The sequence below is a fragment of the Streptomyces sp. NPDC058683 genome, from assembly GCF_042716195.1.
Lineage (GTDB): Bacteria > Actinomycetota > Actinomycetes > Streptomycetales > Streptomycetaceae > Streptomyces.
Map to the genome: position 1 here is coordinate 121,480 of NZ_JBHXSK010000019.1, position 56,237 is coordinate 177,716.

A 56,237-nucleotide genomic window follows, 5' to 3' on the forward strand; every position below is an offset into this window, starting at 1 on the left:
TCTTAATTTTCGTCTTTTGTGGCGGTTTGCGCGGCGGGGGGGGGCGCCTGTGCACCCCCCCCCCCCGCGGCTCGGTGCTGCGGCGGGTGTGGGTCAGCTGCTCGGCGTGTACGTGCCGGAGGTAGCAGCCTTCCAGGCCCCGCCCTCGACCTTGTAGACGGTGAGCTGCTTGTTGGTCGCGTCACCGTACTCGTCGAAGGAGACCTTGCCGGTCACACCGTCGAAGGAGACGTTCTGCACCGCGGCGGTGATCTTCGCGCGGGCGTCGGACGGCAGCTTGCCGCCGTTGTCGTCGACGACCTTCTTCACGGCCTCGATGATCGACCAGGCCGAGTCGTAGGAGTAGCCGCCGTAGGCGCCGTACGCCTCCGAGTAGCCGCCGGCCTTGTAGTTGGCGACGAACTCCTTGGCGGAGTCGAGGGTTTCGACCGGGGCGCCGACCGAGGTGGCCATGTCGCCGGTGGCGGCGGTGCCCGCCAGCTTGATGAAGTCGTCGGCGTAGATGCCGTCACCGCCGACCAGGGGGATCTTGGCGCCCGCGGCCTTGAGCTGCTTGCTCAGCGGACCGGCCTGCGGGTACTCGCCGCCGTAGTAGACCACGGTGGCGCCCGAGGTCTTCACCTTGGTGACGACCGCGGAGTAGTCCTTGGAGTCGGGGTTGATGTGCTCGGTGCCCACGACCTTGCCGCCGAGCTTCTTGAACTCGTCGGTGAAGGTGGCGGCGAGGCCGGCGCCGTAGGTCTTCTTGTCGTCGATGATGAAGGCCTTGGTCAGCTTCGCCGTGTTGTACACGTACTGCGCGGCGTACGGCCCCTGGATGGCGTCCGTGGTCGCGGTACGGAAGTACGACTTGTACGGCCGCGACTTCGTCGTCTGCCAGTTGTCGCCCTGGGTCAGCGCCGGGTTGGTGTTGGCCGGGGAGACCTCGACCAGCTTGGCGTCGTCGAACACCTTCTGCATCGACTGCGCGACCGAGGAGTTCAGAGGGCCGACCACGCCGTAGACGCTGCTGTCGCTGACGAAGGCGGAGGCGTTGGCCTGGCCGGAGGAGGGCTGGGCCTGGTCGTCCTTGGCCTCGATCTTGAACGTGACGCCGTCGACGTACTTCTTCTTGTTGGCCTGCTTGACCGCCAGGTCCACCGAGTTCTTGATGCCCAGGCCGAGCGCGGACAGGTCGCCGGTCAGCGGGGCGTCGACGCCGATGGTGACCGTGGTGCCACCACTGCCCGAGTCGGAGCCCTTGTCGCCGCTGTCGCGTGAGCCGCAGGCGGTGAGGGTGAGTGCTCCCGCTGCCAGAGCTGCGGTGATGGCGATGAGCGAACGTTGACGCACGATCAGTCCTTTCCCCTGAACAACCGCATCCCCGTGGAAACGGTCGAGTCGTGCGCCCTGTCGAAGTGAAGATTCCGACGGCGCCGTGACTGGCCGTGACTCTAGGCGGGCGGGGGGAACGGGGAGGAGGGTCTGACCCATGCTGTGACGCTCTTGTTATGACACGAGGTAATGCAGAGCGGTACATGGTGTGGAGAAGAGCGGAATTCAGGCCGATTCGCACCGTCCGCATGCTGAGAACCCGCAGGACCCGCCGTAATCGGATCAGGCGTCTCGGGGCTTTTGGTGATTACTGGAAAGCGCTTACTTGCCGTTGCCGCAGGCGACTTTCAGGGAGTGTGAGAGGTGTTGTGCGTAGCGGGACCCCAGGATGAAACTCTGTACTTGTATTGCGCGCGTATTACGCAGAGTTACGTCCAGGAAAGGAAGTCCGGCGTCCTTCGGAACCGTCGCGCAGTCGGTCACATGCATGGTTATCGTGATCTCGCGCGGTGAGCCCGTCTTTGTCCGGAAGGGTACGGGTGGCGTCTCGGTCAGTGAGAGACCGGCGTAGGGCTGGCCGATGCGGTCCACGGTGACCGGCGGCTCCTCCAGCACGCTCATCCGGACGGCGAAGCTGAAGCTGCGGGTCGGGGCGCCGGGCGGAGTGACCCGGTCGCCCAGGAAGACGAACGCCACCGTCTGCGCGGGGTAGGGGACTTCGGGCGGCGGCGGGTCGTGCGGCCGGGTCGCGTAGAGGTAGCCGCCGGCGGCGAGGAGGGCGGCGGTGAGGGTCAGGGCGAGGGCGGCGCGACGGCGGCCGAGGTGTGGGGGAGGGGCGGCTTCCGGCTCGGGGAGGTCCCGGCCGTGGGTGCCCTCGCCCGGCTCGACGGGGCCGATGCCGGTCGTTCCGCTCACTGCCAGGGGCCTCCCGTCGGTGCGCCGTCGCGGTATCGCTCGGAGCAGGCGGCACGCGACCGGTGTGCGATCAACCGGTCGGCGGCAGCGGCCCCTTGACGGTGTTTCACGGCTCGCGCGGCGTCCACGACGTCCCGGAGGATCTCGTACTGGCCGTTGGACAGCCCCATCGACTGGTAGTCGCCGTAGGTGCCGCTGTCGAGCACCTCGTGTGACCAGTGCGCGACGATCGCGGCGCACAGTGCGGCGTCGGAGGTCGCCGAAGGTGATGTGGAGCCCACGGTGGTGTGGGTGGGGGTGCCGGTGGTACCGCAGCCGATCAGCAGAGCGAGTCCGAGACCCAGTGCGGTCGCTCCACTCGGCAGGGTGCCTCCTCGCCGTCCCATGCGCCGACGTTAAGGGCGGGGACGGCGGGGAGCAATGGGCCCGTCGGCGACGGGTCTCAGCCCTGGGCCGAGGAGGGGAGCGAGTCGCCCTTCAGGTCGCGCAGCAGGCAGGTGAGCCGGGCCGTGCACACCCGGCGGCCCTCCTCGTCGCTGATCACGATCTCGTAGGTCGCCGTGGAACGCCCCCGGTGGACGGGCGTGGCCACGCCGGTGACCAGACCGGAACGGGCCCCGCGGTGATGCGTGCAGTTCAGGTCGACGCCGACCGCGATCTTGGAGCTGCCGCCGTGCAGCATCGACCCGACCGACCCCAGGGTCTCCGCCAGCACCGCGCTGGCCCCGCCGTGCAGCAGCCCGTACGGCTGGGTGTTGCCCTCCACCGGCATGGTGCCGACGACCCGGTCCGCCGAGGCCTCGACGATCTGCACGCCCATCCGGTTGCCGAGGTGGCCCGCCGAGAACAGGGCCGGCAGGTCGACACCGAGGGCGGCGTACTCGTCGATGACCTCCTGCGGGAACTTCACATGCTGCTGCTCGCCCATGGGCCGGCTCCGATCGTCTTACGGCTGTCTCTCCACTGAGCAAACGCTCAGTAGGCCGCCGATTCTTCCAGACGGACTGAGCGTCTGCTCAGACGGCGGGGGCCGGCTGCGGCATGCCGCTCTGCAGACGGATCACGACGGACTTGCTGGCCGGGGTGTTGCTGGTGTCGGCGGTCGCGTCGAGCGGCACCAGCACGTTGGTCTCCGGGTAGTACGCGGCCGCGCAGCCACGGGCCGTCGGATAGTGCACCACCCGGAAGCCCGGTGCCCGGCGCTCCACGCCGTCCTTCCACTCGCTCACCAGGTCGACGTACGACCCGTCGGCGACACCCAGCGCCCCCGCGTCCTCCGGGTGCACCAGGACCACCCGGCGGCCGTTCCTGATGCCCCGGTAGCGGTCGTCCAGACCGTAGATCGTGGTGTTGTACTGGTCGTGCGAACGCAGCGTCTGCAACAGCAGCCGCCCCTCGGGCAGTTCGGGGTACTCGACGGCCGCCGCCGTGAAGTTCGCCTTGCCGGTGGCGGTCGGGAAGCGGCGCTCGTCGCGCGGGCCGTGCGGCAGCGCGAAGCCCCCCGGATGCGCCACGCGCGCGTTGAAGTCCTCGAAACCGGGGATCACGCGCGCGACACGGTCGCGGACCGTCGCGTAGTCCTTCTCGAACTCCTCCCAGGGGGTGGCGCTGCCGTCACCGAGCACCCGGCGCGCGAGCCGGCACACGATCGCCGGCTCCGACAGCAGGTGCGGGCTCGCGGGCTCCAGGCGGCCGCGCGAGGCGTGCACCATGCCCATCGAGTCCTCCACGGTGACGAACTGCTCCCCGCTGCCCTGGAGATCGCGCTCGGTGCGGCCGAGCGTCGGCAGGATCAGCGCCCGCGCGCCCGTCACGACGTGCGAGCGGTTGAGCTTCGTCGACACGTGCACGGTCAGCCGCGCCCGCCGCATCGCCGCCTCGCTGACCTCCGTGTCGGGGGTGGCGGAGACGAAGTTGCCGCCCATCGCGAAGAAGACCTTCGCCTCGCCGTCGCGCAGCGCGCGGATGGCCCGGACGACGTCGAAGCCGTGCTTGCGCGGGGGCGCGAAGCCGAACTCCTTCTCCAGGGCGTCCAGGAAGGCCGGGGCCGGGCGCTCGAAGATGCCCATCGTGCGGTCGCCCTGCACGTTCGAGTGGCCGCGGACCGGGCAGACGCCCGCGCCGGTGCGGCCGATGTTGCCGCGCAGCAGAAGGAAGTTGACGACCTCGCGGATCGTCGGGACCGAGTGCTTGTGCTGGGTCAGCCCCATGGCCCAGCAGACGATCGTGCGCTCGGAGGCGAGCACCATGCCGAGGGCCTTCTCGATCTCCGCGCGGGTGAGGCCGGTGGCGGCGAGCGTCTCGTCCCAGTCGGCGGCACGGGCGGCCTGGGCGAACTCCTCGTACCCGTGCGTGTGTTCGCGCACGAACTCCTCGTCGACCGCGCCGTCCGTCTGCAGGATCAGCTTGTTGAGGAGCCGGAACAGGGCCTGGTCGCCGCCGATACGGATCTGCAGGAAGAGGTCGGTGAGCGCGGCGCCCTTGAGCATGCCCTGGGGGGTCTGCGGGTTCTTGAACCGCTCCAGGCCGGCCTCCGGGAGCGGGTTGATGCTGATGATCTTCGCGCCGTTGGCCTTGGCCTTCTCCAGCGCGGAGAGCATCCGGGGGTGGTTGGTCCCCGGGTTCTGCCCGGCGACGACGATCAGATCCGCCTTGTACAGATCCTCCAGCAGGACGCTGCCCTTGCCGATGCCGATGGTCTCGCTGAGTGCCGAGCCCGAGGACTCGTGGCACATGTTGGAGCAGTCCGGCAGGTTGTTGGTGCCCAGCTCGCGCGCGAACAGCTGGTACAGGAACGCGGCCTCGTTGCTGGTGCGGCCCGAGGTGTAGAAGACGGCCTCGTCGGGGGAGCCGAGAGCGGCGATCTCCTCGCCGATGATGTCGAAGGCACGCTCCCAGTCGACCGGCTCGTAGTGCTCGGCGCCCTCGGCGAGATACATGGGGTGGGTGAGCCGGCCCTGCTGGCCGAGCCAGTAGCCGCTGCGGTGGTGCAGATCGGCCACGGAGTGCGCCGCGAAGAACTCGGGCGTCACGCGGCGCAGGGTGGCCTCCTCGGCCACGGCCTTGGCGCCGTTCTCGCAGAACTCGGCGGCGTGCCGGTGATCGGGCTCCGGCCAGGCGCAGCCGGGGCAGTCGAAGCCGTCCTTCTGGTTGACCCGGAGCAGCGTCAGCGCGGTGCGCTTCACCCCCATCTGCTGCTGGGCGATGCGCAGGGTGTGCCCGATGGCCGGCAGTCCCGCGGCCGCGTGCTTCGGCTCCGCGACCTGCGGCGCGTCCTGGACCGGATCACCCTTGGGCGGCTTCGTCGCCATCGCACGATCTCCCTCTACGCCGGCACCAGTGCACTGTGCATCCGATACTCGCACGCGCCGCCGACAACGATCGAGGGCGGTCGGCCGAGCGCGACGGAACCCATGCCTGACAGAACCGTGCCTCCCAGCCCACCCGCGCTCTTGAGCTTTTCCGTCGCAACGGCGACCAGCCACGACGGGCGCTGTCCGGTGCTGCCCGGCTCACCGCGATCCGAACCGTCGGTCCTCGCTGTCAGTGCGGCGTGGCAGGATCGGGGGCGTGGCAGAGACAGCATCGAAGAAGACCGACAAGACCCCCAGTGGGACCCGTCCCCGGCTGATGCTCATGGACGGGCACTCGCTGGCCTACCGCGCGTTCTTCGCGCTGCCCGCGGAGAACTTCACGACCGCGACGGGCCAGCCGACGAACGCGATCTACGGTTTCGCGTCGATGCTGGCCAACACCCTGCGTGACGAGGCGCCCACGCACTTCGCGGCGGCCTTCGACGTCTCCCGCAAGACCTGGCGCTCCGAGGAGTTCACCGAGTACAAGGCGAACCGCTCCAAGACCCCGGACGAGTTCAAGGGCCAGGTGGAGCTGATCGGCGAGCTGCTCGACGCGATGCACGCGCAGCGCTTCGCCGTCGCGGGCTTCGAGGCCGACGACATCATCGCCACCCTCGCCACCCAGGCCGAGGCCGAGGGCTTCGAGGTCCTGATCGTCACCGGCGACCGCGACTCCTTCCAGCTGGTCACCGAGCACACCACGGTCCTCTATCCGACGAAGGGCGTCTCCGAGCTGACCCGGTTCACCCCGGAGAAGGTTTTCGAGAAGTACGGCTTGACGCCCGCCCAGTACCCCGACTTCGCGGCCCTGCGCGGCGACCCGTCCGACAACCTCCCCGGCATCCCCGGCGTCGGCGAGAAGACCGCCGCCAAGTGGATCAACCAGTTCGGTTCCTTCGCCGAGCTGGTGGAGCGCGTCGACGAGGTGAAGGGCAAGGCCGGCCAGAACCTCCGCGACCACCTGGACTCGGTGAAGCTCAACCGCCGGCTCACCGAACTGGAGCGCCAGGTCGAGCTGCCGAAGACGGTCACCGACCTGGAGCGCGCGCCGTACGACCGCAAGAGCGTCGCGATGATCCTGGACACCCTGGAGATCCGTAACCCGTCGCTGCGCGAGCGGCTCTACGCCGTCGACCCCGGCGCCGAGGAGACCGAGGCCACACCGGCCGCCGAGGCGGGCGTGGCGGTGGACGGCACCGTCCTCGGCACCGGCGAACTGGCCGGCTGGCTCGCCGAGCACGGCACGCAGGCGCTGGGCATCGCCACCGTCGACACCTGGGCGCTCGGCACCGGCTCGGTCGCCGAGGTCGCGCTGGCCGCGGCCACGGGAGCGGCGGCCTGGTTCGACCCGGCCGAGATCGACGAGGCCGACGAGCGCGCGTGGACGGCCTGGCTGGCCGACGCCGAGCGGCCCAAGGTCTTCCACAACGCCAAGGGCGCCATGCGGGTCTTCGCCGAGCACGGCTGGAGCATCGACGGCGTCACCATGGACACCGCGCTCGCCGCCTATCTGGTCAAGCCCGGCCGCCGCTCCTTCGACCTGGACGCGCTGTCCCTGGAGTACCTGCACCGTGAGCTGGCCCCGGCCGCCGCGGCCGACGGTCAGCTGGCCTTCGGCGCGGACGACGGTGCCGAGGCCGAGGCCCTGATGATCCAGGCCCGTGCGATCCTCGACCTCGGCGAGGCCTTCGGGGAGCGGCTCCAGGAGGTCGGCGCGGCGGACCTGCTCCGTGACATGGAGCTGCCGACCTCCGTCCTCCTCGCCCGCATGGAGCGGTACGGCATCGCGGCCGACCGCGCGCATCTCGAAGCGATGGAGCAGATGTTCGCGGGCGCCGTCCAGCAGGCCGTGAAGGAGGCGCACGCGGCGGCCGGCCACGAGTTCAACCTGGGCTCGCCCAAGCAGCTCCAGGAGGTCCTCTTCGGCGAGCTGGCCCTGCCCAAGACCAAGAAGACCAAGACCGGCTACACCACCGACGCCGACGCGCTGGCCTGGCTGGCCGGCCAGACCGAGAACGAACTGCCGGTGATCATGCTCCGGCACCGTGAGCAGGCCAAGCTGCGGGTGACGGTCGAGGGCCTGATCAAGACGGTGGCGGCGGACGGCCGTATCCACACCACGTTCAACCAGACGGTCGCCGCGACCGGCCGGCTCTCCTCCACCGACCCGAACCTCCAGAACATCCCGGTCCGCACCGACGAGGGCCGGGCGATCCGCCGGGGCTTCGTGGTGGGCGAGGGCTTCGAGTCGCTGATGACGGCCGACTACAGCCAGATCGAACTGCGGGTGATGGCCCATCTCTCCGAGGACGAGGGCCTGATCGAGGCGTTCACCTCCGGCGAGGACCTGCACACCACGGTCGCCTCGCAGGTGTTCTCCGTCGACCGCACGGCCGTCGACGCGGAGATGCGCCGCAAGATCAAGGCGATGTCGTACGGCCTCGCGTACGGGCTGTCGGCGTTCGGCCTCTCCCAGCAGCTGAACATCGACGCGGGCGAGGCCCGGGCCCTGATGGACACGTACTTCGAGCGGTTCGGCGGCGTCCGTGACTATCTGCGCCGGGTGGTCGACGAGGCACGCGCCACGGGGTACACCGCGACCCTCTTCGGCCGCCGTCGCTACCTCCCCGACCTCAACAGCGACAATCGCCAGCGCCGTGAGGCGGCCGAGCGGATGGCGCTCAACGCGCCCATCCAGGGCACCGCGGCCGACATCGTCAAGATGGCCATGCTGAAGGTGGACGGGGCGCTGCGCGAGGCGGACCTGAAGTCCCGGATGCTCCTCCAGGTGCACGACGAAATCGTCCTGGAGATCGCCCCCGGCGAGCGCGCCGAGGCCGAGGCGATCCTCCGCCGCGAAATGCCCGACGCGGTCCACCTCAGGGCGCCCCTGGACGTCTCGGTCGGCATCGGCCCGGACTGGGAATCAGCAGCCCACTAGCCTCCGGCGAGAGCAGGCAGAGGGCGCCGATCCACGACACCGGTGGAGCGGCGCCCTCCGCCGGTCGCCGGGGCGCCGTCATCACTCAGCTGGACCCCGTCAGAACGCCCCCGCCCCCGGCAGCGGCAAGGATGCGGGCATGGGTATACGCATGCTTCACGGCCGGACGCCCCAGACCAGGCCCCCGGCCAAGGCCCGCTCCGCCGCGGCGCAGGTCACGGCGGCTTCGTCGGCACCGGCCATGGCACCCGGCGCCAGCTCCGCCCGCATCCCCACCGACCTGGCCCTCACCGTGCGCAAGGCGGTCGCCCGCCTCAGGCGGAGACTCCGCACCCGCCCCGCCCCGCGGCAGTGGCTCGATCTCGCCCGCAGCTATCTCGCGCTGGTCCTCGGCGCACTGCCCGGCCCCCGCCGCCCCCGCACCATGACCGTCTTCGTGGCGACCCTCACCGAACGGCCGAAGGGCTCCGGCGCACGCCGCCGGCCACCGGAGCCGGACGCCACACCCTGACCGCCACGGCATACCCGAGCACCCCGAGCAGCAGCCCCGCGCCCGCCCCGAAGAGCACCGTGGGCAGCAGCTCCCAGGGCTTCGCCGTCGAACCCCAGTAAGCCCACCACCGCGTGGCCCGCTGCACCGCGGCGACCAGGGCACAGCCGCCGATCCCGGCCCCGGCCCACCACCGGTCCCCCACGGACAGCAGCGGCACCCCCACCGGCTCCCCGGCCGGCGCCCGCCGTAGCGCGCGGAGCACGAACACGGCGAGCACGGCCGCCGCCACCGCCGAAGTGCCGTACTGGAGCAGGGTGTAGAGCGGCACGCCCGCGACGTGCCGGCCGATCGCGGGGATCAGCCGGGTCCCCCAGCGGTCGTGGTGCGTGAACGCGTCCCAGACGACATGCGTGAGCGCGCCGAGCACGGCGGAGACGTACCAACGGGCCGCCACGGAAAGGCCGGCACGCGCGCGTGGCGCCCCGCAACGCAGCAGGGTCGCCGGGCGTCCCTGCCGGGCCCGGGGCAGCAGGGCCACGAGCGGCTCCCGTACCAGCACCCACAGCGCCACCAGCGCCCAGGAGAAGAGCACGTCCACGGTGAGGACGCCGGTGAAGGAGTGCGTGAACTCGCCGAACTCCATCGCGTCCGGCACCGCGCTCGCCGCGTAGTAGGTGAGGTCGGGGGAGAAGGACCCGGCGACGAGCACCGCCGGCACCAGCCGCCCGCGCCCGGTCCCGTCGCCCCGCACGGCGGGCAGCACGGCGGCGGCGTGGCTGAGAGTGAACGGCACCCGGTCTCCCTGGAGCAGTCGTCGGCCGGAGCGCCGAACAAGTGATCGCGTACGACAAGTATCCGCGACACCACCATCGTTCAACGGGGAATGGCCAACTGGTGAAAATCGGGCACCGCCGGGTGTCCGCGGAATGGAAGTTGTCGTAGTGTCGCCTGGGTCGCCGCCCCGGCGTGCCCCACGGATGCGCTACCTCACCACTCGAAAGAGGTAACAGGGGGCAACCACAGCACCAGGTCAACCGTCACACCAGGGGCGAGCAGACAGACGGAGACGGGCGCTCAGAAGGCGCCCATGGGAGGGGTTCACCTTATGGCGGCGCAATTCGGCAGGCGGCTGCGCAAGGGAGCGGCGACGACCGCCGCGGCCGCGTTGGCGGTCGCGGCTCTGTCCGCGTCCCAGGCACCCGGCGCGACCGGCGGCGACACGGGCCGGCAGGCGAACACCGGCGCCAGCACCTCCGCACCCGACGAAGCGGGCGCGGCCGACGGCGCCACCGGCAACTCGCCGTACTACACGGACCTGCCACCGCTGAACAGCCCGAACCCCAGCGCCAGTCCCACCGCCCCCTCGTCGAGCATCGGCACCCCCGTCTCCCAGGGCGCGGCCGAGGCCGGCATACCCGCCACCGTCCTGGACGCCTACAAGAAGGCCGAGGCGGAGCTGCGCGGCTCCAAGCCGGGCTGCAACCTGCCCTGGCAGCTGCTCGCCGCCATCGGCAAGGTGGAGTCCGGGCAGGCCCGCGGCGGCGACGTCGACGCCGAGGGCAACACCCTGCACCGGATCCTGGGACCGCAGCTCGACGGCAACGGCTTCGCGCTCATCCAGGACACCGACGGCGGCCAGTACGACGGCAACAGCCAGTACGACCAGGCCGTCGGCCCCATGCAGTTCATCCCCTCGACCTGGGCGTGGGCGGGCCGCGACGGCAACGGCGACGGCGTCAAGGACCCCAACAACGTCTACGACGCGGCACTCGCCGCCGGCCACTACCTGTGCCGCAACGGCTGGGACCTGTCCGTCCAGGCCGACATGAACAGCGCGATCCTCAGCTACAACAACTCGCAGGACTACCTCAACCTGGTGCTGTCCTGGTACGAGTTCTACCGCAAGGGCACCCACTCGATCCCGAACGGCACCGGCACCGTGCCCAGCCACCGCAGCGACGGCGCGTCCGGCAGCGGTTCGGGTTCCGGCGGCTCCCCGACGCCCAGCACACCGGGCACCGGCACGCCGGGCACGCCCAAGCCCGACGAGCCGAAGCCGGGCACGCCGAGCACGACCCCGACCCTGCCGCCCACGGCCACCGACACCGTGGACCACCTGGAGGACGCGGGCACCGCCAAGCTCACGGCGACGGCCGGCGACGCGTTCACCAAGAGGATCAGCACCCGCGCGGAGACCAAGGCGGGCCGGATCGTCGCCAAGGTCCGCGTCCGGTTCACGATCGTCGGGGACACGGACACCACCTTCACCGGCGGCGAGAGCGTCGCCACGGTCACCACCGACAGCAAGGGCGTCGCGGTCGCACCCGCACTCCAGGCGGGCGAGAAGACCGGCGGCTTCACGGTCCGCGCCTCCGTCGTCGGCCGTACGATCACCCCGGTCGAGTACGACGCGACGGTCACCGCACGTGCCGCCGACACCCTCGCCCTCGTCAACACCACCGCGCTGACCTGCACCCCGGGCGCCGAGTTCGCCGACCAGGTGCGGGCGAAGGCCACCTACCAGGGTGCCGTCGCCGACCAGGTCGCCGCCACCGCCACGCTCGTCAAGTCGGCGGACGACACGAGCGAGAACGACAAGGGCCCCTACTTCAAGGACGCGAACGGCAACCCCGTCCGGACCCTCACGGATCTCAAGACGGACGCGAACGGCCTGCTCACGCTGCCCAAGCTGTACGCGGACGACACCACCGGCACGTTCCTGCTCCGCATCACCACCACCGGCGGCGCGACCCTCACCGTGGAGCTGACGGTCGCCGCGGCCGACACCTCGCCGAGCCCGTCGCCGAGCCCGTCCGCCTCCGAGTCCGCATCGGCCTCCGCCTCCCCGAGCGCTTCCGCCACCTCCTGATCCACGGTCGTACGACGACGAGGGCGCCCTCCCGCCGACGCGGGACGGCGCCCTTCGCCGTCGTCCGACCTGTTCTCATCTCACCCTCCCGTTGCTACGGTGCCCGGACCTGACGATCCATCAGGAAGACCGTCGGGAAGCAGTCGGCCGTCGGGAGGCCCCGCATGCGTGCCCTGATCGCCGCCGCGACCGGTCTCGCCCTCGCGCTGGTCCTGGTCGTCACGATCGGCGCCCTGGGGTCGCCGGCCGGGAAGACGTCCCCCAAGCCGCTGCTCACGACGGTGCCTTCACATCCGTAACCGCCGCCCCGGGAGGCCGAGATGCGCCGCAAGGCCAGTCTGGTCCTGCTCGCCTGTGCCGTGTTCTTCGCGGCGCTGTCCCCGCTGCTGCGCTGGTACGCCTTCCCGCGCCTGGCCAAGATCCCCGCCAACCAGTACCAGGACATGGTCCTGGAGGCGAAGGACGCCACGCTTCTCGACTACGGCACCATGACGGCGAAGAAGGTCCCCCAGGTCACCATCGTGCAGACCCTCAAGGGCGATGTGGCGGCCGCGAAGAAGATCGAGAAGACGGCCGGGCGGGACGTCGTCGTCTGGGACGGCCTGTCCTACGTCCAGGGACCCGACGGCAAGATGGTCTCCGAGATCCCCGAGCGCTACATCTTCGACGCCCACAGCCAGGAACCCGTCCACGCCACCGGCGAGATGGTCGACGGCGACCCGGTGAAACGGGACGGCATCGAGTTCAAGTGGCCGTTCCTGACCGAGAAACGGGACTACGAGTACTTCGACGCCCAGACCCGCACCACCAACCCCATCCACTACAAGGGGACGCAGACCTTCCGGGGCGTGAAGGTCTACTACTTCGAGCAGACCATCCCCTGGACCAAGGTCCCCATGCCCAAGAAGATGCCGGTGCAGGGCATCACCCCCGAGACGGTCGCCAAGACCGGCACCACCCGCTGGTACACGACGGTCCGCAAGTTCTGGGTGGAACCCGTCACCGGGGCGCCCGTCTACGGCGAGGAGATCCACAAGGAGGAGCTGCGCGGCGGCACCCTGCTGGGCGGCCGCGCCAAGGTGACGGCCTTCGCCGGCGACGTGAAGATGCGCGAGGACTACATCGAGCACACCGTCGCCCTGGTCAAGCAGAACCGCACGCTCGTCCTGATGCTGACCTCCTACCTCCCGTGGGGCTTCCTCTCCCTCGGCATCGCGCTGCTCGCCCTCTCCCTCTGCCTGGAAGCCCTCGGCCGCCGTCCGGCCGACCCGGAACCGGCCGAGCCCGCGGTCGCGGAACCGGTCAGCGCCTGAGCCGCGCGTTGGTGTGCCGGGTGGGCTCGGCGGCGGCGGGATCCTCGGGCCAGGGATGCTTCGGATAGCGACCGCGCAGCTCGGCCCGTACGCCCTTGTACCCGTCCCTCCAGAAGGAGGAGAGGTCGGCGGTGACGGCGGCGGGGCGTCCGGCGGGCGACAGCAGATGCACGAGCACCGGCACCCCGGCCACGGCCGGCGACTCCCGCGCTCCGAACATCTCCTGCAACTTCACGGCGAGCACGGGCTGCTCGGGGTTCCCGTAGTCGACCCGGATCCGCGACCCGCTGGGTACGACGATCCGCTCGGGCGCCAGCTCGTCGAGCCGGCCCGCCTCCCCGCTCGCCCACGGCAGCAGCCGCCGCAGCGCCTCCCCGGCGTCGATCCGCCCGAGATCGGCCCGGCGCCGGGCCCGCCCGAGCTCCGGTTCCAGCCACTCGTCCACGCGCGCGTGCAGCGCGTCCTCGGAGACGTCGGGCCAGGGCTCCCCGAGACGCAGACGCAGGAACGCGAGCCGCTGCCGCAGCACGGCCGCGTCGGGCGTCCACCGCAGCAGACCGAGCCCCTCCTGCCGCAGCCCGTCGAGGAGCGCGGCGCGGACGAGGGCGGGGTCGGCGTCCCGCAGCGGCCGCACCACGAGCTCGATCGCGCCGAGCCGCTCCACGCGCCGCGCGACGACGTCCCCGCCGGCCCAGCGGACCTCCTGCTCCTCCGAGTACAGCGACGCCGCCGCCGACCTGGCCGTGCCCTCGTCCACCGCCGCGGCGAGCCGCACGCGCGCGTGCCCGCTGCCGACCGGACGGTCCGCGACGGCCACGGCGAGCCACGGGGCACCGCGCAGCGGGCTGCCGTCGGCGAGCTCGGCCCGGGTGCCGGAGGCCATGAGATACGACCCGCCGTCGGCCTTGGCGACGCGCTCGGGGAAGGCGAGAGCGGCGACGAGTCCCACGGTGCGGTCGTCCACCGTGCCGGCCGGCGTGCCCTGGTCGCCCGCCCGGAGCCGGCGCACCTCCGCGCGCCACCGGCCGGCATAGGCGTCGCCGCCGCGCCGGGCGTCGCGCAGCGCGCCCGCCAGGTCGTCCCCGTACTCCCGCGGCGGCTCCTCGCTCAGCAGCGCGACCACCTCGGCGCTCCCGCCGGGGCCGTCCAGCAACGCCCGCCCCAGCCGCGGATGCACCCCCAGCCGGGCCAGCCGCAGCCCCCGTTCGGTGGCCCGTCCGGCGGAGTCGACCGCCCCGATCGCCGTCAGCACCTCCCGGGCCGCCGCCATCGCCCCGCCCGGCGGCGGATCCAGCAGCGCCAGCCCGGCCGCCCCGGGATCGCCCCAGCAGGCCGCCTGGAGGGCGAACGCCGTCAGGTCGGCAACCTTGATCTCCGGTGCCGGAAAGGGCGTCAGGCGGGCGTCCTCGGCCTCGGACCAGCAGCGGTACACCGCCCCCGGAGCCTCCCGCCCGGCGCGGCCCGCCCGCTGCCGCCCGGCCGCCCGTGACGCCCGTACCGTGGCCAGCGCGCTCAGCCCGCGCGCGTGGTCGACCCGAGGCTCCCGCGCCAGTCCGGAGTCGACGACCGCCCGGACCCCGGGGACGGTGAGCGACGACTCGGCCACCGCCGTGGCCAGGACCACCCGGCGCCGCTTCCCGGGCGCCAGCACCGCGTCCTGGACGGACGCCGGTGCCCGGCCGTGGACCTGGAGCACCTCCACGTCCCCCAGGTCACCCAGCCCGCCCGCCACCCGCGCGATCTCGCCCACGCCCGGCAGGAAGCACAGCACGTCACCCGGCCGCTCGGCCAGGGCCCGCCGCACCACCGACGCCACCTGGGTCAGCAGCGCCGGATCCACGCGCATCCCGTGCGGCGGCCGCACCGGACGCAACGGCGGGGCCCACACCACCTCCACCGGGTACGACACGCCGTCCGCCTCGACCACCGGCGCACCGCCCAGCAGCCGCGCCCACCCCTGCGCGTCCGTGGTCGCCGAGGCGGCCACCAGGCGCAGCTCCGGCCGGAGCGTCTCCCGTACGTCCCAGAGGAAGGCCGCCACCGTGTCGGCGTCCAGATGCCGCTCGTGGCACTCGTCGAGGACGACGACGTCCACGCCCGACAGCTCCTGGTCGCGTTGCAGCCGCTGCAACAGCACACCGGTCGTGACGACCTCCACGCGCGCGTGCCGGCTCACGACCCGTTCGCCGCGCACGGTGTAGCCGACGCTCTGCCCCACCTGCTCACCGAGCAGCCAGGCCATCCGGCGGGCCGCCGCGCGGGCCGCGATCCGGCGGGGCTCGGCCACGACCACCCGCCGTGCCGGCCGCCCCTCGTCCAGCAGCCCGGCCAGCACCAGTGGCACCAGCGTCGTCTTGCCGGTGCCGGGAGGTGCCACGAGGACGGCGGTGCCGTGCCCTTCCAGGGCGTCGTCCAGACCGGGCAGGGCCTGCCGTACGGGGAGCGCGTCCAGGGCGTCGTAACGGATCACGGCCCCAGTGTCTTACGGCCGCCGGCACGCCCCCACGCGCGCGTGCCTTTTTCTTTCCGAGCTGTCGGCAGCTCAGTCCCGCTCGCACACGAAGATCGCCGTCCCCGGGACGAGACCGCCCCGCAGCGGCGACCAGCCGCCCCATTCGGCGGTGTTCCAGGCCGGCCATTCCGGCTCCACCAGGTCGACCAGCCGCAGGTCCGCGGAGACGATGTCCCGGACCCGGTCGCCGAGCGTGCGGTGGTGCTCGACGTACACCGCGTGGCCGTCCTCGTCCTGCTCCACGTACGGCGTGCGGTCGAAGTAGGAGGCGGAGACCGAGAGGCCCTCCGGGCCCGGCTCGTCCGGGAACGCCCAGCGGATCGGATGCGTCACGGAGAAGACGAAGCGGCCTCCCGGGCGCAGTACCCGCCGCACCTCGCGCAGCACCAGGCGCGGGTCGGCGACGAAGGGGAGCGCGCCGTACGCCGAGCACGCCAGGTCGAAGGAGCCGTCCGCGAAGGGCAGCGCGCCGGCGTCGGCGCAGACGAGGGGAAACGATCCGCCGATGCGCAGCGCGTGCTGGAGCTGGCGGTGCGAGAGATCCAGGGCGACCGGACGGGCGCCCTGGGCGGTCAGCCAGCGCGAGCACTGGGCCGCGCCGGCGCCGATCTCCAGAACGTCCTTGCCCTTGAGGTCCTCCGGCGGGCCGAGCAGCTCCGCCTCCACCTCGTCGAGGCCCTCCGGACCCCACACGAAACGGTCGTCGCCCAGGAACGTGCCGTGCTCGACCTGGTACTCGTCGGCGTTGCGGTCCCACCAGCCCCGGTTGGCCCGGCTGCTCTCCGTGATACCGGCGGCACGCCGGGTGGCTTCGGGTTCGGTCTCGGTTCCGGTCTGTGACCCGGCCTCTTCGAGGTCGAACGAATCGGGCTCTTGGATGATCGGCTCCCTCGTCGTACTCTTCCGTGCAACCCGTTCGGGGGGGGTGTCACGGAGGAGGTCTGTCAGGCCTGCGTGGCCTCGCGGGACGGCTTTTGTGCCGGGTATGCGGCGATCCGCCCCGGGTGTGCGCCTTCGCGCATTGACCCTGCCTGGCTGCCCCCGTATGCTACAAGTTGCGCTGCGGGCCTGCGCACCTCAGACGTAGCAGGCTGCGCTCGCATCTGTATGTATGTCCCCTCGGTTGTCGAGGCGTCACCAGTGGTTCAGGTGGCGCTTCCTAGGCTGTCCGGCTTCTGCAGAGCGAAACAGGCTCCCGGCGTAAGCAGTACCTACGACTTCAATGTCCGTACCGGAGCCCTTTCTCACATGACGAGCAGCACCGAGACCACCGCCACCACCCCGCAGGTAGCGGTCAACGACATCGGTAACGAGGAAGCCTTCCTCGCCGCGATCGACGAGACGATCAAGTACTTCAACGACGGCGACATCGTCGACGGCGTCATCGTGAAGGTCGACCGGGACGAGGTCCTGCTCGACATCGGTTACAAGACCGAAGGTGTCATCCCGAGCCGCGAACTCTCGATCAAGCACGACGTCGACCCCAACGAGGTCGTCGCCGTCGGTGACGAGATCGAGGCCCTTGTTCTCCAGAAGGAGGACAAGGAAGGCCGCCTGATCCTCTCGAAGAAGCGCGCCCAGTACGAGCGTGCCTGGGGCACCATCGAGAAGATCAAGGAAGAGGACGGGATCGTCACCGGTACCGTCATCGAGGTCGTCAAGGGTGGTCTCATCCTCGACATCGGCCTCCGCGGCTTCCTCCCGGCCTCCCTGGTCGAGATGCGCCGCGTCCGCGACCTCCAGCCCTACGTGGGCAAGGAGCTCGAGGCCAAGATCATCGAGCTGGACAAGAACCGCAACAACGTGGTCCTGTCCCGCCGTGCCTGGCTGGAGCAGACCCAGTCCGAGGTCCGCCAGACGTTCCTCACGACCCTCCAGAAGGGTCAGGTCCGCTCCGGTGTGGTCTCCTCGATCGTCAACTTCGGTGCCTTCGTGGACCTGGGTGGCGTCGACGGTCTGGTCCACGTCTCCGAGCTGTCCTGGAAGCACATCGACCACCCGTCCGAGGTTGTCGAGGTCGGCCAGGAAGTCACCGTCGAGGTCCTCGACGTCGACATGGACCGCGAGCGTGTCTCCCTGTCGCTGAAGGCGACCCAGGAAGACCCGTGGCAGCAGTTCGCCCGGACCCACCAGATCGGTCAGGTCGTCCCGGGTAAGGTCACCAAGCTGGTTCCGTTCGGTGCGTTCGTCCGCGTGGACGAGGGCATCGAGGGTCTGGTCCACATCTCCGAGCTGGCCGAGCGCCACGTGGAGATCCCGGAGCAGGTCGTCCAGGTCAACGACGAGATCTTCGTCAAGGTCATCGACATCGACCTCGAGCGTCGTCGCATCAGCCTCTCGCTGAAGCAGGCCAACGAGTCCTTCGGTGCCGACCCGGCCTCGGTCGAGTTCGACCCGACCCTGTACGGCATGGCTGCCTCGTACGACGACCAGGGCAACTACATCTACCCCGAGGGCTTCGACCCCGAGACCAACGACTGGCTCGAGGGCTACGAGACCCAGCGCGAGGCGTGGGAGCACCAGTACGCCGAGGCGCAGCAGCGCTTCGAGCAGCACCAGCAGCAGGTCATCAAGAGCCGCGAGGCCGACGCTGCCGCTGCCGCCGAGGGTGGCGAGGCTGCCGCTCCGGCCGCTTCGGGTGGCGGTTCGTACTCCTCCGAGGGTGCGGACACCTCCGGTGCGCTGGCCTCGGACGAGGCGCTGGCCGCGCTGCGCGAGAAGCTGGCCGGTGGCCAGAGCTGAGTGCTAGCCGCTGGGCTTAGCCGGTAACTGAGGGGCCGCACCTTTCGAGGTGCGGCCCCTCAGCGTTGTCCGGGGTGCGCGTTCGTGCGCATGCGCGGGCCCGCTGTGGCCTGATCGCGCGGTTCCCCGCGCCCCTCCGGGGCGCTTTCACTTCCCGTTCGCAGAAACGTGTGGGATACACGAGTAACCGCTGGGCCGTAACGCGGTGCTGGGACGCTTCCCCGGTCTTCGTTCAAGATCGGGAGAGGAGCCCAGGCATGGCACAAGCTCAGTACAGGTCAGGGACGAGCCGGCGGACGTTTCTGCGGAACGTCGGTCTCACCGGAGGCGCCGGCACCATGCTCGCCACCATGGGAGCCCTCGGCCTCGCTCCCACCGCCCAGGCCGCCCAGCGTGAACAGCCCTTCCGGGCGCCGGGCGCAAGCGACTTCACCCTCACCGGGCGCGCCGCGGCCAGGGTCGTCGTCCTCGGCGGCGGCATCGCCGGCCTCGCGACCGCGTACGAACTGGGCAAGGCCGGCTACGACTGTACGATCCTGGAGGCCAGGGACCGTACCGGCGGACGCAACTTCACCGTGCGCGGCGGGGACTCGACCACTGACCTCCACGGCAACCGACAGACCGCGCGCTTCGCCGACGGCCACTACATGAACGCCGGGCCGGCCCGCATACCGCAGTGGATGATCACTCTCGACTACTGCCGTGAACTCGGCGTCCCCATCGAGGTGTTCACGAACACCAACGCCGACGCGTACCTCTACAACGAGTCCGCCGGCATGACCGGGCCCGAGCGCTACCGCACCGCCAAGGCCGATGTATACGGCTATGTGGCGGAGTTGCTCGCCAAGGCCACCGACAAGGGCGCCCTGGACAAGGAGCTGACGGCCACCGACCAGGAGCGGCTCGTCGAGTTCCTCAAGGACTGGGGCGCACTCGGCGACAAGCTGGCGTACGAGGGCGGTGAACGGCGCGGATACACGACCGTACCGGCCGCCGCCGGCACCCCCGGGGTGCTCCTCGGCGATGTCCCGGCCGCCTCCGAGGTGTTCGCGAGCGGTGTCGGGCGCTACTTCTCCTTCGAGTTCGGCTTCGACCAGGCGATGCTGATGTTCCAGCCGGTCGGCGGCATGGACCGAATACCGAAGGCGCTCACCCGGGCGATCGGCGCCCACCGCATCCGTACCGGAGCCGTCGTCTCCAGGATCACCGACAAGGGCGACGGCGTCACCGTGACCTACACCCAGGGCGGCCGTACCAAGGCCGTCGACGCCGACTACTGCGTGGCCGCCATGCCGCCCAACATCCTCGCCAAGGTGCCGCACAACCTGGGCTCCGGCGTGCAGAGCGCCCTGGCGGCCGTCACCCCGTCGTCCGCGGCCAAGATCGGCCTCGAATACCGCTCCCGCTGGTGGGAACTGGACCACCGCATCTACGGCGGCATCACCGAGACCGACCAGGACGTCACCCACATCTGGCACCCCTCCTACGGCTTCCACGGCGAACGGGGCGTCCTCATCGGCTACTACAACTACGACACCGACGCCGACTCCTACGCCGCGCTCACCCCCGCCGGGCGCGAACAGCGCGCGGTGGCCGCCGGCGTGAAGATCTACGGCGACAAGTACCGCACCGAGCTGGTCTCCTCCTTCTCCCACCACTGGCGCCAGACCCCCCACCTGGAGGCCGCCTGGCACGACACCCCCGGCGGCCCCGACGACGTGCGCTACAAGCCGCTCAACGAGCCCACCGGCCGGGTCTACTTCGCCGGCGACTGGCTCAGCTACACGGACGCCTGGCAGCACGGCGCGTTCAGCTCCGCACGGAAGGCGGTCACCGCACTGCACGCGCGCGTGCTGTCCGCGTAGGACCCGACCGGGCGTGACGGGGCGGGGCGCGGACACGGCGGACCGGGTGCGGGCACGCGCGTGTGCCCCCGCCCCCGGCATGAGAAGTCGGTGAGTGGCCGGTTGACGGGAGCGGCGGGGAATGCCCGCCGCCCTTGCCACGTTGTCCCGTACGAACACGAGGAGGAGCGGTCACAGTGCTTGATCCGCAGGGTTTGTACGCATGGGAGCCGAAGGGCCTCGCCGTGGTGGACATGGCGCTCGCCCAGGAGTCGGCCGGTCTTGTCATGCTCTACCACTTCGACGGATACATCGACGCGGGCGAGACCGGCGACCAGATCGTCGACCGGCTGCTCGACTCGCTGCCCCACCAGGTCGTCGCCCGCTTCGACCACGACCGGCTCGTGGACTACCGGGCCCGCCGCCCGCTGCTGACCTTCAAGCGGGACCGCTGGACCGAGTACGAGGAGCCGACCATCGAGGTCCGGCTGGTCCAGGACGCGACGGGCGCGCCGTTTCTGCTGCTGTCCGGCCCCGAGCCGGACGTCGAGTGGGAGCGCTTCGCGGTGGCCGTACGGCAGATCGTGGAGCGGCTCGGTGTCCGGCTGTCCGTGAACTTCCACGGCATTCCCATGGGCGTTCCGCACACCCGTCCCGTCGGCCTCACGCCGCACGGCAACCGCACCGACCTCGTCCCGGGCCACACCAGCCTCTTCGACGAGGCGCAGGTGCCCGGCAGCGCCGAGTCGCTGGTCGAATACCGCCTCATGGAGTCCGGCCACGACGTCCTGGGCGTCGCCGCGCACGTCCCGCACTACATCGCCCGCTCCGCCTACCCCGACGCCGCCCTGACCGTCATGGAGGCCATCACGGGCGCCACCGGCCTGGTGCTCCCGGGCATCGCCCACGCCCTGCGTACGGACGCCCACCGTACGCAGACGGAGATCGACCGCCAGATCCAGGAGGGCGACGAGGAACTCACCGCCCTGGTGCAGGGTCTTGAGCACCAGTACGACGCCGCCGCCGGCGCCGAGACCCGGGGCAACATGCTCGCCGAGCCGGTGGAGATCCCCTCGGCGGACGAGATCGGCCTGGAGTTCGAGCGTTTCCTCGCGGAGCGAGAGGGCGACGGCTGAGTCCCCCGGCGGGGCCCGGAACCAGACCGGTCCGGGCCTCGAACCAGGGCCTGTCCGGCCGGGTCCGGCTGGAAACAGGGCCTGTCCGGTCCGGTGTCGGTGGCAGGGCCTAAGCTTCGGGGCATGCTGAAAGTTGGCCTCACCGGCGGGATCGGCGCCGGCAAGAGCGAGGTGTCGCGACTGCTCGTCGGGCACGGCGCGGTGCTGGTCGACGCGGACCGTATCGCGCGTGAGGTCGTCGAGCCGGGAACCCCCGGCCTGGCGGCCGTGGCCGAGGCCTTCGGGCCGGACGTGCTCGCCGCCGACGGCACCCTGGACCGGCCGAAGCTCGGCTCGATCGTCTTCGCCGACCCCGAGAAGCTCGCCGTACTGAACTCGATCGTGCACCCCCTGGTCGGGGCCCGCTCCCGCGAGCTGGAGAACGCGGCCGCCGCCGACGCGGTGGTGATCAACGACGTACCGCTGCTCGCGGAGAACGGCCTCGCGGCGTTCTACGACGTCGTGGTCGTCGTGGACGTCGCCCCCGAGACCCAGCTCGACCGGCTGACACGGCTGCGGGGGATGGCCGAGGAGGACGCCCGCGCCCGCATGGCCGCGCAGGCGACGCGCGAGAAGCGCCTGGAGATCGCCGACATCGTGATCGACAACGATGTGCCCCTGGAAGCGCTCGAACAGCGGGTCACGGAGGTGTGGGCCGACCTCGTGCGCCGGGCACGGGCGGCCGGTTCGAATTGACGGTCGTGCGTCTTCGAAATAGCGGGCACCCGTCCGGGCGTTGAACCGCTTCAGTGAGGGAAGGACTTTGCCGTGCCCGAGACCAGCGGTTCGACCGGACGTACTCCGGAGACGCATGTCATCGACTTCCGTGCCGCCGAGCAACTGCTCAACGCACGGGACCCGCGGGGCGCGGTGAAACTGCTCGACGGAGTGATCGCCGCGCACCCCGAGAACACCGCCGCCCGGCTGCTGCGCGCGCGTGCCTTCTTCGCGGCCGCGCAACTGCGCCCCGCCGAGCTGGAGTTCACCATCGTGCTGGAGCGCGAGCCGGACAACGCGTTCGCGCACTTCGCGCTCGCCCGCACCTACCAACGCCAGGGCCGCGCCGACCTCGCGATACGCCACTTCCGGCTGGCGGCCGCCCTGGACCCGAACCCGGAGTACCTCAAGGCGGCCCGCTTCGACAACGGAGCGTGACCGGACGCTCCGCAGGGCGGCCAGGATCGGCAGCGCGTGAGTGGAAACCTGCTCACGGGTGACGGTGCTGCGGTGGGCGTCGCAGCCGCCGTGGGCCGTCCTCCACCGGCCGGTACGGTGGCACGTCGCGGCCCGGCTGATAGTGCGGCCCCTGCCTGATGTGCCTGAGGACCATGGTCAGGTCGGCGGTGGCCACCAGCCACAGCACCCCGCAGGCGGCCGCCCAGCCGGGACGGCCGACGAGCACGAACACCGCCGTGCCGAAGATCGCCCAGGCCACGCCCCACACACTCAGCCACAGCCGCGCCCGCAGCGCACTGCGCGCGGTCGCCGGTTCACTGCCCGTACGCATCACGGATCACCACTCCTTCTTGCAACGTACTCTTCGACCAGGACGTTCACCAAGGGGGACCCCGCCGTGCTGCCGGACGCCGACGACCTGCCCGACCTGCTCCTCGACCTCGCCGTGCCGCACGAGGACATCAACGAGGTGGTGGCCCGGCACCGGACGGTGACCGCCGATCCCGGTATCCGGCGGCTGCTCGCCGAATGCGCCGACGACGTCACCGGCGCCACGGCCGCTCCGGCCGCCGCGGCGGGGGCCGGGGACCCCACCTGGCTGGGTGAGCGGGCCGCCGCCGCTCCGGCCGCACTGGACGGCTACTTCCTGGTCTACGTCTTCCTCGCCGCGCTGCCCCACGCCCGCGCGTACCACCATGCGCGGGACGTCCCCGCCGACGTGTCCCGGCGCACGCTCGCCGACCTGGGGCGCGGCATGACGCTGCACCGCAGGCGCTACGGCAGCGGAGGACTGTCGGCCTTCCAGGCATCCTGGCTCGTCCACCACTTCCGCGGCGAGCTGTACCAGCTGGGCCGGCTGCAGTACGAACGGGCCCGGCTCGGCGAGCGCACGGCCGCGGCGGTCACGGCGCGGGCGGACACGACGACGGGAACGGGCCAGGCCGGGTCCGTGGCTCCCGGGCAGACCTGCCTGAACCTGCACATACCCGACTACCGGGGGCCGCTGACCCCCACCGCCTGCGACCGCTCGCTGGCCCTGGCACGGGCGTTCTTCCCCCGGCACTTTCCCGAGGAGGACCACGCGGTCGCGACCTGCCACTCCTGGCTGCTCGACCCGCAGCTGAGGCGGTACCTGCGGGCGGACTCGAACATCGTCCGCTTCCAGGACCGGTTCCGGCCCGGCCATCAGGACACGGAACCGGCCGACACGACCGCGGTCCAGTTCGTCTTCGGCGCCCCGGACCTGCCGGTACGGGACCTGCCCCGGCGTACGTCGGTGGAGCGGGCCGTCGGCGACCATCTGCGGGCGGGCGGCCACTGGTATCTCGGACACGGGTGGTTCCCGTGGGAAGGGTGACGTCACCGCGGGAACCACCGTACCCAGGTGGGCCGTTGTTCGGGTATGACGGTTGAAATGCGTGAGGGGTACAAGGGGACAGGGCCCGGTGCGATCACCCCGGACGGCTGCGCGGTGGAGCTCTACTCGCGGCTGTCCGTCGGCAGCGAGCCGGACGTCATCGAGGCGGCGGTCCCGGCCGGCGCCCACATCCTGGAGCTGGGCAGTGGCGTGGGGCGGATGACCCACCCGCTCCTGGAACGCGGGTTCACGGTCACGGCGGTGGACGAGTCGGCGGAGATGCTGGAGCGCGTCCGCGGGGCGCGCACGATACGCGGCACCATCGAAGAGCTCGACCTGGGCGAGAAGTTCGACGTGGTGATGCTCGCGTCGTTCCTGGTGAACACCGGGGACGTGGAGGTGCGCCGGGGCATGCTGCGCACCTGCGCGGCGCATGTGGCGGACGGCGGCTGCGTGCTCATCCAGCGGGAGGGCGCCGACTACCACTTGAACGTGCCCAGGGAGCGGGTCGACCCCAGCGGATACACGGTACGGATCGTGTCCGCGGAGCCGGTCGGAGACGGGGTGAACTCGGTGCGCGCGGAGTACGAGTTCCCGGACGCGGCCTGGACACAGACGTTCCTGTCCCGGCCGCTCACCCAGGAGCAGTTCGAGGAGGCGCTCGCGGAAGCGGGACTGGAGGTGACCGAGTATCTGACCGAGGACGGGATGTGGGTGAGGGCGGTACCGGCGGCCTAGCGAGAAGCGGCGGGCAGCCCGGAAATCCTGGCGGCGGTCGATGAGTTCCCCGCCGGCGGCGGGTCTACCTCTGTGACAGCAACAGGGACCGCTTCCCCCAGGAGAACCCCATGCGCAAGCCCGCCGCTTCCGTCGCCCTCGCCGCCTCCGCAGCCCCCGTCGTCGCCGAGTCGGCGACGGCCCGCGGCCGCCGTGCCCGCCTTGCCCTGCGCACGGTGCAGGTGCTGCTCGCCCTCTTCTACGCCATCGCGAGCGCGCTGCCCAAGCTGATCGCGGATCCGTCGGCCGTCGAGTCCTTCGACCGCATCGGCTGGGGCAGTGCGGGCATGTACACCATCGGCGCGATCGAACTGGCCGGTGCCGTCGCCCTGTTGATACCGGTTCTGCAGTCGGTGGCGGCGATGGCGCTGAGTGCGCTCATGGTGGGCGCGTTCATCGTCCAGCTCACCGTCTTCGACGGCCAGTACGCGGCGACTCCGCTGATCCTGATCGTGCCACTGGCCCTGATCGCCTGGGCCCGGCGCCGACAGAACGCGCGGCTGTGGGGACTGGTACGGCCACGTGCGTGACGCGCCGCACCCGCCGAGCGAGAGGGAACCGGCCCTGACCCGGCCGAGCCCCGTGGAGTGGGCCCCGGTGGATCACCGTCCGCCGGGGCGCCCACCGCTCGGCCGGCCCATGCCACCGGTTCCGCCCATGCCACCGGTGCCGCCGGTCCCGCCCGGTCCTCCCATTCCGCCGAGGCCGCGCAGCCGTTCCAGCTCGCGGCGGTCGCGCTTGGTGGGGCGGCCGGTGCCGCGGTCGCGCAGGCCGATGGGGACGAAGGCCTCGCGGGGCGGGGGCGGCGGCGAGTTGTCGACATAGCACTGGGCGGCCACCGGGGCGCCGACCCGCTTGCGGATCAGACGCTTCACGATGACGACCCGCTCCCGCCCCTCGTGACGCAGCCGCACCTCGTCACCGACGCGCACGGAGTGGGCGGGCTTGACCCGCTCGCCGTTCACCTGGACGTGCCCGCCCCGGCAGGCGGTGGCTCCCATCGAGCGGGTCTTGATCAGGCGCACGGCCCAGATCCAGCTGTCGATCCGCACGTTCTCGCCGGGAGCGGGCGCCGCGGCCTCAGCGGCGGCGATGGCCGCGGCTACGGCCGCGGGGTCGGAGTCGGGGGCCTGGGCGGCAGGCGCCTCGGTGCCTTCGGCAGGCTCGGCCGAGGCGGCGGCGGGGGTTCCCGTCCCGCTGCTCTCCCGCTCCCTGCTCTCGCCCGCGTCCTCAGAAGCCATGTCCCGACCTTAGCTCCCCGAGCCGGCGGAAACGGAGCCGATTTCCCGGACGCCCGTGCACCCCATGCACCCCATGCACCCCATGCACCCCGAGCGCACCGACCGCATCGATCCCGCACGGCCAGGTCCGCCCGGCTCTACCGTGGACCTTGTGCCCCATCCCCCTCCCACCCCTCCCACCCCTCCCACCTCCCTCGAACCCCTCGCCCGTCTCGATCAGCGCGTCAGCGCCTGCCGGGCCTGTCCTCGCCTGGTCGCCTGGCGCGAGGAGGTGGCACGCACCAAGCGCGCCGCGTTCGCCGACTGGACGTACTGGGGCAGACCCGTCCCCGGCTTCGGGCCGCCCGACGCCCCGCTGCTGATCATCGGCCTCGCCCCGGCCGCGCACGGCGGCAACCGCACCGGCCGGATGTTCACCGGCGACCGCTCCGGCGATGTGCTGTACCAGGCGCTGTACGACGTCGGACTCGCCTCGCAGCCGACATCCGAGCGCATCGACGACGGCCTGGAGCTGTACGGCGTGCGCATCACCGCGCCCGTGCACTGCGCCCCGCCCGACAACAAACCGACCCCTGAGGAACGCGACACCTGCCGGTCCTGGCTGGTCGAGGAGCTGACGCTGCTCCGGCCGACGGCGCGCGCCGCCGTCGTGCTCGGGGCCTTCGGCTGGCAGGCCGCGCTGCCTGCCCTGGCCGAGGCCGGCTGGAGCGTGCCCCGGCCCCGTCCGGTCTTCGCCCACGGCGCCCGCGTCGACCTCGACGGCCTGGACCTCTTCGGCTGCTTCCACGTCAGCCAGCGCAACACCTTCACCGGCCGCCTCACCCCCGAGATGCTCCGTGAGGTGCTGCGGACGGCGGCCGAGGCGGCCGGGCTGCGGTGACGGCAGGCCTGCGGTGACGGCGGTGGGCTCAGACGATGCGGGCCGCCGCCACCGGGCGATCGGTGACCGGGTGGGTGCCGGTGGACGCGGAGGAGTTGACGCTCCAGCGGTAGCGGGAGAACGCGCCGGTGGTGTTGGAGGCGTAGAACATCATGTGGCCGATGCCGACGCCCTGGAGGTTCTCGCCGTCCACGGTGCCGACCATGCGGGTGTCGGGGTACTGCGGGTAGTTGCTCAGGCCGTACACCCCGTGCGGGTCGGAGGTGCAGTCGATGATCTCGACGGCGTACTGGGTCTCGGCCGGGAAGTCGGCGACCCCGCTGAAGACCCCCTTGACCTCGCGGACCATCACGATGTGCCCGGTGTTCTCGGCGTCCTGCCCGTTGTAGTCGATCGCGATCAGGTCGCCGGGCCGTAGGTCGGCGACCTTGCGGACCGGACGGAGGCGCGGGCCGCCGGTGTTCTTCAGGAAGGCCGAGCAGTAGTCGGCGGCCTCCGGGCCCTTCTCCTGGAAGTACTGGAGGAAGTAGGCGTCGGTCGCCCAGCCGTAGGTGTGCCGGAGCAGTGCCGTGACGAAGGACGCGCAGCGGGCCCGGGCCACCCAGCTCGCGAGGTCGTCGGGGCGACCCCAGGTGACGGTCGCCGTCGAATCCATCAGGTAGACGTTGTTGGCGCGTGCCGTAGCGCCGCTGATCAGGGCGATCTCGGCGGCGCTCAGGGCGCGGCCGTAGGCGCGGACGTCGTCGACCGCGCCCTTGAAACGGTTGACGTAGCCGCCGTCCCAGCGGGCCCGGCCGATGCCGAAGCCCTGGGTCGCGGCCCAGGACAGGGTCGTGTCGGCGCTGCCTTCCAGCACGCCGTTCACGTACAGCTGGACGCGTGTGCCGTCCCAGACACCCGTGAGATGGGTCCAGACGCCGGTCTTGGTGACGGGCGTGGAGCCGAGCGCGGAGACCTTGGCGCTCTGGTCCTCGCTGCGCACCTTGAAGGCCCAGGTCCCGGCGGTGTCGTCGTACTGGAGCAGGAAGCGGCTGGCGCTGCCGCCGTCCTGGCTCACGGCCGTGTACAGGTTCGTCAGCACGGCGTCGTCGGCCAGCCGGACCCAGGCCGCGACCGTGAACGGGGCCGTGGTGTCCAGGACGGAGCCGGTGGTCGCGTAAGCGCCGGAGGTGCCGTCGAAGCTCAGCTCACCTCCCGCCCGCAGACTGGTCCAGCTCGCCCCGGAGCCCGGCGTGACGGGATGCTCCAGGCCGGAGCGGTCGGTGCCGGAGCCGTCCAGCGGCCAGTGCCCGGCCAGTCCCGTCGGCAGGTATCCGGCCGCCAGCATGCGCTGGTACTGCACCAGCTGCTCGGCCTCGGCCAGATGCGGTGCGGCGACCGGGGTGAACGGTGTGTCCAGCGGCGTGTCGGCCGCGGCGGTCCCGGTGCCCGCCGCCATGCCGGCCGCCGCGCCCATCCCCATGAGTGCGGCTCCGCTCAGCAGCCCCCGTCTGCTCACCATGGTCATGCCCTCCCCGTGTGGTCCGACCCGTGCGGTCCGACCCGTGTGGTCCGATCGGATCCGTTCCGATCTTCACTGATGAGGAGAACTCTAGGAGATCCCTGTGCGAACTGGTGTTCCTGTGGACAACCCGGTGCGAGGTCAGAGCCGCCGCTCGGTCTCCTCGCCGAAGAGGTGCCGTACCGTCGACCGGTAGTTGGCCCGGACGTGGCCGAGGGCGCGGGCGCGGGCCCGGTCCGGGTCACCGGAGGCGATCGCGTCGTAGAGCTCCCGGTGTTCGGTGAGCAGCTGCGGCCACTCCTCGTTCCGCCGGGTGAGCCAGCGCAGCCGGCCGTCGACCGGTTCCATCACCGAGATGAGCAGGCTGTTGCCGGCCAGGGCCAGGATCCGGTCGTGGAAGCGGGTGTTGATGTCGGTGATCGTCTCGGCGTCCCCGGCCAGCGTCGCCGCGGCGGCCCGCTCGAGCAGGTCCCGCAGCTCGGCGAGTGCCTGCGGGGTCGCCCGCGCGGCCGCCAGCCCGGCCGCGTACACCTCCAGCGCCTCGCGCAGCTCGAAGAGTTCCTTGACGTCGGTCGGGGTCAGCCGGCGTACGACGGTCCGGCGGGCCGACTCGAAGTGGACGAAGCCCTCGGCGACCAGGGCCCGGATCGCCTCCCGGACGGGCACCCGGGACACCCCGAACCGCTCGGCCAGCTCACGTTCGACCAGCCGGTCGCCCGGGCCCAGGCGCCCCGCGATGATGTCCTGCCGCAGGGTGGCGAGGACGCGCTCGCGCACCGCGCCCAGGGGTTCGATCTTCGTTGTGGGGGATCCCATGGGGCCATCTTCGCCGACCTGAGGGGGCTTTTACGGAGCCGTAACGGGACGGACATCGGTCGGAACGCTTGACGGGAGGACCATGACCGCAGTTTGGTATACCAAACGCGCGCAGCATTCGGCATCCGCCCTCCGCCCTCCCCGTCCCCGTAGCCCCGCAGTCCCTGGAGGCCCCGTGTCCCTGGCCGACCGCGCCGAAGCCACCGGCGCACCCGCGTTCGTCCCCGACCCCCGGCTCACCAACGAAGACCTCGCCCCCGCCGAGCAGCGGAACTGGAAGGTCTTCGACCTCTTCGCCATGTGGATGTCCGACGTCCACAACCTCGGCAACTACACCTTCGCCGCCGGACTGCTGGTCCTCGGCATGAACGTCTGGCAGGTCTTCACCTCCCTCCTCGTCGGCTTCGTGCTCATCTACATCGGCATGAACTGGATGGGGCGGATCGGCCAGCGCCACGGCGTGCCGTTCCCGGTGGTCAGCCGGATCAGCTTCGGCGTCTGGGGCGCCAACATCCCGGCGCTCATCCGGGCCGTGATCGCCATCATGTGGTACGGCATCCAGACCTATCTGGCGTCCGTCGCCGTCAACGTGATGCTGCTGGCGGCCTGGCCGGGCCTGGAGTCCTGGACGCACCACTCCTTCCTGGGCCTGGACGCCCTCGGCTGGGTCTCCTTCGTCTCCCTCTGGCTGATCCAGGCGGCGATCATCAGCCGGGGCATGGAGACGATCCGCAAGTTCCAGGACTTCTGCGGACCCGCGATCTGGCTGGTCATGATCGCGCTCGCCGTCTGGATCCTGGCCAAGGCCCACTGGACGATCTCGCTCACCTCCACCCCGCACCCGGTCTCCATCGGCGAGCAGTGGCGGCAGTGGTTCGGCGCGATCGGCCTGATCCTCGCCACCTACGGCACGCTGATGCTCAACTTCTGCGACTTCTCGCGCTTCGCGCCGGACTACCGCACCGTCCGCCGCGGCAACTTCTGGGGCCTGCCCGTCAACTCCACGGCCTTCGTGGTCGTCTCGGTGATCGTCACGGCCGGCTCGCTGGAGGTCTTCGGCGAGGCCATCACCGACCCGGCCGAACTGGTCGCCAAGGTCGGCAACACCTGGGTCCTGGTCGTGGCCGCCCTGACCTTCGCCGTCGCCACCATGGGCGTCAACATCGTCGCCAACTTCGTCTCACCGGCATACGACCTGGCCAACGTCTGGCCGCAGAAGATCAGCTTCAGGGTCGGCGGCATGATCAGCACCGTGGCCGCGCTGGTCGTCACCCCCTGGAACCTCTTCTCCAATCCCACCGTCGTCAACTACTTCCTCGGCGGCCTCGGTGCCTTCCTGGGCCCGCTGTTCGGCGTGATCATGGTCGACTACTACTGGGTCAAGCGCGGCAGGGTGGACGTCCAGAAGCTGTTCGACGCGACGCCGGGGGCGCCGTACCACTACCGCAAGGGCGTCAACCCCAAGGCCCTGTGGGCGTTCCTGCCGTCGGCGGCGGTCGCGGCGGTGCTCGCGCTGGTGAAGACGTTCAGCGATGTGGCGCCGTACTCCTGGTTCATCGGCACGGCGCTGGCCGCCGGGTTCTACGCGGCGCTCTGCCGCACCGACCGAGCCGTCGTACCCCGGGAGGCCTGACGACCGTGCGGATCGTCGTCACCAACTGCAACACCACGCAGGAGATGACCGAGGAGATCGTGCGAGGTGCCCGGGCCGCCGCAGGCCCGGGCACCACCGTGACCGGCCTGACCCCGAGCTGGGGCCCCGAGTCGGCGGAGGGCTGGCTCGACAGCTACCTGTCGGCGGTGGCGGTCCTGGACGCGCTGCGGTCGTACGACGGCCCGCCGTACGACGCGGTGGTCATGGCCGGCTTCGGCGAGCACGGGCGGGAGGGTGTACGGGAGTTGGTGGACGTACCGGTCGTGGACATCACCGAGGCCGCCGCCCACCTGGCGTGCCTGCTGGGCCGCCGCTACGGCGTCGTCACCACCCTGGACCGGTCGCGCGGGCAGATCGAGGACAGCCTGGAGACCGCCGGGGTGGCCCGCAACTGCGCGGCCGTGACGGGCACCGGACTGGGCGTCCTCGACCTCGCAGGCGACCCCGGGCGCACGGAGGCCGCGTTCCTCGCGGCGGCCGAACGGGCCCGGGACGCCGGCGCCGAGGTCCTGGTCCTCGGCTGCGCCGGAATGACGGGACTGCAGCGCGCGGTGGGGGAGAAGCTCGGGCTTCCGGTGGTCGACGGGGTCGGCGCGGCGGTGAAGCTGGCGGAGTCGCTGGTGGCGCTGGGGCTCACGACCAGCCGGGCGGGGAGCTATGCGAAGCCGTTGCCGAAGAGGCGGGTGTGGGGGGCCGGGTCCGCCTAGCGACGCTCGCGGCGGGTCGGGCGGGTGGCTTCAGGGTTGCCAGACGTACCGCACGTCCGGCTCCCGCTCCTCGTTCCCGCTGCCGTCCGTGTGCTCGACGGCGAGGAAGCCGTGCCGCTCGTAGAAACGGTGGGCGGGTTTGTTGACCTGGAACGTCCAGAGCGTGAGCCCCTGCGGGGAGCGCTCCTTGGCCAGCGAGACGAACCGGTCACCGAGGCCCCGCCCCCGCCAGTCGGGGGCCAGGTACAACTGGGACAGCAGATCCCCCGCGAGCACCATCACGCCCACGACGTGACCGCCCACCTCCGCGAGCCAGGTCTCCCGCTCCGGCACCACGACATCCCGGAAGTACGCGCGCACCTCGTCGTCGGAGTGCGCCCGGACGACGGTGGGCAGGGCGGCGGAGTACGACCGCAGCCAGACGTCGGCGACGGCGACGGCGTCCGGTCCGACCGCCCGGCGCAGCACGGCCTCGTCACCCGCGCTCACGGACGCGCCTCCGCGGGCACGACGGCGGTGGCCGTGATCTCCACCAGCTGACCGGTGTACCCGAGGCAGGCCACGCCGATCAGCGTCGACGAATGCGGCCCGGCGCTGAGCCCGGAAGCCTCCACGACCTCCCAGACGGCGGACAGCACGGCCGGGTCGCTGCTCACGACGTACACGTCGGTGGCCAGGACATGCGCCAGGTCGCTGCCCACGGAGCGCAGTTGCTCGCCGAGGTTCGCGACGACCTGCTCGGCCTGCCGCACGGGGTCGCCCGGACCGGCCAGCTGTCCGTCGCCGTCGAGCGGCACCGACCCGGCGAGGAACGCCAGTCTCGTACCGGCCTCGACGACGGAGACGTGCGAGTAGCCGGGCGGCGGAAAGAGGGCGGGGGTGGTGACGCGGCGGATCACGGCGGCTCCTCGGGCAGACGACGGACAGCGTCCCGATCATCCGGACACAGGGCCGTGACCGCACCCCAATATCCGTCATGGCGTGAGCGTCCGTCGATATCCGTTCGACAGGACGGACCCCGGCCGCCAGTCTTGGGTCCGTGTACACGACATGCCGGGGGACACCGCGGGGCGGCGGACAGCCGGCGGGTCGCACCGGAACCGTCGGCGACCGCTCGGAGGCTGTCATGTCACGCACCGTCCACCACGTCCCGAGCCGGCACCGCACCGGCCCGGCGTACTGGTCGCGGGGTCTGCCGGGTCCTTGTACCTCCCATGTCCTCGCCGGACTCCGGTACCCGGACACGGAAGTGTCCCGCCGACGCGGTGCCGGCCGCCGTCCCGTGCCGACCCTCGTCGTCCGGGCCTTTGCCGCGTACACCTACCCGCGCGCCTTGAACGCCCGGCCCGCGGGGCCGTACGAGTCGACGGCCAGGGCCGCACTGCGGACCTTTCGCACCGTGGCCCGCAAGCGTCTGCGCGCGGCCTCGCCCGATGTCCTGCTCCGCGTGGCCGAAGAGCTGGACCATCCGCCGACCCGGCACCGGCACCGGGACCTCTGGGAGTTCTGAACGATGTCCGACGCGGCCGAGGCCGAGCAGACCGCACGCCGGGTGGTGGAGCACCTCGGTGCCGTGCCCACGGAGGACCTTCTCCGGTACACAGGCGCCGACTGGCCCGAGTCGTACATACCGGTCGACGAAATCCTGGTCGCCGCGCTGTGCCCCGGTACTACCCCTGTTCCGCCGCTGCACCTCGTGACCGTCGTCGAATCCCGTTACGGCGGAGCCTACGAGCCCGGTGAATGGCTGGCCTTCCCGTGTCCGCCGGACGAACTGCCGGACGGGTGGGACGACGAGGATGTCCCCTGCATGCGGTTCTGGGAGGCGAACCCCGACGCGGCGGGCGGCGGAAGCACGCCTGCGGAGGCGTTCGCGGCGTTGATGGCCCTGCTTCTCCCCTGACATTCCCGTCCGCCCGCACACAAAGACCCACCACGCGCTGTCGACGACCTACTCGCGGGATTGCGGTCGGAATCCAACCGCCTTTCCCCTGTCTTTCTCCGCTCGAAAATTCGTTGGAAATGGCCGAGTTGCCGCTGCTACCGTCCTTCACGTGGCGAAACTCAATCAGATCATCGCGGTCGAGAAGGGCATCAAGTCCAAGGCTCATCAGGACCTGACGGCAGCTCATCACGGGTTGCAGAAACCCGCGTTGCTGGCCGGTATCTCGCGGACGTATCAGCCGAAGGACGAGGAGGGCGAGCAACTGCCGCCCGAGTCCACGCGGGTTCAGGTGAAGGCCGAGGACGTGCTGCGGGAGACCTCGGCCACGCTGACGCGGCTCTTCGACGTGACCGCCACCAAGGACTGGGCCAACTGCGCGGCCAGGGCCGACGTGAAGGTGGACGGGCGGGTGCTCGTCGCCGCCGTACCCGTGGCCTATCTGCTGTTCCTGGAGAAGCAGCTCGTCGATCTCAACACGTTCGTGCGGAAGCTGCCCGTGCTCGACGCCTCCGAGTCGTGGGTGCAGGATCCCTCCACCGACGCCTGGAAGACCGAGCCGGTGCGGACTCTGCGGACCAAGAAGGTGCCTCGCAACCACGTGAAGGCCGAGGCGACCGAGAAGCATCCGGCGCAGGTCGAGGTGTACTACGAGGACATTCCGGTGGGGTATTGGACCACCGTGAAGTTCTCGGGCGCCCTGCCCGCCCGGCGTATCAACGAACTCCTCGACCGGGTCGAGAAGTTGCAGCAGGCCGTCAAATTCGCCCGCGAGGAGGCGAACGGCGCCGACGTCGTCGACCAGCGGGTCGGGGACGCCGTGTTCGGATATCTCTTCGGGTGAGCGAAGAGGGCTGACACAGAAGACTCCCCGGTCCATTGCGGCCGGGGTGCGCGAGGAGCGCAAAGCTGAAGCTGAGGCTTGTCGTGACGAGCGGCCGTACCCCACAGAACACGGGGCGGGCCGCGTTGAATCTCAGACTCTCGCTCCAGACTCAGCATTCGCCGCCGATCGCCGGATCGAACGGGCCCGGGCCCCAGCACGTCGAAATGCAGGTTCAAGTCCTGCCCGCGCAGCTCGATGCGTGGTGGTCCAAAGGAAGGACGCGGCGACCTCACGACTGACCCGGGTTCTCAAGCGTGCCGGCGTGTGATGATGGGCGGCACTCCAGGGCCCGGGGGCAGGCTACGCCCCCGGGCCCGTGCACGTTCGTCGTGAAATTGCGTTCATAAAGAACACGGCTCTTCGCCCCACTTGTCACACCTCGGAAATGCGAACGCACCGTTCCGTACGGGAACACGATCTACGGTGGAGAGAACCAGACCGGAAGCCACGGCCGCCGTCGCCCGAAGGCATACCCCCGCCCTCGTCCGCCGTAGGAGCCCCGTGTCCCGTCGTGTCGCCCTGCCGCCCTGGCTCGCCCACGCCCTGCGCGCCCAGCGCGGCCCCGTGCCCTGGAGCGCCGTGACGAGAGGGGCGCTGGCCGCCGGGCCGCTGCTGCTCACCGCGGTCCTGCTCCACCACACCTCTCTCGGTGTCGTCGCCGCCATCGCCGCGATGCTCGCCGGGATCAACGACCGGCCGGGCAGCCGGCGGGCCGCCGTGCGGCGACTCGGGGCGCCCGCGACGGCAGGAGCCGTGGGGCTGCTTGTCGGGACCTACGGCGGCGAGCACCTCACCGCCGTACCCCTGACCCTGCTGCTCACCGGGCTCGGACTCGTCGCCGGTGGCATGAGCGCCGTCGGGCCCGTCGCCTCCGGGGCCGGGACGCAGTTACTGGTCGCCGCCGCCATCGGCGCCGGGATGCCGCTCGCCGAGGAGGGCTGGCAGCGGGCCCTCGCCTTCCTCGCCGGAGCCGGCTGGCTGCTGGTGCTGCGGCTCGCCCTGCCCACCCCCGGCGCCCTCGCCGGCGACTACCGCTTCGACGGGGAACGGGACGCCGTCGCCGCCGTGTACGACGCCGTCGCCGACCTGCTCGACGCCGTGGGCGGAGAGGCCGCGCTCGGGCGGCGCAAGGCGCTGAGCACCGCCCTCGACCATGCCCAGGACGCGCTCACCGGGCCCCGGTTGCGGCGGCACGCCAGTTCCGCCGCCGAACGCCGGCTGCACGCGCAGTACGCCGCCGCGCTGCCCCTCGCCGAGGCCGCCACCGCCCTCGCCTGGGCGGAGGAGCCGATATCCGCGCGGGCGGCCGAAGGGCCCCGGCGGCTCGCCGTCGCGGTCCGGGAGAACGACGGCACCGGGCCGCTGCCCGCGCCGTCCCGCTCGGCGCCCGCCCTGCGCGCCCTGGACGACGCCCTGCTGCGTGCCGCCGAGGCCTTCGACCGGGCCGAGGGCGCGCAGCACCGGCCGCCCGCCCGGCGCCGCAGCCCGAAGGAGGTGCTGCGGGCCGCGCTCGGCAGCGGCGGCCGGGAGTACGGGCTGCGGGTCGCCCTCTGCTTCGGGGCCAGCGCGGCCATCGCCCAGGCCCTGCACCAGGCCCGCTGGTACGGCGAGCACCAGCACTGGTACTGGCTGCCCGCCACCGCCGTCTTCCTCGTCAAACCCGACCTCGGACCGCTGGTCTCCCGGGTGCTGTGCCGGGCCGCCGGGACCGTGCTCGGCGCCCTGCTCTTCGCGGGCTTCGCCGCGGTACTGCCCCGGCCCGAGGGGCTCGTCGCGCTGGTCGCCGTCTGCGGAGCGGTCATCCCGGTGTCCACCCGGCACTTCGCCGCCCAGACCGCCGCCGTCACCGTCCTCGTGCTCGCCCTGGTCATGGTCGGCGGCGAACCGCAGGCCTCCGCCGGCCGCATCGGCGAGACCCTGCTGGCCTGCGCGATCGTGCTGATCGTGGGGCATCTGCCGATGGCCGGGAAGCGGGGCGGCGGGGTACGGGCCCGGCTCGCGGCGGCCGGGCGGGCCGCGCACGCCTACCTCGACCACGTACTGAGCGAGTCCGACGACCGCGGCGAACGCTGGGCCCTGCGCCGCGAGGCCTACCGCACCCTCGCCGAGGCCCGCACCACGATCGCCCTCGCCGCCGCCGAACTCCCCGCCCTCGCCCGGCACACCGAGGGCACGGACGCGGTGGCCGCCGTACTCGAACGGCTCGTGGACACGACCACCGCATGTGCCGTGCACCTCGACGAGACAGGGCGCCTCACCGCCCGGCACACCCGGCAACTCGAAGACCTGGCCACCGAGTTGGAGCGCGGCGGGCAACGGCTCGGGCTCGCGGTGCCGCGGATGCCCGTCGCGGTGTAGGGAACGTCGGCCGCGCCCTACGCCTCAGTCCTCGAACCGCGCCCACACCGGTGCGTGGTCCGACCCCGGTGCCCCGCGGCGCTCCGCCGGGTCCTCGCCCACCGACGGCAGGGACGGTGGTGCGGCGGTGCCCGGGAGGCCCGTGCCCGCCTCCGTCAGACGGTGGACCAAGTGGTGGCTGAGGAGGATGTGGTCGATGAGCTCGCGGCGGCCGGAGTTGACGCGGGAGTAGCGCTGCTCGGCCGGGATCCGCGGGGCCGTGTCCCACAGCCGTACGGCGTCGCCCTTGTCGGCGTGGTCGTAGCCGGTGGTGCCGATCTCGGAGCCGGGCGGGCCGAGGAGGATCTGGGTGGTGGCCGCCTGCACCTCGTCGTTGAGGTCGCCGAGCACCGCCACGTCCCTGGACCTGCCCTGCCCGGCCAGGAGTTCGTCCGCCAGCGCCCGCAGGGCCGTCGCCTCGGCGGCGCGCCGGAAGAGGGCGTACGCCCCGTAGCGCGCCCGCTCGCCCTCGTCGTGCGGGTAGAAGCGGTCGCCGGGGTAGGTGAGCAGCTTGGACTTGAGGTGGGCCACCGCCGCCGTCAGCGGACCGGCCGCGGTCCGGACCGTCACGGCCAGGAAGCCGCGCCCGGCCCCGGTGGCGGTTCCGCCCGAGTCGTCGGTCTGCACCGGGTCCAGCCGGGCCGGGAGCGCCGCCGTGTCGGACACCACCGTCAGCTCGGTGCGGGCCAGGAAGCCGACCCGGATACCCCGGCCGTCGGGGTGCGCGGAGAGGGCGACGCGCCAGTTCACGCCCAGCAGTCCGGCCAGATCCTCCAGGGCGCCGGGGTCTCCGACCTCCTGGACGCCGAGCAGGGCCGGGTCGAGTGCGCCGATCACGGAGGCGAGGGCGGCGAGCTTCGCCTCGTACGCGGACTTGTCCTTGGGGCCGTAGGGGCTGCCGGGTCGGTAGAGGTTCTCGAGGTTCCAGGTGCCGAGGAGCATGCCCGGCTCCTTCCAGGAGGTGGTGCGGCCAGCGTGCTCGGCCGGGCCGGTAGGCGACAGAGCCAGGACAGGATGCGCGGTTCGGCTCACGCGGGCCGACGACCCTGCCCTACGTTGGGGCGATGAGCTCCGCTCCCGCCGATCGCGGCTTCACCCCCGCCGGTCGTGGTTCCGGTCCTGCCGGTCGTGGTTTTGCTCCGGCCGACCTCGTCATCACCGGCTGTACCGCGCTCACGCACGACGAGCAGGAACGGAACGTCTTCCTGGAGGACGCCTCGATCGTCGTACGGGACGGAGTCGTCGAATCCGTGGGAGCGGGCGCCGGCACGGCCGCCGTGGAGCGGATCGACGCGCGCGGACAGGTCGCCATGCCGGGGTTCGTCAACTGCCACACCCACGCCCCGATGGTCGCGCTGCGCGGACTCGCCGAGGACCTGCCGACCGAGGCGTGGTTCAACGACGTCGTCTGGCCCGTCGAGTCCAACCTCACCGAGAGGGACGTCGCGTGGGGGGCGCGGCTCGCCTGTGCCGAGATGATCCGGGGCGGGGTCACCTGCTTCGCCGACCACTACTTCCACATGGACGCGGTCGCCGCGGTCGTCGCCGAGTGCGGGCTGCGGGCTCATCTGGGAGAGGCGTACTTCTCCTCGCAAGGGCCCGAAGGGCGGGAGCGGTCGGCGGAGTTCGCGCTGCGGCACCGGGGCGGCGCGGACGGCCGTATCACCACCGCCCTCGCCCCGCACGCCCCCTACACCGTCACCGACGCGGATCTCGCCGCCACCGCCGAACTCGCCCGCGCGCACGGCCTGCCCGTGCACCTGCACGCCGCCGAGAACCGCGACCAGACCGACACCAGCCTCGCCCGCCACGGCGCCACCCCCATCGAGATCCTGGACCGCGCCGGGCTCCTCGACACCGAACTGCTCATCGCCCACGGCACCGGCATCCTCGACCGCGACCTGCCCCTGCTGGAGCGCACCGGCGGCCGCACCGCGGTGGCGACCGCGCCCCGCGGCTACCTCAAGTTCGGCTGGCCCACCACCACCCCGGTACGGGCCCTGCGCGCCGCCGGCGTCCCGGTCGGCCTCGCAACCGACGGCGCCGCCTCCAACAACTCCCTCGACGTATGGGAGTCGATGGCGCTCACCTCGCTGATCCAGAAGTCCAGCGAGGGCGATCCGCGCTGGCTGACCTCCCGGCAGGCCCTGCACCACGCCACGCTGCAGAGCGCGCGGGCCGTCGGGCTCGGCACCCGCATCGGCCGTCTCGCCCCCGGCCACCGCGCCGACATCATCCTCGTCGACCTCACCGGGCCGCACACCCAGCCCGTCCACGACCTCGCCGCCACACTCGTGCACAGCGCCCGCGCGGCCGACGTCCGCACGACGATCGTCGACGGCCGTGTCCTGATGCGCGACCGCGAGCTGCTCACCCTCGATGTGCCCGCGATCGTGCGGGAGTTGGAGGAGCGACTCCCCGCCCTCGTCGACCGCCGTCAGGGCCGGCGCATCCAGGAGTACGACACCTGACGGTGACCCCGGAAAAAAAACTTCGGCCGCACCGATGAGTTCGCCCTCCGTCCGCGGTCACCACCCGGAACCGACCGTCGTACAGGAGGGCCCATGTCGCTTCCGGAGATCGTCTCGCGTGAGCGGTGGCGTGCCGCGCGTGAGGAGTTACTGCTCAAGGAAGAGGCGCTCACGCGCGCGCGGGACGTGCTCAACGCCGAGCGGCGCCGCCTCCCGATTGTCGAGGTGGACCCCGAGTACGTGTTCGAGGGCGGCGACGGCAAGGTCACCCTGCTCGACCTCTTCGAGGAGCGGGCCCAGCTGATCGTCTACCACTTCATGTTCGCCCCGGAGTGGGAGGCCGGCTGTCCCAACTGCTCCGCGTTCCTGGACCAGATCGGCCACCTCGCCCATCTGCGGGCGCGTGGCACCTCGTTCGCGGTGGTGTCCCGGGCGCCGTTCACCAGGATCCTGCCCTTCAAGGCGCGGATGGGCTGGACCCTGCCCTGGTACTCCTCCCACCACAGCGACTTCAACCGCGACTTCGGGGCGACCCTCATGGTCGACGACGAAGCGGTCGAACGGCCCGGGATCAGTTGCTTCCTACGGGAACACGACCGGGTCTTCCACACCTACTCCGCCCACGACCGCGGCCTCGACGGGCTCGGCTCGACCAGTTCCCTGCTCGATCTGACGGCGCTCGGCCGGATGCCCGCGGGCAGCGACCGGGTGCGTTACCACGACGAGTACGAGGACTGACACAAGCGGTCACGAAGGTGGCCGAAAGTCAACGGACTCTCACCCTCCGCGCCGGTGGCGTGTCGGCTATGTCTCAGTACCGTCACCGGGCGAGCCATTCGTGTTCTCCAGAGCGTTAACTCCTACAAGTACGACGCACTTCTGGAGGTGCAGGATGGTGAACGGGCGAACGGTGCTCGAGCGCTTTCCCGCAGGCGGACCGCGAGGATCATGGCCGGCGGAGGAGTTCGCGCATGCGCGGCGACTCGAAGGCATGCCCGCAGAGGTCGTGATGGACCTGGCGACGGACACGTTCCTGGTCATCGTGCGCGGCGGCGACGGAGCCCTGGGCTAGTCGAGGGCCGGGCCAGGGGTGATCGAGGACTGGTCGAGGGCTAGCTCACCTTCCGGGCGGGTACCTTGGCCGTGAACTGGTCCGCCTGGAGTGCGTACAGCTCCGCGTAGACCCCGCCGCTGGCCAGGAGTTCGTCGGGGGTCCCGGACTCCACGACCCGGCCCTGGTCGAGGACGTGCACCAGATCGGCGTGGCGGACCGACGCCAGCCGGTGCGTGATCAGTACGACGGTCTGCCCGCTGCCCGCCAGCGCGCGGATCTTCTCGAAGACCTCCAGCTCGGCCCGGGCGTCCAGGGCGGCCGTCGGCTCGTCCACGATCAGGATGCGCCCGCGCCGGTAGGCGGCCCGGGCGATGCCGAGGCGCTGCCACTGACCGCCGGACAGCTCGTGCCCGCCGCTGAAGTTGCGGGCCAGCAGGGTGTCCAGGCCGCGCGGCAGATCCTCGACCACCTCCTCCGCGCCCGCCTCCGAGACCGACCTGCTCAGCCGCTCCTCGGTGAGCGGTGCCGACGAGCGGCCGACGGCCACGTTGACCTTGGCGGTGAAGGGCCAGCGCTTGAAGTCCTGGGCCACCATCGCGATGCGCTCGGCGAGCCGGTGCCGGTCGGCCCGCGCCGCGTCGACCCCGTCCCACAGGATGCGGCCCCGGTCCGGCTGGTACAGCCCGGCCAGCAGCTTGACCAGGGTGGTCTTGCCGGAACCGTTCTCGCCGACCAGGGCGACGATCCGGCCCAGCGGGAGCGTGAGGGTGACGTCGTCCAGGGCGGGTCGGGTGGCATCACCCGGATAGGTGAACGTGACGTCCTCGAAGCGGATCTCCCGCGGATCCTCCGGGAGCGGGTCCCCGCCGATCGGGATCGCCCGTTCGGCCGCCTCGACGTACAGCCGCTCCAGGTCGCCCACGAACAGCGCCTCCTCGTGCAGCGTGTTGATCTCCAGCACCAGCGTGTTGAGGCTCGCCGAGCCGGTGCGGATCGCGATCACCGCCGTACCGGCCACCGACAGGGCCATCGCCCCGCTGAGCAGCAGCCCTCCCAGCGTCGCGTACGTGGCGACGGTCGCGAGGCCGGTCCAGGCCGCCGCGATCAGGCCGGTACGCGCGGCGAGCCGGGCCAGCCGGGCCTGCTCCGCCTCCGCCGTCTCCGACATCGCCCGGAAGTGGCGCAGCAGGAAGGGGCCGACCCCGTGCACCCGGATCTCCGGCGCCGCCTCCGGCTCGGTGAGCAGGGAGCTGATCAGATGACCGGCGCGGGCGTGCTGCACCCAGGTGTGGAACGACTCGTAGCGGCGCCGGGCGTTGGTCAGGGCGCCCCACGCGCTCGGGATCGTCATCGTGATCAGCAGCGGCAGCAGGGCCGGGTGCAGCACGGTCAGCACACCGGCCGCCGCGATCAGCGAGATCATCGCGTTCACCACGCGTGTGCCGTACATGATCATGCGGCGGGCGGAGGAGGCGCCGTACTGCGCGGTGTCCAGCAGCTTGTGGAAGGCGTGGTCCTCGATCGCGGCGAGCTCGACGGCCGCCGCGCGCTCCAGGTACATCTCGGTCGCCACCCGCTCGACCTTGGGTTCCAGGCGGCCGGTCGCGTAGGTGGACGCGGCGCGCAGCAGGGCCGCCAGGAACAGCACGGCGGCCATGATCATCAGGGCGGAGGCGGCGCCGCGCAGCCGTTCCTCGATGGTGCCGGTGCCGATCAGCCGGCCCAGCACGCTGTTCACGGCCAGCAGGCTCACGGCCTGGGTCACACCGATGGTCACCTGCGCGGCCAGCACCACGCGCGCGGCGCCGGCGTCCGCCTGGCGGGCCAGCCGCAGGCTGGACATGAGCATGCCGGGCAGACGGGTCAGCATCGCGCGGAGGTCCAGCTCCAGGAAGGCGTCCCGGTGCTGGTTCCATCCCATGTCGTAGCGGAGCGGCCCCCCGAACAGCAGCCGCTCCGACTCCGACACCTCGGATGCCGCCGTGTCCCGACTCTTCGTCACCGAGTTCCTCCCCAGGGCCGTCGACGAACGGCCACTATCGCGGCCACGGCGCCCGCCGGGCAGGGCGTGCGACAGGGCTCACGGGGCGCGGGGGAGTGCGCCGGGGGTGCGGGCGAGGACGGGGTGGACCGGGGAGGTGACGGGGTGGACCGGGAGGTACTGAGCGGCCGAGCCGGCCCTTGCTCCGAATGGCCCAACTGACCCTCGGTTCGAACGCATGAGCTGGTGCTCGCTCCGAGCAGCTGAGCCGGTCCTCGCTCCGAGCGGCCGTGCCGACTCTCGGTAGGAACGGCCGAGTTGGTCCTCGCTTCGGACCGCCGAGCCGCCCCTTGCTCCGAACGGCTGAATCGGCCTTCGCTCCGAACGGCCGAGACGCTCGTCCGTCGGTCGGCCTCACGGCTCGGTCGGCCTCACGCCTCTGTCGGCCGAAGCCGCGCCGCGGTCACGCGCTGAGCGGGCGGGACCACTCCGGTGTCGTCCCCGTCACCCGGCACAGGGCGAGGTAGAGCGGTATCGGCGGGGTGTACGGCACCGTGCCCTCGGGGCGGTGGATCAGCCGGGCGGCGCCGGGCAGCGGGGCACCCTGGCTGTAGTGGGCCGGGGCGGGCCAGCTGAGGGCGTAGTCGGAGTCCGACGGGACGATCCACCACCAGTGCGTACCGTCGGCGTACACACAGCCCACCCGCGGCAGCCGGGGTACCACCAGCGGCCCGAGACGCGCCGGTACGGCCACGGCGTCGCAGCCCAGCGGTGTCGTCATGCCCTCGGGCACCGAGAGCCGGCGGACACCGTCCTCGGCCGCCGGCCGCTGGCCGCGCTGCAGCCGGACCAGGGTGTCGAGGCCCAGTGACCGGCCGGAACCGGGGACGCCGTTCACGCCTGCCTCCGCCCGGGCACCGGGCGCAGCGCCGCCTCCGACTGCCCCTCTTCCCCGGAACCGGGCGAGGGACGGTGGACCGGGCTGTGCGCGGGCCCGTGCGACGGGTCGCGCGAGGGTCCGCGGGACGAGCCACGCGACGGACCCGGGTCGGGGCGGGCGCCCCACCCCAGGTCGTTGCGGGGTTCGGCGGTGTCCTGGGCGGCATCGGTCTGGCGCGGCAGCTCCGCCCAGACCAGCAGCCCAGGACCATGCTCCTGAGCCCCCCACGCCTGGCAGAGCGCCTCGACGAGGAGCAACCCCCTCCCGTGCTCCTCGTCCGGACGCTGCGGGGACGGGTGGGGCTCATCGGGTGCACAGCCCTCGTCGTGCACGGCTATCCGCACCGTGTCGTCGTGGTCGTGCAACTCGCACACCACGCGACTGCTCGCGGTGTGCACGATCGCGTTGGTGACCAGCTCGGATATGACGAGTACGGCGGTGTCACAGGTGTCCGCGCAGACCGACCAGCCGGTCAGCCGGTCACGCACCAGGCGTCTCGCCTGGGCGGGGGAACCCGGATGAGCGGCCAACTCGAACCGGAACCGGCGCTCGGCGCCGCCCCTACCAGGGGCGACAACCGCGGCGGCACCGAGACCGAGACGGTCGCCGGCGGCGTCTGTTCCTAAGGGCGCGGACGGAATCACGCTTGCCACTATCGCCCCGCCGTGAACACTTGGCAAGAGTCACTCTGAAAAATGCAGAGTGCTGTGTGACGCGGTGAGGGGCCGTGGCACACTGCTCGCAACAGCATGTCGAGCGGCGCCAGTTGGGATCAGTGAGGATCCGGCGGACCGATCCGGCCAATGCGATCGATGCGACTGAACCGGGAGTTTCCGGTTGTTCTGGTCAATTCGGTCACCCTGTCGGCCTGGTCGTTCCGTCGGACCTTCGAATGAGTCTTCGAATGGCGCCGCTGGGCTGTCAGCATGCCGCTGACACCTGCAGCCGGGTGACACCTGTATGTGGCGGCGGTTGTGCCGCCGGCGAGCACAAGTGGTGGTCCGGTCAGGGAACTTCGTGGAGGTGGAGCGTGAGCGAGCCGCGGTCCGCGCCGACCGTGGGCCAGGTGGTCCTCGGCCGGCGCCTCCTTGACCTGCGTGAACGTGCCGGACTCAAGCGCGAGGAGGCCGCCCGTGTGCTCCGCGTGGCGCCCGCCACCGTCCGCCGTATGGAGATGGCCGAGGTCGCCCTCAAGATCCCGTACCTCCAACTGCTCCTGAAGGCCTACGGGGTGACCGACGACGAGGCCGACGTCTTCGTCCGGCTCGCCGAGGAGGCCAACCAGCCCGGCTGGTGGCAGCGGTTCCACGACATCCTGCCGGGCTGGTTCTCCATGTACGTCAGCCTGGAGGGCGCGGCGAGCCTGATCCGCTCCTACGAGCCGCACTTCGTGCCCGGGCTGCTGCAGACCGAGGACTACGCGCGCGGGGTGCTGAAGTCGGGAGCCGTCGGCCAGACCCAGCCGGAGGAGATCGAGCGCCATGTCGCCCTGCGCAGGCAACGCCAGGATCTGCTCACCCGTGCGGACGCCCCCCGCTTCTGGGCCGTGATGGACGAGACCGCCCTGCGCCGCCCGGTCGGGGGCCCGGAGGTGATGCGCGCGCAGATCGACCGGCTGCTAGAGGTCACGAAGCTGCCCAATGTGACGCTCCAGGTCGCCCCGTTCGAGAACGGGCCGCACCCGGGGACGTACGGGCCCTTCGTGCTGTTCCGATTCGCCATGCCCGAACTGCCGGACATGGTCTACAGCGAGTACCTGACCGGCGCCGTCTACCTGGACGCGCGTACCGAGGTGGCGACCCACCTCGAGGTCATGGACCGCATGGCGGCGCAGGCCGCTACGGCACAACGCACGAAGGAGATCCTCCGGGATCTCCGCAAGGAGCTGTGAATGGATCGCATCAAACCCCAGTCCGGGCCACGGAACCGTACCGAGCGGATCTACAACGGCATGCCCGCCCGGGAACTGGGCAGCGAGGGCTGGCACAAGCCGTGGAGCGGCGGCAACGGCGGCAACTGCCTGGAGGCGATGAAGCTGGCCGACGGCCGGATCGCCGTCCGCCAGTCGACCGACCCCGACGGGCCGGCGCTGATCTACACCACCGACGAGATGACAGCCTTCATCGAGGGCGCCAAGGCGGGGGAGGCCGACTTCCTGCTCTCCTGAAGCTGCTTCTTTTTTCTTGTTCAACTTCTTTGTAATGGTGCTGAATTGATCATCGACCGAGTCGGACGCTTACGGAGCGCTTCGTGATCGACACCAGCAAGCCGCATCCCGCGCGGATGTACGACTGGTATCTGGGCGGGAAGGACAACTACCCGGTCGACGAGGAGATGGGCAGGCAGATGCTGGCCCTCGACCCTCGGGTGCCGGTGATGGCCAGGGTCAACCGCGCTTTCATGCACCGCTCCACCCGGTGGCTGGCGGAGCAGGGCGTACGGCAGTTCCTGGACATCGGCACGGGCATCCCGACCGAGCCCAACCTGCACCAGATCGCCCAGGCCGTCGCGCCCGAGACCCGGGTCGTCTACTGCGACAACGACCCGATCGTGCTGGCCCACGCGGCTGCCCTGCTGCGCGGCGCGCCCGAGGGCGCGACGGAGTACCTCCAGGCCGATGTGCGCGAGCCGGCGGCGATCGTCGCTGGCGCACGCCAGATCCTGGACCTCGACCGCCCGGTCGCGCTGTCGCTCGTCGCCCTGCTCCACTTCGTCCCCGACGAGGACGGGGCGCACGAGCTGGTCGGCCGGCTGCTCGCCGAACTGCCGTCCGGCAGCTACCTGACGATGACCCACGCCACCGCCGACTTCACCCCGGAGGAGTCGGCGGCGGCCACCGCGAAACTCAAGGTCGCCGGAGTCACCCTGGCGCTGCGCTCCCAGGAGGAGTTCGGCCGCTTCTTCGACGGCCTGGACCTGGTCGACCCCGGCGTCTCGGTGGTCCACCACTGGCATCCGGAACTGGGCGAGCCGGTGCCGGGACAGGACGACGGGGTGATTCCGGGGTACGGGGCGGTGGGGCGGAAGCCGTAACGGCTTCTTCGGCCCAGGTCAGAGCCACGACCACAGGCGCCGGGGCGCGTCCACCAGCCGGCTGACGGCCACCACCGGGAACGGCGGCTGCCGCATCCGGCCGGGGCCGAGGCTCAGCCCGTAGTAGATCTGCTCGATCGACGGCGGTCCGACCGCGAGATTGCGCCGGACCGCCGCCCCGGGCGACTGCTGCCCGGTCCCCACGAGATACGCGGCCGCCATCGTCCCGGTCCGCCCGACCCCGGCACCACAGTGGACGAACACCCGCCCCGGCGCGTCCGCGACGACGTCCAGGAACCGCTGGACCTGCCCGGGCCTCGGCGTCTGCCCGTCGCGGACGGGCAGACGTACGACGTCCAGGCCGGCCTCGCCCGGCCCGGCGAGCTGGGCGGCGGTCAGATCCTCCGCGCGCAGGTCCACCACCGTCGTGAACCCCAGGCCCGCCAGCGCCCGGTAGCCCGCCGGCGAGGGCGCCGAGCCACGCCACAACCGCCCCCGCGCGTCGACGGGCTGGAAGTGCCGGATGCCCTGCACGGTCCTGGTCCCGGCGGGCGGCGGGGTCTCCTGCCGCGCCCAGTACGACAGACCGAGAACGCCGAGTGCGCCGGTGCCCCACAGGGCGACGTAGCCGAGGACGACGGCGAGCACCGTCATCAGCACGCGCCGGGACAGCGCGCGACGGGGACGGAAGGGGTGAACGACAGCCATGGGCGACCCGGGGGAATCAGGGGAATCGGGGACGGGGGCGCTTCGGCATCGTAACCCTGGCCGGGGACGGGTGAGTTGCTCATGCCCGGACATTCCGGCGTTCGGGTGCTTTGGGGCTTCGGGGCTTTGGTGTTTCGGTGTTTCGGTGTCCTGGCGTGTTCTGGTGTTCGGCTCAGTCGTCGTCGGCGTCCGCGTCCCCGATGCCGACGACCGTGAGGTGCGCGCGGTCGAGGGTGGTGTCCTCCAGGCAGCCGCGCAGCCGCATACGGTCGTGCTCGGTGAGCGCGGGCCGTACGACCCCGGCGAACATGCCGCCGCCCAGGTCCCCGAGCGTCGCGTGCCGCAACGGCACGGACGTCGAGTCCCGGCACCGCTCCCACACCTGCTCGGCGGCCAGGGCGCGGCGCTCACCGGTCATCCCGGCGCCGCGGGTGTCGACCTGGACGAGCACCGAGGTCGCCTCGTCGCCGTTCGCCTGCTGCTCGCGGGTCTGCGTGAGGTCGGCGAGCCCGACCACGAGCGCGCCGAGCAGGACGGCGCCGACGACGGCGACGGCGGCCAGGCGCGCGACACGGCCCCGGGCGGGACGGGGGAGTGCGGGAAGGTCCTCCAGGTCCCGCGGGCCGTTCAGTTGCTCGGAGCCCTCCGGTCCTTTCGGGCCCCCTGGGAGGCCGTCCGCGCCGGGCCCGGGTGCGACGAGGACGGCCAGCCGTCCCGCCAGCCGCCGCTCGGCGGGCCGGGCCGTCGCGGACGCGATCCGCTGCACCAGCCAGGCGAGCCCGGACAGCAGGACGCCGGTGACCATGAGGACGGGTACGAAGACGTAGGTCCCGTCGGTGGTGTCCTCCAGCCAGCGGAAGCGGGCGGTGGCCTCCTGGTGGGGTGCCGTCTGCCGCAACCGCGCCAGCACCTCCTCCTGCCGTCCCGCCGCCTCCCGCTGCCGCAGTTCGCCGTCCCGCAGCCGCTCCTCGATCCGGGTCAGCCGCCCCAGCACCACGATGCCGAGCAGCATCACCTCGACGACGAGCAGCAGCACGCCGCACAGGATGGCCCGCTGCCACTGCCACCGGTACAGATAGACGACCGTGTACGTCCCCGCCCCCGCGGCGGCCAGCCCGCCGAACACATAGGCGATCCGCCGCATCACTCGCCTCCCCGCCGTACGTCACCACTGGTCCCGTCGACGGCGATCCGCGAGCCCGGCGGGAACCGCCCCACCGCGTCCGCCGCCCCGACCACGGCCGGCACCCCGTACTCCCGCGCCAGCACGGCGAGATGGGACAGCGGACTGCCGGTCTGCGCGACCAGCCCGGTGAGCACGGGCAGCAGCGGGGCGAGCGCGGGATCGAGGGTCCGGACGACGAGCACGGCGTCCGCCGGCCGGGGCCCGGACCCGTCCCACACCGTCCCGACCGCACGCCCGCCGGACACGCCCCGCCCCGCGCCGCTCCCGGTCCGCTCGGCGACGACCTCGCCGTCCGCCAGCCGGAAGGCGTCCGGGAGGGGCGGCGACTCGGGCTCCGGCACGCGCGCGTGCGCATCGGCGGGAAACGCGGCACCTTCGAGTACGGCGATCAGCTCCGGCCACCGCAGCATCCCGACCCGCTCCACGGCCACCCCGAGTCGCCACGCCGCCTCCCGGACGAGCCGCACCTGAAGCTCCTGAACCCACCGAACCCGCAGCCGCAGGGCCTCACGCGGCGGGAGGACGGGGGCGAGGGGCATGACAGCAGTCGGGCTCACCGGCGAGAGGCCCGCGCCGGCTCCCGCCGACGGCACGGGCCCGGCACCTCCGAGCGGCCGCTCCTGCCGGTCCGGCAACCCGGGCCGCGCCCCCTCGGCCACCGCCCCGGCCCCGCCCACCGGCCGGAGCCGTGCTCGCTCCGCCGTCTCCTCCGTACCGCCCGGCAGCCGCCCCGTCCCCCGTAGGCCCGGCGCGGTGAGTGTGAGGATCACCGGAGCCGCGGTGGCCGCCCGGACGTCGGGTACGCCCTGGGCCCGGGTCTCCGCCAGGGCCGCGAGGGCCGCGCCCGCCGCCGTGCGGCTCTTCGCCGGCCCGGGCAGCAGGGCACCCGCCAGGGCCTCCTGCGCGTGCAGCGAGACCAGGGCCGCGCGCGTCCAGCGCAGCTCGGCCACGAGGCCGGAGGCGTGCAGCCGCGCCGGTGCCGGAATCCCGGCCAGGTGCCGGTCCACGTCGGCCGCGAGATCCGTGGCCAGGCCGGGCAGCGCCGCGGACAGCCGGCCCAGCCGCCAGGCGGCCGCGAGCCGGCGCGCTCCCGGCGCCGGGTTGAGCAGGGCTAGCCACCGGTGCGCGGGCGGCGCCGCCCCCAGCAGACGCAGGTCGGCGGCGGCCCGTCCGCCGACGGTCGTCACCACCGGCACCGTCCGCAGCAGCCGGCGCGGTGCGCTGCCCCCGATGTCCAGCGCGGCGGTGAGCCCCCGGGCCATGGGCGTCACCCACAAGTCCGCCTCCAACGGCAGGAGTTGCCCGGGCAGCGTCTCCGCGACCGGTCCGGGACCGAGCAACCGCGCCCCACGCGACGGGCGTTTCGCCATCGCCGTGATCGGCCTGCTCTGGAACAGCCACAGCCGCCCGTCCCCGTCGAACCCGAACTCGATGTCCTGCGGCCCTGCGAACACCCGCCGGGCCCGCCGCGCGAGCCGCACCAGCTCACCGCGGGTGAGGACCGCACCGGCGTCCGACGGTTCGGTGCGCAGCAGCCGCCCCCGCCTGCTCAACCAGTAGCTGTTCCCCGCCAGTTCACCACTGACCAGCCGGTCCGGTCCGCCGCGCACCGCGCTCACCAGCAGACGGTCGGCGCGACCCGCCAAGGGATCCGCCCCGAACATCACCCCGCCGACCCGGGCGGTCAGCATCGGCTGCACCAGTACCGCCATGGGCGCGACGGTTCCGTCGGGCCGGCGCGCCGAGTCGCGCACCGTCCGTACCGCCGTACCGAAGTCCGCCCAGCCACGCACCTCCAGCACGGACGCGAACTGCCCCGCCAGCGACGACGACCGGGTGTCCTCCTGAGGCGAGGAGGACCGTACGACCAGCGGTCGGTCGCCCCCGCCGGAGAGCTCCAGCCAGGCCCGCCGCAGCGCGGCCGTGTCGCCGAACGCGCCGTCGGGGATCACGAACCCCGGAAGCACCGGGAGCCCGGCGCCGGCGGCACGGGCGAGGTTGGCGGCCTTGGAACCGGCATGCAGGGGAAGCGCGGCGAGTGGCCGGTCCAGCGGTACGGCGAGGGGTTCCTGCGCCCCGACCAGCCCATGACGTTCGTCGAGCGTCGTCATCGACACCCTCCAGGACCGACCGCCAACAGGGGGGACGCGCGGGGGTGGCCCTGCGCCTGACGGCGGAACGAAGGATGGGGGCGCCCACGACGACCCACTCCCGGCCGGCCGTGACACGCCTCCTACGGCCATCATCCCACCGGCGTTGAACTCCAAGCCGCTCGCAGTCCACTTTCCGGCCCACCGGGAAGGGATTTCGTGAGCCGGGCGGAGAGCATGCCTCAGCGCTCCTCCTCCGGCAGTACTTCCGCCTCCTCCACAGGACCGAGAACCCGCCCGTCCTACGGCGGTCGTCCCGCATCCAGCCCTTCATCTACACGGACATCGGCCGGTCGTACGGCGATATCGGCGCCGGCAGCTGCGAACTCCCCGTCAGGTAGCGGTCGACGGCCGCCGCCACCGCCCGCCCCTCCGCGATCGCCCAGACGATCAGCGACTGCCCGCGCGCCGCGTCCCCGGCGGCGAACACACCGGGCACGTTCGTGGTGAACTCCGCGTCCCGGGCGATCGTCCCGCGCGGCTCCATCGCCACCCCCAGCTGGTCGATGAGCCCGTCCTCCCGGTCGGGTCCCGAGAAACCGAGCGCGAGGAGCACCATGTCGGCGGGCAGCGTGCGACCGGTCCCGTGCACCGGCTGCCGCGCCGCGTCCACCTCCGTCAGGTGCAGCGACCGCACATGCCCGCTCGCGTCGCCGGTGAAGCGGAGCGTCGACGCCGCGAACAACCGCGCGTCCGCGTGCGCATCGGGCGCCGTCTGCAGGTCCCGCGCCTCCTCGTGCGCCGCCGACAGCCGGTAGATCTTCGGATACGTCGGCCACGGCTCGACGTCCTCGTCCCGCTCCGCCCCCGGCTGCGCGTAGATGTCCAGCTGGGTCACCGACGCGGCCCGCTCCCGCACCGCCGTCCCCAGACAGTCCGCCCCCGTGTCACCCCCGCCCACGATCACCACATGCCTGCCGGCCGCCGACATCGGCGACCGAGCCAGATCCCCCTCGCCCACCCGGTTGGACAGCGGCAGGTACTCCATCGCCTGGTGTATCCCGTCCAACTCCCGGCCCGGCACCGGAAGTTCCCGCCACGCCGTCGCCCCGGTCGCGATCACCACCGCGTCGTACCGCGCCCGCAGCTCCGCCGCCCCGATGTCCCGCCCCACCGCCACCGACGTACGGAACTTCGTCCCCTCGGCCCGCATCTGCCCCAGCCGCCGCTCCAGATGGTGCTTCTCCATCTTGAAACTGGGGATGCCGTAGCGCATCAGCCCGCCCAGCCGGTCGTCCTTCTCGTACACGGCGACGGTGTGACCGGCCCGGGTCAGCTGCTGCGCCGCCGCGAGCCCGGTCGGACCGGACCCGATCACCGCCACGGTCCGCCCGGACAGTCGTTCCGGGGGCCGCGGCGAGGCGAACCCCTCCGCCCAGGCCCGGTCGGCGATGGCGCACTCGACGTTCTTGATCGTGACGGCCGGCTGGTTGATCGCGAGCACGCACCCCGCCTCGCACGGCGCCGGACACAACCTCCCCGTGAACTCGGGGAAGTTGTTCGTCGCGTGCAGCCGGTCGCCCGCCGCCCGCCAGTCCTCCCGCGACACCAGGTCGTTCCATTCGGGGATCAGGTTGCCCAGCGGGCACGCGTCGTGGCAGAACGGCACCCCGCAGTCCATGCAGCGGTCCGCCTGCTTGCTGATGATGGGCAGCAGCGCCCCGGGGACGTACACCTCGTCCCAGTCCCGGACCCGCTCCTCGACCGGCCGCCGCGGCCACTCCTCCCGCGGCGTGGTCATGAAACCCTTGGGATCGGCCATGGTCGACTTCCTCGTGTGCGTTTGCCCCAGGCCGTGCGTCATCGGGCGGTGCTCTTTCGGCCACGATACGTCCGCTCGGATGCGCCCGCAGAGTGGCCGGCAGCGCCTTCTGCCGGGGTTTCCTCAGGCGATCGCCAGCCGGGAGCCAGCCGGGAGCCAGGCAGAGGCCAGCCGGAGGCCAGTCGGGTGTCAGACGGGTGTCAGTTTTCTCCCGTGCCTCCCTCAGGACAGGGCCAGTACATAGACGACAGCCGCCGCGGCCGACGCGAGGGTGCGCACGTGGTTCCACCGCGTCCACTCACGTACATACGCCGGCCAGTAGGAGGCGGCCTCCGGGGTGCCCGGCTCCAGCCCGGCCAGCGCCTCGTTCCGGGGCACGTTCGCCACCAGGGTCAGCCCGAACGAACCGAACAGATACAGCGCGCTGCCCAGCAGCAGCTCCGTCTTCCCGTCGTCCGGCCACACCACGAACGTCACCACCGCGATCATCGCGCACAGCACCGCCGACCCGGCGAACACCAGCATGAACGCGGGCGTCACCGCGGCCCGGTTGATCGCGTTCATCGCGGCGACCCCCTGCGCCGGCGGCAGCGCGGCCAGCCCGCGCATCACGAACGTCGAGAACCCGCAGAACACCCCCGCCACCAGCCCGGCCCCCAGTACCCCCAGCAGGACCAGTACGTAATACGGCCCGTCGATCACGATCACCACACTCACTCTCGCCCCTCGCCTCGGACACCTCCGCCACTCAAGTCAATGCCCACGCCCGCCCTGCCTCCTACCTGCCCTGCCCGGTCTCCACAGGCCGGCTGCCCTGCCGGGCCTCCACCGGTCAGCTGTTCTGCCCGGCGTCAGCCGGTCAGGCGGATCTCCACCCCGGCCTCCCACTCCCGCAGTACCGCCTCCACCGTCCTCGCGATCCGCCGCCGCGCCTCGTACCGTGGCACCCCGCTCATCAGCAGCTGGTCGTACGGCGTGTCCACATGCCGTACCCCCGCCACCGCCGCCGAGACCACCGCCCCCTCCGTCAGCGCCCGCCCGGCCGCGGTCCGCCCCACCCGCCCGCTGCCCCGCAGCGAGGCGTGCGTCGCGATCGCCCGGGCCCGCTCCACCGGGCAGCCCGGGAACAGGCGCAGGATCTCTGCCGCGAAGGCGTCCGTGAACCGCACATCCTCCGCCGCCCGCCGTTTCGCGTCCCGCGCCCGGCGCCGCCGCCGTGCCTCGGCATCGGCCAGACACCGCGCCTCGGCCCGGGCCAGCGCGGCCTCCTCGACGAGGACGCCCTGCCGCTCGTACCGGCTTCTGCGCCGGTTGAACCGCACCACCACCGCCGACAGCGTGCTCTCCTCCCGCGACCGCCGGGTCAGCGCGGTGTCCCCGCGCGGCAGGAACACCAGATGCCCGAGATCGGCGCACTCCAGACACCGCGGCGCCCCGTCCTCCAGCACCAGCAACGACAACGGCCCCCGCCGACAGGCCGCACACCGCTTGTGCCGAAGGGGCTGCACAACCAGAAGTCCACCCTGGTGAGGGGGAGTTGCGAGGCGCGTCATATGCGGTTCTTTCCCCTTCCGGAGGAGGTATCCCACGTCCGCAAGGCGCCGGGCGCACGACCGGCGGTTCGGCCGGGAGCGGGAGCACGACCCGGTCGCCGTCGGCCATGGCCGCGGCTCAGGACAGCGGGCATCTTGAGGCACCTCGCCGGGGTGCCCCGGCCCCGCCCCCTCCGCAGCCCCGCCCACGCGGCATCATGACCTCGTGCGACTCGAAGCGATCACCTGGGACCGGCTCGCCGAGCGCCTTGCCGAGCGGCTGGCCGAGCTGAAGCCCGCCGACGGGGGCGCCTGGCCGCGTGTGGCCCTCGACGGTGCCCCGGCCGCCCGGCCCGGCGACCTCGCGGAACGCGTAGCGGAGGCGTTGCGTCTGCGGGGCCGGCCTTCGCTCGTCGTGGCCGCCGAGGGCTTTCTGCGCCCCGCCTCGCTGCGTCTGGAGCACGGTCGCCGCGACGCGGAGTCGTACTACGGCGGCTGGTTCGACACCAACGCCCTGTGGCGGGAGGTCTTCGGCCCGCTCGACCCCGGCGGGACCGGACGTGTCCTGCCCGACCTGTGGGACCCGGCCACCGACCGAGCCACCCGCAGCCCCTACGTCCAACTCCCGCTCGGTGGCCTCCTGCTGCTGCACGGACCGCTTCTGCTGCGGCACTGGTTCCCGTTCGACCTGAGCGTCCACCTCCTGCTGTCTCCCGGCGCCCTGCGCCGCCGTACCCCCGAATCCGAGCACTGGACCCTCCCCGCCTTCGAGCGCTACGAAGCCGAGAGCGACCCCGCCGGCACGGCCGACGTCCTGGTCCGCGCCGACGACCCGCGGCATCCGGCATGGAGCGGCTGAGCCACCCGCGGCAGGCCCGGCGATCTGCGCTCGGCGGTCGATCCGGCAAACCGCGCTTGTGAGGGCCGTGGGGGTCGTGGTCCTCGGTGCTGCCGGGTGTGGGGCTCAGAGCCAGCCGTTGCGCCGGAAGCCCCGGTACAGCACCAGACAGGCCAGGGATATGACGCCGATGACGAGCGGATAGCCGAACCGCCAGTGCAGCTCCGGCATGTGATCGAAGTTCATGCCGTACACCCCGCACACCATCGTCGGCACGGCGATCACCGCGGCCCAGGCCGTGATCTTCCGCATGTCCTCGTTCTGGGCGACCGTCACCTGCGCAAGATGCGCCTGGAGAATGGAGTTGAGCAGTTCGTCGAAGGACGCGATCTGCTCCTTGGCCCGCATCAGATGGTCGAGCACGTCCCGGAAGTAGGCCTGTATCTCCGGGGCGATCACCCGTATCGGCCGAGTGGTCAGCTCCTCCATGGGCCTGCCCAGCGGCACCACCGCCCGCTTCAGCTCCAGGAGTTCACGCTTCATCTGGTAGATCCGCCCCGGATCCGCCCGCGCCCCGTTCTCCGCGAACACGTCAGCCTCGACCTGGTCGATGTCGGCCTGCACCGCGTCCGTGACGTTCAGATAGTCGTCGACCACATGGTCCGCGAGCGCATGCAGCACCGCCGCCGGCCCCTTGGCGAGCTGGCTCGGCGTCGCCTCCAGCTCCTCGCGCAGCGGCCCCAGCGAGCCGTGCCGGCCGTGCCGTACCGTGATCACGAACTCCTCGCCGACGAACACCATGATCTCACCGGTGTTCACCACCTCGCTGGTGGCCGTCAGCTTCTCGTGCTCGACGTAACACACGGTCTTGAACACCGCGAACAGCGTCTCGCCGTACCGCTCCACCTTGGGGCGCTGATGGGCCTCGACCGCGTCCTCCACGGCCAGCGGGTGCAGGTCGAACAGCTCGGCGATGCCCGCGAACTCGCTGTCCGTCGGCTCGTGCAGCCCCAGCCAGACGAACCCCTCGCCCTTCTTGCGCACACGCTCCACGGCGGAGTACAGATCGCTGCACTCCGGGACCCGCACACCCTCCTCGTACGTCACGCAGTTGACCACCGAGGAGCCCAGCGGCGACCGCGCGTGATGGTTCAGGTCGACGCGGGGCCGCCGCCGGGCCAGCCGCGCCACCTTGCGCAGACCGCCGACCCTGCCCAGCTCTGTGACCTTCCGCAGATTCCCTGCCATCGTCATCCGGATCTCCTTGCATGGAACCCTTCGCGCAACGCTTCCGCGCTCTGCCGAGCAAGTCTGCCAGCCCGGCGTGAGACACGGGTAAGCCTGTGGGAGCAGCAGGTTCCGGTTGGTTCCCGCCTGTGGACAACCCGGCCTCGCGAGGCTTGTTCCCCTCCGCGCACCGGCCGGCCACGAGTTCCCCGTGTCCGGCGGCCGCACTCCCGCCATCCTCGAACCTCGATCGGACCGGAAGGCCGACCGTCCCGGACAACTCGGGCAACTGGGATGATCGCTTCATGACACAAGCCGACGGATATCTCCTCGACAACCGCCAGAGCGAGGCCGGACAGCGCTTCGACGCCTTCGCCGCCCTCTTCGACCCCACCACCTTCCGGCACCTCGAGGCGTTCGGTCTCGGACCGGGCTGGCGCTGCTGGGAGGTCGGGGCCGGCGGCACCTCGGTGGTGTCCTGGCTGGCCGAGAAGGTCGGACCGACCGGCCAGGTCGTCGCCACCGACATCGACACCTCGCTGCTCGC

53 protein-coding genes (1 of these 53 running past the window's edge) are annotated in these 56,237 nt (G+C 71.9%); 28 read left to right on the forward strand and 25 right to left on the reverse strand.

Annotated elements, in window-relative coordinates; translation table 11 throughout:
- Positions 1-93 precede the first annotated feature (93 nt).
- From ACFWXC_RS22235 to ACFWXC_RS22255, 5 genes are all read right to left on the reverse strand, one after another.
- Positions 94-1,332 (reverse strand): branched-chain amino acid ABC transporter substrate-binding protein, encoded by a 1,239-nt coding sequence (locus ACFWXC_RS22235; RefSeq protein WP_384481138.1) that lies wholly within the window; start codon positions 1,330-1,332, stop codon positions 94-96.
- Positions 1,333-1,635: 303 nt separating this feature from the next.
- Positions 1,636-2,229: a Tat pathway signal sequence domain protein gene (locus ACFWXC_RS22240; RefSeq protein WP_384481139.1), complete on the reverse strand. Its 594-nt coding sequence runs from the start codon at positions 2,227-2,229 to the stop codon at positions 1,636-1,638.
- Entirely contained in the window at positions 2,226-2,615 is a 390-nt protein-coding gene (locus ACFWXC_RS22245; RefSeq protein WP_384481141.1) for a hypothetical protein, read from the reverse strand. Before ACFWXC_RS22245 ends, ACFWXC_RS22240 begins: the two co-directional genes overlap by 4 nt.
- Before the next feature lie 56 nt (positions 2,616-2,671).
- A complete protein-coding gene (locus ACFWXC_RS22250) occupies positions 2,672-3,157 on the reverse strand; it encodes a PaaI family thioesterase (RefSeq protein WP_384481143.1) in 486 nt (161 codons plus the stop codon).
- Positions 3,158-3,245: 88 nt separating this feature from the next.
- On the reverse strand, positions 3,246-5,540 hold the full coding sequence (locus ACFWXC_RS22255; RefSeq protein WP_384481145.1) for an FdhF/YdeP family oxidoreductase: 2,295 nt from the start codon (positions 5,538-5,540) through the stop codon (positions 3,246-3,248).
- 259 nt (positions 5,541-5,799) lie between these two features.
- On the opposite strand from ACFWXC_RS22255, the gene polA reads away from it, so the two are divergent.
- Together polA and ACFWXC_RS22265 are read left to right on the forward strand one after the other, a co-directional pair.
- Entirely contained in the window at positions 5,800-8,526 is a 2,727-nt protein-coding gene (gene polA, locus ACFWXC_RS22260) for a DNA polymerase I (protein WP_384481147.1), read from the forward strand.
- Between the two features lie 139 nt (positions 8,527-8,665).
- Positions 8,666-9,037: a hypothetical protein gene (locus tag ACFWXC_RS22265; protein ID WP_384481149.1), complete on the forward strand. Its 372-nt coding sequence runs from the start codon at positions 8,666-8,668 to the stop codon at positions 9,035-9,037.
- On the opposite strand, the gene ACFWXC_RS22270 is transcribed toward ACFWXC_RS22265, so the two are convergent.
- Entirely contained in the window at positions 8,973-9,812 is an 840-nt protein-coding gene (locus ACFWXC_RS22270; protein WP_384481151.1) for a DUF4184 family protein, read from the reverse strand. The genes ACFWXC_RS22265 and ACFWXC_RS22270 overlap by 65 nt on opposite strands.
- A gap of 312 nt (positions 9,813-10,124) precedes the next feature.
- Here ACFWXC_RS22270 and ACFWXC_RS22275 point away from each other — a divergent pair, with 312 nt between their 5' ends.
- The 3 genes from ACFWXC_RS22275 (at position 10,125) to ACFWXC_RS22285 (ending at position 13,201) form a co-directional block, all read left to right on the forward strand.
- Positions 10,125-11,888: a lytic transglycosylase domain-containing protein gene (locus ACFWXC_RS22275; RefSeq protein WP_384481153.1), complete on the forward strand. Its 1,764-nt coding sequence runs from the start codon at positions 10,125-10,127 to the stop codon at positions 11,886-11,888.
- Between the two features lie 164 nt (positions 11,889-12,052).
- Positions 12,053-12,187, forward strand: coding sequence for an SPW_0924 family protein (locus tag ACFWXC_RS22280; protein ID WP_365798853.1), 135 nt, complete (start codon positions 12,053-12,055; stop codon positions 12,185-12,187).
- A 21-nt stretch (positions 12,188-12,208) separates the two neighbouring features.
- Complete coding sequence (locus ACFWXC_RS22285; protein ID WP_384481155.1) at positions 12,209-13,201, forward strand: DUF3068 domain-containing protein; 993 nt, start codon at positions 12,209-12,211, stop codon at positions 13,199-13,201.
- Here the strand turns inward: ACFWXC_RS22285 and hrpB are convergent.
- Both hrpB and ACFWXC_RS22295 read right to left on the reverse strand, forming a co-directional pair.
- On the reverse strand, positions 13,191-15,671 hold the full coding sequence (gene hrpB, locus ACFWXC_RS22290) for an ATP-dependent helicase HrpB (protein ID WP_384481156.1): 2,481 nt from the start codon (positions 15,669-15,671) through the stop codon (positions 13,191-13,193). The two genes, ACFWXC_RS22285 and hrpB, sit on opposite strands and share 11 nt — an antisense overlap.
- 72 nt (positions 15,672-15,743) lie before the next feature.
- Positions 15,744-16,661, reverse strand: coding sequence for a class I SAM-dependent methyltransferase (locus ACFWXC_RS22295; protein ID WP_384481249.1), 918 nt, complete (start codon positions 16,659-16,661; stop codon positions 15,744-15,746).
- A gap of 300 nt (positions 16,662-16,961) precedes the next feature.
- Here ACFWXC_RS22295 and rpsA point away from each other — a divergent pair, with 300 nt between their 5' ends.
- From rpsA to ACFWXC_RS22320, 5 genes are all read left to right on the forward strand, one after another.
- The gene (rpsA, locus tag ACFWXC_RS22300) at positions 16,962-18,455 is read left to right on the forward strand and encodes a 30S ribosomal protein S1 (RefSeq protein ID WP_189947373.1); all 1,494 of its coding nucleotides are present in this window, start codon (positions 16,962-16,964) and stop codon (positions 18,453-18,455) included.
- Between the two features lie 338 nt (positions 18,456-18,793).
- Positions 18,794-20,320, forward strand: a complete 1,527-nt coding sequence (locus tag ACFWXC_RS22305) for a flavin monoamine oxidase family protein (RefSeq protein ID WP_384481251.1) — start codon at positions 18,794-18,796, stop codon at positions 20,318-20,320.
- 176 nt (positions 20,321-20,496) lie between these two features.
- Positions 20,497-21,435 (forward strand): PAC2 family protein, encoded by a 939-nt coding sequence (locus ACFWXC_RS22310; RefSeq protein WP_384481158.1) that lies wholly within the window; start codon positions 20,497-20,499, stop codon positions 21,433-21,435.
- A gap of 123 nt (positions 21,436-21,558) precedes the next feature.
- On the forward strand, positions 21,559-22,170 hold the full coding sequence (gene coaE, locus ACFWXC_RS22315) for a dephospho-CoA kinase (protein ID WP_384481160.1): 612 nt from the start codon (positions 21,559-21,561) through the stop codon (positions 22,168-22,170).
- A gap of 72 nt (positions 22,171-22,242) precedes the next feature.
- On the forward strand, positions 22,243-22,629 hold the full coding sequence (locus ACFWXC_RS22320; RefSeq protein ID WP_351695052.1) for a tetratricopeptide repeat protein: 387 nt from the start codon (positions 22,243-22,245) through the stop codon (positions 22,627-22,629).
- Between the two features lie 52 nt (positions 22,630-22,681).
- Here the strand turns inward: ACFWXC_RS22320 and ACFWXC_RS22325 are convergent, their stop codons facing one another.
- A complete protein-coding gene (locus ACFWXC_RS22325; RefSeq protein WP_384481162.1) occupies positions 22,682-22,981 on the reverse strand; it encodes a DUF6343 family protein in 300 nt (99 codons plus the stop codon).
- A gap of 66 nt (positions 22,982-23,047) precedes the next feature.
- Here ACFWXC_RS22325 and ACFWXC_RS22330 point away from each other — a divergent pair, with 66 nt between their 5' ends.
- From ACFWXC_RS22330 to ACFWXC_RS22340, 3 genes are all read left to right on the forward strand, one after another.
- Complete coding sequence (locus tag ACFWXC_RS22330; protein ID WP_384481163.1) at positions 23,048-24,007, forward strand: acyltransferase domain-containing protein; 960 nt, start codon at positions 23,048-23,050, stop codon at positions 24,005-24,007.
- Between the two features lie 57 nt (positions 24,008-24,064).
- On the forward strand, positions 24,065-24,745 hold the full coding sequence (locus tag ACFWXC_RS22335; protein WP_384481165.1) for a class I SAM-dependent methyltransferase: 681 nt from the start codon (positions 24,065-24,067) through the stop codon (positions 24,743-24,745).
- A 110-nt stretch (positions 24,746-24,855) separates the two neighbouring features.
- Positions 24,856-25,314 (forward strand): DoxX family protein, encoded by a 459-nt coding sequence (locus ACFWXC_RS22340; RefSeq protein WP_384481166.1) that lies wholly within the window; start codon positions 24,856-24,858, stop codon positions 25,312-25,314.
- Positions 25,315-25,386: 72 nt separating this feature from the next.
- Here the strand turns inward: ACFWXC_RS22340 and ACFWXC_RS22345 are convergent, their stop codons facing one another.
- Positions 25,387-26,025 carry an RNA-binding S4 domain-containing protein gene (locus ACFWXC_RS22345; RefSeq protein ID WP_384481168.1) on the reverse strand — a complete coding sequence of 213 codons (639 nt, stop codon included), beginning with the start codon at positions 26,023-26,025 and terminating at the stop codon, positions 25,387-25,389.
- Positions 26,026-26,176: 151 nt separating this feature from the next.
- Here ACFWXC_RS22345 and ACFWXC_RS22350 point away from each other — a divergent pair, with 151 nt between their 5' ends.
- Positions 26,177-26,905, forward strand: a complete 729-nt coding sequence (locus ACFWXC_RS22350; protein WP_384481170.1) for a uracil-DNA glycosylase — start codon at positions 26,177-26,179, stop codon at positions 26,903-26,905.
- 28 nt (positions 26,906-26,933) lie between these two features.
- On the opposite strand, the gene ACFWXC_RS22355 is transcribed toward ACFWXC_RS22350, so the two are convergent.
- Positions 26,934-28,406 carry a LamG domain-containing protein gene (locus tag ACFWXC_RS22355; protein WP_384481172.1) on the reverse strand — a complete coding sequence of 491 codons (1,473 nt, stop codon included), beginning with the start codon at positions 28,404-28,406 and terminating at the stop codon, positions 26,934-26,936.
- A gap of 141 nt (positions 28,407-28,547) precedes the next feature.
- Entirely contained in the window at positions 28,548-29,222 is a 675-nt protein-coding gene (locus ACFWXC_RS22360) for a GntR family transcriptional regulator (RefSeq protein ID WP_384481174.1), read from the reverse strand.
- A gap of 175 nt (positions 29,223-29,397) precedes the next feature.
- On the opposite strand from ACFWXC_RS22360, the gene ACFWXC_RS22365 reads away from it, so the two are divergent.
- Together ACFWXC_RS22365 and ACFWXC_RS22370 are read left to right on the forward strand one after the other, a co-directional pair.
- The gene (locus ACFWXC_RS22365) at positions 29,398-30,855 is read left to right on the forward strand and encodes an NCS1 family nucleobase:cation symporter-1 (RefSeq protein WP_384481176.1); all 1,458 of its coding nucleotides are present in this window, start codon (positions 29,398-29,400) and stop codon (positions 30,853-30,855) included.
- A gap of 5 nt (positions 30,856-30,860) precedes the next feature.
- A complete protein-coding gene (locus ACFWXC_RS22370; protein WP_384481178.1) occupies positions 30,861-31,583 on the forward strand; it encodes an aspartate/glutamate racemase family protein in 723 nt (240 codons plus the stop codon).
- 30 nt (positions 31,584-31,613) lie between these two features.
- On the opposite strand, the gene ACFWXC_RS22375 is transcribed toward ACFWXC_RS22370, so the two are convergent.
- Together ACFWXC_RS22375 and ACFWXC_RS22380 are read right to left on the reverse strand one after the other, a co-directional pair.
- Entirely contained in the window at positions 31,614-32,072 is a 459-nt protein-coding gene (locus ACFWXC_RS22375) for a GNAT family N-acetyltransferase (protein ID WP_384481180.1), read from the reverse strand.
- Positions 32,069-32,482 carry a RidA family protein gene (locus ACFWXC_RS22380; RefSeq protein ID WP_384481182.1) on the reverse strand — a complete coding sequence of 138 codons (414 nt, stop codon included), beginning with the start codon at positions 32,480-32,482 and terminating at the stop codon, positions 32,069-32,071. The genes ACFWXC_RS22375 and ACFWXC_RS22380 overlap by 4 nt, the downstream gene beginning before the upstream one ends.
- Before the next feature lie 227 nt (positions 32,483-32,709).
- Here ACFWXC_RS22380 and ACFWXC_RS22385 point away from each other — a divergent pair, with 227 nt between their 5' ends.
- The 4 genes from ACFWXC_RS22385 (at position 32,710) to ACFWXC_RS22400 (ending at position 36,769) form a co-directional block, all read left to right on the forward strand.
- Complete coding sequence (locus tag ACFWXC_RS22385) at positions 32,710-33,093, forward strand: hypothetical protein (protein WP_384481184.1); 384 nt, start codon at positions 32,710-32,712, stop codon at positions 33,091-33,093.
- A gap of 3 nt (positions 33,094-33,096) precedes the next feature.
- A complete protein-coding gene (locus ACFWXC_RS22390; RefSeq protein ID WP_384481186.1) occupies positions 33,097-33,486 on the forward strand; it encodes a hypothetical protein in 390 nt (129 codons plus the stop codon).
- Between the two features lie 151 nt (positions 33,487-33,637).
- Entirely contained in the window at positions 33,638-34,369 is a 732-nt protein-coding gene (locus ACFWXC_RS22395; RefSeq protein ID WP_384481188.1) for a hypothetical protein, read from the forward strand.
- Between the two features lie 543 nt (positions 34,370-34,912).
- Positions 34,913-36,769 (forward strand): FUSC family protein, encoded by a 1,857-nt coding sequence (locus ACFWXC_RS22400; protein WP_384481190.1) that lies wholly within the window; start codon positions 34,913-34,915, stop codon positions 36,767-36,769.
- A 24-nt stretch (positions 36,770-36,793) separates the two neighbouring features.
- Here the strand turns inward: ACFWXC_RS22400 and ACFWXC_RS22405 are convergent, their stop codons facing one another.
- Complete coding sequence (locus ACFWXC_RS22405) at positions 36,794-37,750, reverse strand: endonuclease/exonuclease/phosphatase family protein (protein ID WP_384481192.1); 957 nt, start codon at positions 37,748-37,750, stop codon at positions 36,794-36,796.
- Positions 37,751-37,872: 122 nt separating this feature from the next.
- Between ACFWXC_RS22405 and ACFWXC_RS22410 the strand changes: the two genes are divergently transcribed.
- The 3 genes from ACFWXC_RS22410 (at position 37,873) to ACFWXC_RS22420 (ending at position 40,351) form a co-directional block, all read left to right on the forward strand.
- A complete protein-coding gene (locus tag ACFWXC_RS22410; protein WP_384481194.1) occupies positions 37,873-39,279 on the forward strand; it encodes an amidohydrolase in 1,407 nt (468 codons plus the stop codon).
- A 93-nt stretch (positions 39,280-39,372) separates the two neighbouring features.
- The gene (locus tag ACFWXC_RS22415; RefSeq protein ID WP_384481196.1) at positions 39,373-40,017 is read left to right on the forward strand and encodes a DUF899 domain-containing protein; all 645 of its coding nucleotides are present in this window, start codon (positions 39,373-39,375) and stop codon (positions 40,015-40,017) included.
- Positions 40,018-40,171: 154 nt separating this feature from the next.
- A complete protein-coding gene (locus tag ACFWXC_RS22420) occupies positions 40,172-40,351 on the forward strand; it encodes a hypothetical protein (protein ID WP_351732789.1) in 180 nt (59 codons plus the stop codon).
- Positions 40,352-40,391: 40 nt separating this feature from the next.
- Here the strand turns inward: ACFWXC_RS22420 and ACFWXC_RS22425 are convergent, their stop codons facing one another.
- The 3 genes from ACFWXC_RS22425 to ACFWXC_RS22435 form a co-directional block, all read right to left on the reverse strand.
- On the reverse strand, positions 40,392-42,254 hold the full coding sequence (locus ACFWXC_RS22425) for an ABC transporter ATP-binding protein (RefSeq protein WP_384481253.1): 1,863 nt from the start codon (positions 42,252-42,254) through the stop codon (positions 40,392-40,394).
- Between the two features lie 523 nt (positions 42,255-42,777).
- Positions 42,778-43,212 carry a hypothetical protein gene (locus ACFWXC_RS22430; RefSeq protein WP_384481198.1) on the reverse strand — a complete coding sequence of 145 codons (435 nt, stop codon included), beginning with the start codon at positions 43,210-43,212 and terminating at the stop codon, positions 42,778-42,780.
- The gene (locus ACFWXC_RS22435; protein ID WP_384481255.1) at positions 43,209-43,784 is read right to left on the reverse strand and encodes an ATP-binding protein; all 576 of its coding nucleotides are present in this window, start codon (positions 43,782-43,784) and stop codon (positions 43,209-43,211) included. The genes ACFWXC_RS22430 and ACFWXC_RS22435 overlap by 4 nt, the downstream gene beginning before the upstream one ends.
- Before the next feature lie 500 nt (positions 43,785-44,284).
- Between ACFWXC_RS22435 and ACFWXC_RS22440 the strand changes: the two genes are divergently transcribed.
- The 3 genes from ACFWXC_RS22440 (at position 44,285) to ACFWXC_RS22450 (ending at position 46,287) form a co-directional block, all read left to right on the forward strand.
- Positions 44,285-45,145 carry a helix-turn-helix transcriptional regulator gene (locus ACFWXC_RS22440; RefSeq protein WP_384481200.1) on the forward strand — a complete coding sequence of 287 codons (861 nt, stop codon included), beginning with the start codon at positions 44,285-44,287 and terminating at the stop codon, positions 45,143-45,145.
- Positions 45,146-45,421, forward strand: a complete 276-nt coding sequence (locus ACFWXC_RS22445) for a DUF397 domain-containing protein (RefSeq protein ID WP_089100964.1) — start codon at positions 45,146-45,148, stop codon at positions 45,419-45,421.
- A gap of 83 nt (positions 45,422-45,504) precedes the next feature.
- Positions 45,505-46,287: an SAM-dependent methyltransferase gene (locus ACFWXC_RS22450; protein ID WP_384481202.1), complete on the forward strand. Its 783-nt coding sequence runs from the start codon at positions 45,505-45,507 to the stop codon at positions 46,285-46,287.
- Positions 46,288-46,305: 18 nt separating this feature from the next.
- Here ACFWXC_RS22450 and ACFWXC_RS22455 read toward each other — a convergent pair whose 3' ends face one another.
- From ACFWXC_RS22455 to ACFWXC_RS22480, 6 genes are all read right to left on the reverse strand, one after another.
- Positions 46,306-46,995: a dual specificity protein phosphatase family protein gene (locus ACFWXC_RS22455; RefSeq protein WP_384481204.1), complete on the reverse strand. Its 690-nt coding sequence runs from the start codon at positions 46,993-46,995 to the stop codon at positions 46,306-46,308.
- Between the two features lie 172 nt (positions 46,996-47,167).
- The gene (locus ACFWXC_RS22460) at positions 47,168-48,139 is read right to left on the reverse strand and encodes a hypothetical protein (protein WP_384481206.1); all 972 of its coding nucleotides are present in this window, start codon (positions 48,137-48,139) and stop codon (positions 47,168-47,170) included.
- Positions 48,139-50,292: a PEP/pyruvate-binding domain-containing protein gene (locus ACFWXC_RS22465; protein WP_384481207.1), complete on the reverse strand. Its 2,154-nt coding sequence runs from the start codon at positions 50,290-50,292 to the stop codon at positions 48,139-48,141. The genes ACFWXC_RS22460 and ACFWXC_RS22465 overlap by 1 nt, the downstream gene beginning before the upstream one ends.
- Before the next feature lie 313 nt (positions 50,293-50,605).
- Entirely contained in the window at positions 50,606-52,093 is a 1,488-nt protein-coding gene (locus ACFWXC_RS22470; protein WP_384481209.1) for a glutamate synthase subunit beta, read from the reverse strand.
- A gap of 222 nt (positions 52,094-52,315) precedes the next feature.
- Complete coding sequence (locus tag ACFWXC_RS22475; RefSeq protein WP_384481257.1) at positions 52,316-52,795, reverse strand: DUF1772 domain-containing protein; 480 nt, start codon at positions 52,793-52,795, stop codon at positions 52,316-52,318.
- A 149-nt stretch (positions 52,796-52,944) separates the two neighbouring features.
- On the reverse strand, positions 52,945-53,646 hold the full coding sequence (locus ACFWXC_RS22480; protein ID WP_384481211.1) for a DUF2293 domain-containing protein: 702 nt from the start codon (positions 53,644-53,646) through the stop codon (positions 52,945-52,947).
- Positions 53,647-53,851: 205 nt separating this feature from the next.
- On the opposite strand from ACFWXC_RS22480, the gene ACFWXC_RS22485 reads away from it, so the two are divergent.
- Positions 53,852-54,484 carry a uridine kinase gene (locus tag ACFWXC_RS22485; RefSeq protein ID WP_384481213.1) on the forward strand — a complete coding sequence of 211 codons (633 nt, stop codon included), beginning with the start codon at positions 53,852-53,854 and terminating at the stop codon, positions 54,482-54,484.
- A 105-nt stretch (positions 54,485-54,589) separates the two neighbouring features.
- On the opposite strand, the gene corA is transcribed toward ACFWXC_RS22485, so the two are convergent.
- On the reverse strand, positions 54,590-55,717 hold the full coding sequence (gene corA, locus ACFWXC_RS22490) for a magnesium/cobalt transporter CorA (protein WP_384481215.1): 1,128 nt from the start codon (positions 55,715-55,717) through the stop codon (positions 54,590-54,592).
- A 278-nt stretch (positions 55,718-55,995) separates the two neighbouring features.
- On the opposite strand from corA, the gene ACFWXC_RS22495 reads away from it, so the two are divergent.
- Positions 55,996-56,237, forward strand: the 5' end (the start) of a protein-coding gene (locus tag ACFWXC_RS22495; protein WP_384481217.1) for a methyltransferase. 553 nt of this gene lie beyond the right edge of the window; 242 of the gene's 795 nt are visible here — the first part of the coding sequence; it begins with the start codon at positions 55,996-55,998; its stop codon lies beyond the right edge, outside the window.

What these genes read in the sequence shown, in the direction of transcription:
- ACFWXC_RS22245 (WP_384481141.1), bottom strand. Translation starts at nt 2,615, where the DNA reads ATGGGACGGCGAGGAGGCACCCTGCCGAGTGGAGCGACCGCACTGGGT.
- ACFWXC_RS22250 (WP_384481143.1), bottom strand. Translation starts at nt 3,157, where the DNA reads ATGGGCGAGCAGCAGCATGTGAAGTTCCCGCAGGAGGTCATCGACGAG.
- ACFWXC_RS22255 (WP_384481145.1), bottom strand. Translation starts at nt 5,540, where the DNA reads ATGGCGACGAAGCCGCCCAAGGGTGATCCGGTCCAGGACGCGCCGCAG.
- ACFWXC_RS22265 (WP_384481149.1), top strand. Translation starts at nt 8,666, where the DNA reads ATGGGTATACGCATGCTTCACGGCCGGACGCCCCAGACCAGGCCCCCG.
- ACFWXC_RS22275 (WP_384481153.1), top strand. Translation starts at nt 10,125, where the DNA reads ATGGCGGCGCAATTCGGCAGGCGGCTGCGCAAGGGAGCGGCGACGACC.
- ACFWXC_RS22280 (WP_365798853.1), top strand. Translation starts at nt 12,053, where the DNA reads ATGCGTGCCCTGATCGCCGCCGCGACCGGTCTCGCCCTCGCGCTGGTC.
- ACFWXC_RS22285 (WP_384481155.1), top strand. Translation starts at nt 12,209, where the DNA reads ATGCGCCGCAAGGCCAGTCTGGTCCTGCTCGCCTGTGCCGTGTTCTTC.
- rpsA (WP_189947373.1), top strand. Translation starts at nt 16,962, where the DNA reads ATGACGAGCAGCACCGAGACCACCGCCACCACCCCGCAGGTAGCGGTC.
- ACFWXC_RS22305 (WP_384481251.1), top strand. Translation starts at nt 18,794, where the DNA reads ATGCTCGCCACCATGGGAGCCCTCGGCCTCGCTCCCACCGCCCAGGCC.
- coaE (WP_384481160.1), top strand. Translation starts at nt 21,559, where the DNA reads ATGCTGAAAGTTGGCCTCACCGGCGGGATCGGCGCCGGCAAGAGCGAG.
- ACFWXC_RS22325 (WP_384481162.1), bottom strand. Translation starts at nt 22,981, where the DNA reads ATGCGTACGGGCAGTGAACCGGCGACCGCGCGCAGTGCGCTGCGGGCG.
- ACFWXC_RS22335 (WP_384481165.1), top strand. Translation starts at nt 24,065, where the DNA reads ATGCGTGAGGGGTACAAGGGGACAGGGCCCGGTGCGATCACCCCGGAC.
- ACFWXC_RS22340 (WP_384481166.1), top strand. Translation starts at nt 24,856, where the DNA reads ATGCGCAAGCCCGCCGCTTCCGTCGCCCTCGCCGCCTCCGCAGCCCCC.
- ACFWXC_RS22345 (WP_384481168.1), bottom strand. Translation starts at nt 26,025, where the DNA reads ATGGCTTCTGAGGACGCGGGCGAGAGCAGGGAGCGGGAGAGCAGCGGG.
- ACFWXC_RS22355 (WP_384481172.1), bottom strand. Translation starts at nt 28,406, where the DNA reads ATGGTGAGCAGACGGGGGCTGCTGAGCGGAGCCGCACTCATGGGGATG.
- ACFWXC_RS22360 (WP_384481174.1), bottom strand. Translation starts at nt 29,222, where the DNA reads ATGGGATCCCCCACAACGAAGATCGAACCCCTGGGCGCGGTGCGCGAG.
- ACFWXC_RS22385 (WP_384481184.1), top strand. Translation starts at nt 32,710, where the DNA reads ATGTCACGCACCGTCCACCACGTCCCGAGCCGGCACCGCACCGGCCCG.
- ACFWXC_RS22390 (WP_384481186.1), top strand. Translation starts at nt 33,097, where the DNA reads ATGTCCGACGCGGCCGAGGCCGAGCAGACCGCACGCCGGGTGGTGGAG.
- ACFWXC_RS22405 (WP_384481192.1), bottom strand. Translation starts at nt 37,750, where the DNA reads ATGCTCCTCGGCACCTGGAACCTCGAGAACCTCTACCGACCCGGCAGC.
- ACFWXC_RS22410 (WP_384481194.1), top strand. Translation starts at nt 37,873, where the DNA reads ATGAGCTCCGCTCCCGCCGATCGCGGCTTCACCCCCGCCGGTCGTGGT.
- ACFWXC_RS22415 (WP_384481196.1), top strand. Translation starts at nt 39,373, where the DNA reads ATGTCGCTTCCGGAGATCGTCTCGCGTGAGCGGTGGCGTGCCGCGCGT.
- ACFWXC_RS22420 (WP_351732789.1), top strand. Translation starts at nt 40,172, where the DNA reads ATGGTGAACGGGCGAACGGTGCTCGAGCGCTTTCCCGCAGGCGGACCG.
- ACFWXC_RS22425 (WP_384481253.1), bottom strand. Translation starts at nt 42,254, where the DNA reads ATGGGATGGAACCAGCACCGGGACGCCTTCCTGGAGCTGGACCTCCGC.
- ACFWXC_RS22445 (WP_089100964.1), top strand. Translation starts at nt 45,146, where the DNA reads ATGGATCGCATCAAACCCCAGTCCGGGCCACGGAACCGTACCGAGCGG.
- ACFWXC_RS22455 (WP_384481204.1), bottom strand. Translation starts at nt 46,995, where the DNA reads ATGGCTGTCGTTCACCCCTTCCGTCCCCGTCGCGCGCTGTCCCGGCGC.
- ACFWXC_RS22460 (WP_384481206.1), bottom strand. Translation starts at nt 48,139, where the DNA reads ATGCGGCGGATCGCCTATGTGTTCGGCGGGCTGGCCGCCGCGGGGGCG.
- ACFWXC_RS22465 (WP_384481207.1), bottom strand. Translation starts at nt 50,292, where the DNA reads ATGACGACGCTCGACGAACGTCATGGGCTGGTCGGGGCGCAGGAACCC.
- ACFWXC_RS22470 (WP_384481209.1), bottom strand. Translation starts at nt 52,093, where the DNA reads ATGGCCGATCCCAAGGGTTTCATGACCACGCCGCGGGAGGAGTGGCCG.
- ACFWXC_RS22480 (WP_384481211.1), bottom strand. Translation starts at nt 53,646, where the DNA reads ATGACGCGCCTCGCAACTCCCCCTCACCAGGGTGGACTTCTGGTTGTG.
- corA (WP_384481215.1), bottom strand. Translation starts at nt 55,717, where the DNA reads ATGACGATGGCAGGGAATCTGCGGAAGGTCACAGAGCTGGGCAGGGTC.